This window comes from Nocardiopsis sp. NPDC055551 (assembly GCF_053619415.1).
Genome location: NZ_JBSHJJ010000002.1, coordinates 57,672 through 115,342, shown reverse-complemented (window position 1 = coordinate 115,342; position 57,671 = coordinate 57,672). Strand labels below are relative to the sequence as shown.

At 69.2% G+C, this 57,671-nt stretch carries 50 protein-coding genes (1 of these 50 only partly in view); 25 read left to right on the top strand and 25 right to left on the bottom strand.

The annotated features are described in order from the left end of the window. Positions 1-102: 102 nt before the first annotated feature. Together dapE and ACWGSK_RS04330 are read right to left on the bottom strand one after the other, a co-directional pair. Positions 103-1,167: a succinyl-diaminopimelate desuccinylase gene (gene dapE, locus ACWGSK_RS04335; RefSeq protein ID WP_358514670.1), complete on the bottom strand. Its 1,065-nt coding sequence runs from the start codon at positions 1,165-1,167 to the stop codon at positions 103-105. A 121-nt stretch (positions 1,168-1,288) separates the two neighbouring features. After that, positions 1,289-2,125 carry a 2,3,4,5-tetrahydropyridine-2,6-dicarboxylate N-succinyltransferase gene (locus tag ACWGSK_RS04330; protein WP_358514672.1) on the bottom strand — a complete coding sequence of 279 codons (837 nt, stop codon included), beginning with the start codon at positions 2,123-2,125 and terminating at the stop codon, positions 1,289-1,291. Between the two features lie 253 nt (positions 2,126-2,378). On the opposite strand from ACWGSK_RS04330, the gene ACWGSK_RS04325 reads away from it, so the two are divergent. Then, the gene (locus tag ACWGSK_RS04325) at positions 2,379-3,251 is read left to right on the top strand and encodes a hypothetical protein (RefSeq protein ID WP_358514674.1); all 873 of its coding nucleotides are present in this window, start codon (positions 2,379-2,381) and stop codon (positions 3,249-3,251) included. Between the two features lie 71 nt (positions 3,252-3,322). Here the strand turns inward: ACWGSK_RS04325 and dapC are convergent, their stop codons facing one another. Then, positions 3,323-4,432 carry a succinyldiaminopimelate transaminase gene (dapC, locus tag ACWGSK_RS04320; RefSeq protein WP_452455224.1) on the bottom strand — a complete coding sequence of 370 codons (1,110 nt, stop codon included), beginning with the start codon at positions 4,430-4,432 and terminating at the stop codon, positions 3,323-3,325. A gap of 143 nt (positions 4,433-4,575) precedes the next feature. Next, entirely contained in the window at positions 4,576-4,896 is a 321-nt protein-coding gene (gene fdxA / locus ACWGSK_RS04315) for a ferredoxin (protein WP_087101814.1), read from the bottom strand. Between the two features lie 182 nt (positions 4,897-5,078). On the opposite strand from fdxA, the gene ACWGSK_RS04310 reads away from it, so the two are divergent. From ACWGSK_RS04310 to ACWGSK_RS04300, 3 genes are all read left to right on the top strand, one after another. Then, entirely contained in the window at positions 5,079-5,324 is a 246-nt protein-coding gene (locus ACWGSK_RS04310) for a putative acetyltransferase (protein WP_358514349.1), read from the top strand. A gap of 163 nt (positions 5,325-5,487) precedes the next feature. Beyond that, positions 5,488-6,849: a hypothetical protein gene (locus ACWGSK_RS04305; RefSeq protein WP_358514347.1), complete on the top strand. Its 1,362-nt coding sequence runs from the start codon at positions 5,488-5,490 to the stop codon at positions 6,847-6,849. A 102-nt stretch (positions 6,850-6,951) separates the two neighbouring features. Next, the gene (locus ACWGSK_RS04300) at positions 6,952-8,001 is read left to right on the top strand and encodes a site-2 protease family protein (RefSeq protein ID WP_452455223.1); all 1,050 of its coding nucleotides are present in this window, start codon (positions 6,952-6,954) and stop codon (positions 7,999-8,001) included. A 39-nt stretch (positions 8,002-8,040) separates the two neighbouring features. Here the strand turns inward: ACWGSK_RS04300 and ACWGSK_RS04295 are convergent, their stop codons facing one another. Next, the gene (locus ACWGSK_RS04295) at positions 8,041-8,610 is read right to left on the bottom strand and encodes a hypothetical protein (RefSeq protein ID WP_358514343.1); all 570 of its coding nucleotides are present in this window, start codon (positions 8,608-8,610) and stop codon (positions 8,041-8,043) included. Positions 8,611-8,670: 60 nt separating this feature from the next. After that, positions 8,671-9,537, bottom strand: coding sequence for an N-acetyl-1-D-myo-inositol-2-amino-2-deoxy-alpha-D-glucopyranoside deacetylase (mshB, locus tag ACWGSK_RS04290; RefSeq protein WP_358514341.1), 867 nt, complete (start codon positions 9,535-9,537; stop codon positions 8,671-8,673). A gap of 110 nt (positions 9,538-9,647) precedes the next feature. On the opposite strand from mshB, the gene ACWGSK_RS04285 reads away from it, so the two are divergent. Then, entirely contained in the window at positions 9,648-11,843 is a 2,196-nt protein-coding gene (locus ACWGSK_RS04285; protein WP_452455222.1) for a prolyl oligopeptidase family serine peptidase, read from the top strand. 77 nt (positions 11,844-11,920) lie between these two features. Here the strand turns inward: ACWGSK_RS04285 and ACWGSK_RS04280 are convergent, their stop codons facing one another. The 3 genes from ACWGSK_RS04280 to ACWGSK_RS04270 form a co-directional block, all read right to left on the bottom strand. After that, positions 11,921-14,014, bottom strand: a complete 2,094-nt coding sequence (locus tag ACWGSK_RS04280; protein WP_358514337.1) for a serine/threonine-protein kinase — start codon at positions 14,012-14,014, stop codon at positions 11,921-11,923. 66 nt (positions 14,015-14,080) lie between these two features. Beyond that, on the bottom strand, positions 14,081-15,988 hold the full coding sequence (locus ACWGSK_RS04275) for a serine/threonine-protein kinase (RefSeq protein WP_358514335.1): 1,908 nt from the start codon (positions 15,986-15,988) through the stop codon (positions 14,081-14,083). Positions 15,989-16,037: 49 nt separating this feature from the next. After that, complete coding sequence (locus ACWGSK_RS04270) at positions 16,038-17,774, bottom strand: serine/threonine-protein kinase (RefSeq protein WP_358514333.1); 1,737 nt, start codon at positions 17,772-17,774, stop codon at positions 16,038-16,040. Between the two features lie 199 nt (positions 17,775-17,973). Between ACWGSK_RS04270 and ACWGSK_RS04265 the strand changes: the two genes are divergently transcribed. From ACWGSK_RS04265 to ACWGSK_RS04240, 6 genes are all read left to right on the top strand, one after another. Continuing rightward, complete coding sequence (locus ACWGSK_RS04265; RefSeq protein WP_452455221.1) at positions 17,974-18,372, top strand: DUF3054 domain-containing protein; 399 nt, start codon at positions 17,974-17,976, stop codon at positions 18,370-18,372. A gap of 67 nt (positions 18,373-18,439) precedes the next feature. After that, positions 18,440-19,141, top strand: a complete 702-nt coding sequence (locus ACWGSK_RS04260; protein WP_358514329.1) for a TrmH family RNA methyltransferase — start codon at positions 18,440-18,442, stop codon at positions 19,139-19,141. 365 nt (positions 19,142-19,506) lie between these two features. Continuing rightward, entirely contained in the window at positions 19,507-20,379 is an 873-nt protein-coding gene (gene iscB, locus ACWGSK_RS04255; RefSeq protein WP_358514353.1) for an RNA-guided endonuclease IscB, read from the top strand. Positions 20,380-20,396: 17 nt separating this feature from the next. After that, positions 20,397-21,032 carry a GNAT family N-acetyltransferase gene (locus tag ACWGSK_RS04250; RefSeq protein ID WP_358514327.1) on the top strand — a complete coding sequence of 212 codons (636 nt, stop codon included), beginning with the start codon at positions 20,397-20,399 and terminating at the stop codon, positions 21,030-21,032. A 78-nt stretch (positions 21,033-21,110) separates the two neighbouring features. Then, positions 21,111-21,746 carry a GNAT family N-acetyltransferase gene (locus ACWGSK_RS04245; RefSeq protein WP_358514325.1) on the top strand — a complete coding sequence of 212 codons (636 nt, stop codon included), beginning with the start codon at positions 21,111-21,113 and terminating at the stop codon, positions 21,744-21,746. A gap of 32 nt (positions 21,747-21,778) precedes the next feature. Continuing rightward, positions 21,779-22,399 (top strand): AAA family ATPase, encoded by a 621-nt coding sequence (locus tag ACWGSK_RS04240; protein ID WP_358514323.1) that lies wholly within the window; start codon positions 21,779-21,781, stop codon positions 22,397-22,399. 13 nt (positions 22,400-22,412) lie between these two features. Here the strand turns inward: ACWGSK_RS04240 and ACWGSK_RS04235 are convergent, their stop codons facing one another. Genes ACWGSK_RS04235 through ACWGSK_RS04225 form a run of 3 tightly spaced genes read right to left on the bottom strand, consistent with a single transcriptional unit; the run spans position 22,413 to position 25,753 of the window. Continuing rightward, a complete protein-coding gene (locus ACWGSK_RS04235) occupies positions 22,413-23,159 on the bottom strand; it encodes a succinate dehydrogenase/fumarate reductase iron-sulfur subunit (protein WP_067603574.1) in 747 nt (248 codons plus the stop codon). Then, complete coding sequence (locus ACWGSK_RS04230; protein ID WP_358514320.1) at positions 23,156-25,102, bottom strand: fumarate reductase/succinate dehydrogenase flavoprotein subunit; 1,947 nt, start codon at positions 25,100-25,102, stop codon at positions 23,156-23,158. The genes ACWGSK_RS04235 and ACWGSK_RS04230 overlap by 4 nt, the downstream gene beginning before the upstream one ends. Beyond that, positions 25,103-25,753: a succinate dehydrogenase cytochrome b subunit gene (locus ACWGSK_RS04225; protein WP_358514351.1), complete on the bottom strand. Its 651-nt coding sequence runs from the start codon at positions 25,751-25,753 to the stop codon at positions 25,103-25,105. It abuts the gene before it with no gap. A 131-nt stretch (positions 25,754-25,884) separates the two neighbouring features. Between ACWGSK_RS04225 and ACWGSK_RS04220 the strand changes: the two genes are divergently transcribed. From ACWGSK_RS04220 to ACWGSK_RS04200, 5 genes are all read left to right on the top strand, one after another. Further along, on the top strand, positions 25,885-26,886 hold the full coding sequence (locus ACWGSK_RS04220) for a LysR family transcriptional regulator (protein ID WP_358514318.1): 1,002 nt from the start codon (positions 25,885-25,887) through the stop codon (positions 26,884-26,886). A 369-nt stretch (positions 26,887-27,255) separates the two neighbouring features. Further along, positions 27,256-28,065 carry a hypothetical protein gene (locus tag ACWGSK_RS04215; RefSeq protein ID WP_358514316.1) on the top strand — a complete coding sequence of 270 codons (810 nt, stop codon included), beginning with the start codon at positions 27,256-27,258 and terminating at the stop codon, positions 28,063-28,065. Between the two features lie 22 nt (positions 28,066-28,087). Beyond that, positions 28,088-30,073 carry a fumarate reductase/succinate dehydrogenase flavoprotein subunit gene (locus tag ACWGSK_RS04210; protein WP_452455220.1) on the top strand — a complete coding sequence of 662 codons (1,986 nt, stop codon included), beginning with the start codon at positions 28,088-28,090 and terminating at the stop codon, positions 30,071-30,073. Then, on the top strand, positions 30,070-30,864 hold the full coding sequence (locus ACWGSK_RS04205; protein WP_358514312.1) for a succinate dehydrogenase/fumarate reductase iron-sulfur subunit: 795 nt from the start codon (positions 30,070-30,072) through the stop codon (positions 30,862-30,864). Before ACWGSK_RS04210 ends, ACWGSK_RS04205 begins: the two co-directional genes overlap by 4 nt. Positions 30,865-31,075: 211 nt before the next feature. After that, positions 31,076-32,197: a DNA alkylation repair protein gene (locus ACWGSK_RS04200; protein ID WP_358514310.1), complete on the top strand. Its 1,122-nt coding sequence runs from the start codon at positions 31,076-31,078 to the stop codon at positions 32,195-32,197. Positions 32,198-32,261: 64 nt separating this feature from the next. On the opposite strand, the gene ACWGSK_RS04195 is transcribed toward ACWGSK_RS04200, so the two are convergent. The 4 genes from ACWGSK_RS04195 to ACWGSK_RS04180 all read right to left on the bottom strand — a co-directional run bounded on the left by ACWGSK_RS04195 (position 32,262) and on the right by ACWGSK_RS04180 (position 35,556). Beyond that, on the bottom strand, positions 32,262-32,897 hold the full coding sequence (locus tag ACWGSK_RS04195) for an MBL fold metallo-hydrolase (RefSeq protein WP_452455219.1): 636 nt from the start codon (positions 32,895-32,897) through the stop codon (positions 32,262-32,264). 95 nt (positions 32,898-32,992) lie between these two features. Next, positions 32,993-33,988 carry an adenylate/guanylate cyclase domain-containing protein gene (locus tag ACWGSK_RS04190; protein ID WP_358510296.1) on the bottom strand — a complete coding sequence of 332 codons (996 nt, stop codon included), beginning with the start codon at positions 33,986-33,988 and terminating at the stop codon, positions 32,993-32,995. A gap of 131 nt (positions 33,989-34,119) precedes the next feature. Beyond that, the gene (locus ACWGSK_RS04185; protein ID WP_358510299.1) at positions 34,120-34,641 is read right to left on the bottom strand and encodes a PH domain-containing protein; all 522 of its coding nucleotides are present in this window, start codon (positions 34,639-34,641) and stop codon (positions 34,120-34,122) included. A 72-nt stretch (positions 34,642-34,713) separates the two neighbouring features. After that, the gene (locus tag ACWGSK_RS04180; RefSeq protein WP_358510302.1) at positions 34,714-35,556 is read right to left on the bottom strand and encodes a biotin--[acetyl-CoA-carboxylase] ligase; all 843 of its coding nucleotides are present in this window, start codon (positions 35,554-35,556) and stop codon (positions 34,714-34,716) included. Between the two features lie 129 nt (positions 35,557-35,685). Here ACWGSK_RS04180 and ACWGSK_RS04175 point away from each other — a divergent pair, with 129 nt between their 5' ends. Continuing rightward, on the top strand, positions 35,686-36,300 hold the full coding sequence (locus ACWGSK_RS04175) for a Uma2 family endonuclease (RefSeq protein ID WP_452455218.1): 615 nt from the start codon (positions 35,686-35,688) through the stop codon (positions 36,298-36,300). A 59-nt stretch (positions 36,301-36,359) separates the two neighbouring features. Here the strand turns inward: ACWGSK_RS04175 and ACWGSK_RS04170 are convergent, their stop codons facing one another. Beyond that, positions 36,360-39,005 (bottom strand): phosphoenolpyruvate carboxylase, encoded by a 2,646-nt coding sequence (locus ACWGSK_RS04170; RefSeq protein WP_452455217.1) that lies wholly within the window; start codon positions 39,003-39,005, stop codon positions 36,360-36,362. Between the two features lie 262 nt (positions 39,006-39,267). Between ACWGSK_RS04170 and ACWGSK_RS04165 the strand changes: the two genes are divergently transcribed. The 5 genes from ACWGSK_RS04165 (at position 39,268) to ACWGSK_RS04145 (ending at position 46,267) form a co-directional block, all read left to right on the top strand. Beyond that, positions 39,268-40,878 carry an acyl-CoA carboxylase subunit beta gene (locus ACWGSK_RS04165; protein ID WP_358510308.1) on the top strand — a complete coding sequence of 537 codons (1,611 nt, stop codon included), beginning with the start codon at positions 39,268-39,270 and terminating at the stop codon, positions 40,876-40,878. Continuing rightward, positions 40,875-41,114: an acyl-CoA carboxylase subunit epsilon gene (locus ACWGSK_RS04160; protein ID WP_358510311.1), complete on the top strand. Its 240-nt coding sequence runs from the start codon at positions 40,875-40,877 to the stop codon at positions 41,112-41,114. Before ACWGSK_RS04165 ends, ACWGSK_RS04160 begins: the two co-directional genes overlap by 4 nt. An 88-nt stretch (positions 41,115-41,202) precedes the next feature. Further along, a complete protein-coding gene (locus ACWGSK_RS04155; protein WP_358510314.1) occupies positions 41,203-42,960 on the top strand; it encodes an acetyl/propionyl/methylcrotonyl-CoA carboxylase subunit alpha in 1,758 nt (585 codons plus the stop codon). Between the two features lie 422 nt (positions 42,961-43,382). Continuing rightward, on the top strand, positions 43,383-44,822 hold the full coding sequence (locus tag ACWGSK_RS04150; RefSeq protein WP_358510317.1) for a dicarboxylate/amino acid:cation symporter: 1,440 nt from the start codon (positions 43,383-43,385) through the stop codon (positions 44,820-44,822). Between the two features lie 203 nt (positions 44,823-45,025). Continuing rightward, entirely contained in the window at positions 45,026-46,267 is a 1,242-nt protein-coding gene (locus ACWGSK_RS04145) for a chemotaxis protein CheA (RefSeq protein ID WP_358510464.1), read from the top strand. A 63-nt stretch (positions 46,268-46,330) separates the two neighbouring features. On the opposite strand, the gene ACWGSK_RS04140 is transcribed toward ACWGSK_RS04145, so the two are convergent. From ACWGSK_RS04140 to ACWGSK_RS04130, 3 genes are all read right to left on the bottom strand, one after another. Continuing rightward, positions 46,331-46,975, bottom strand: a complete 645-nt coding sequence (locus ACWGSK_RS04140) for an AAA family ATPase (protein WP_358510320.1) — start codon at positions 46,973-46,975, stop codon at positions 46,331-46,333. Positions 46,976-46,994: 19 nt separating this feature from the next. Further along, positions 46,995-47,327 (bottom strand): TFIIB-type zinc ribbon-containing protein, encoded by a 333-nt coding sequence (locus ACWGSK_RS04135; protein ID WP_358510323.1) that lies wholly within the window; start codon positions 47,325-47,327, stop codon positions 46,995-46,997. Positions 47,328-47,426: 99 nt separating this feature from the next. After that, complete coding sequence (locus ACWGSK_RS04130; RefSeq protein ID WP_358510326.1) at positions 47,427-48,809, bottom strand: NAD(P)H-quinone dehydrogenase; 1,383 nt, start codon at positions 48,807-48,809, stop codon at positions 47,427-47,429. A gap of 352 nt (positions 48,810-49,161) precedes the next feature. On the opposite strand from ACWGSK_RS04130, the gene ACWGSK_RS04125 reads away from it, so the two are divergent. Further along, positions 49,162-49,980 (top strand): purine-nucleoside phosphorylase, encoded by an 819-nt coding sequence (locus tag ACWGSK_RS04125; RefSeq protein ID WP_358510329.1) that lies wholly within the window; start codon positions 49,162-49,164, stop codon positions 49,978-49,980. Positions 49,981-50,457: 477 nt separating this feature from the next. Here ACWGSK_RS04125 and ACWGSK_RS04120 read toward each other — a convergent pair whose 3' ends face one another. The 5 genes from ACWGSK_RS04120 to ACWGSK_RS04100 form a co-directional block, all read right to left on the bottom strand. Beyond that, positions 50,458-51,105, bottom strand: a complete 648-nt coding sequence (locus tag ACWGSK_RS04120; protein ID WP_358510332.1) for a PH domain-containing protein — start codon at positions 51,103-51,105, stop codon at positions 50,458-50,460. Then, positions 51,105-52,202 (bottom strand): adenosine deaminase, encoded by a 1,098-nt coding sequence (locus ACWGSK_RS04115; RefSeq protein ID WP_358510335.1) that lies wholly within the window; start codon positions 52,200-52,202, stop codon positions 51,105-51,107. Before ACWGSK_RS04115 ends, ACWGSK_RS04120 begins: the two co-directional genes overlap by 1 nt. 90 nt (positions 52,203-52,292) lie before the next feature. Then, positions 52,293-53,528: a M20 family metallopeptidase gene (locus tag ACWGSK_RS04110; protein ID WP_358510337.1), complete on the bottom strand. Its 1,236-nt coding sequence runs from the start codon at positions 53,526-53,528 to the stop codon at positions 52,293-52,295. Positions 53,529-53,558: 30 nt separating this feature from the next. Continuing rightward, positions 53,559-54,731, bottom strand: a complete 1,173-nt coding sequence (locus tag ACWGSK_RS04105) for a glutamate--cysteine ligase (RefSeq protein ID WP_358510340.1) — start codon at positions 54,729-54,731, stop codon at positions 53,559-53,561. Positions 54,732-54,867: 136 nt separating this feature from the next. After that, a complete protein-coding gene (locus ACWGSK_RS04100; RefSeq protein WP_358510343.1) occupies positions 54,868-56,001 on the bottom strand; it encodes a YihY/virulence factor BrkB family protein in 1,134 nt (377 codons plus the stop codon). A gap of 196 nt (positions 56,002-56,197) precedes the next feature. On the opposite strand from ACWGSK_RS04100, the gene ACWGSK_RS04095 reads away from it, so the two are divergent. After that, positions 56,198-57,319, top strand: a complete 1,122-nt coding sequence (locus ACWGSK_RS04095; RefSeq protein ID WP_452455216.1) for a galactokinase family protein — start codon at positions 56,198-56,200, stop codon at positions 57,317-57,319. A 136-nt stretch (positions 57,320-57,455) separates the two neighbouring features. Next, positions 57,456-57,671 carry the 5' end (the start) of an LCP family protein gene (locus ACWGSK_RS04090; protein ID WP_452455215.1) on the top strand. It continues 1,038 nt past the right edge of the window, so only the first 216 of its 1,254 coding nucleotides appear in the window; its start codon is at positions 57,456-57,458; the stop codon falls past the right edge of the window.

Below are 57,671 nucleotides of genomic sequence, written 5' to 3'. Positions count from 1 at the left end.
ATCCGCCCAGGACCGCCTCACACTTGAACCACACGTGACCGATCGGTGGCCAGTGGTGGCCGATCCGGTTCCCACCTGCGATGACGCGCCTTCCAAAAGAGGTCAACGACGGCCGGTGAGCCAGCCCACCATGCGCTCCTCCGCCTCACGGATCTGCGAGATCTTCGCGTACTCGTCGCGGGTGTGCGCCAGCATCGGGTCGCCGGGACCGTAGTTGACGGCGGGGACGCCCAACTCGGAGAAGCGGGAGACGTCCGTCCACCCGAACTTGGCGCGGGCCCGTCCCTCTCCCACCGCGGTGACGAAGGCGGCCGCCGAGGGGTCGTCCAGGCCGGGGCGGGCCGGGGCCGCGGAGTCGGTCACGGTCACCTCGAAACCGGTGAACACCTCGCGCAGGTGCGCCTCGGCGTCGGCCGGGGAGAGGTCGGGGGCGTAGCGGTAGTTGACGCGGACCACGCACTCGTCCGGGATGACGTTGCCGGCGACGCCGCCCTCCACGGAAACCGCGTTGAGGCCCTCTCGGAAGGTCAGCCCCTCCACCTCGGGCTGTCGCGGCGTGTAGGCGCGCAGCACGTCGAGGATCTCGCCGGCCTTGTGGATGGCGTTCTCGCCCATCCAGGAGCGGGCGCTGTGGGCGCGCTTGCCGGTGGTCTTGACGTCGACGCGCATGGTGCCCTGGCAACCGCCCTCGATGACACCGTCGGTGGGCTCCATGAGGATGGCGAAGTCACCGTGCAGCGACGCGGGGTCGTTGCGGCTCAGCCGGAGCAGGCCGTTCTGGGAGGCGTCGACCTCCTCGTTGTCGTAGAAGACGTAGGTGACGTCGTGCACCGGCTCGGGCACCAGGGCGGCGAGTTTGAGCTGGACGGCCACGCCCGACTTCATGTCGGTGGTGCCACAGCCATAGAGGCGGTCGCCGTCCACGTGCGAGGGCACGTTGTCGGCGATCGGCACGGTGTCGAGGTGACCGGCGATCACGATCCGGCGCTCGCGGCCCAGGTCGGTGCGGGCGACGACCGCGTCGCCGTCACGGGTGACGGTCAGGTGGGGCAGCGCGGACAGGGCGCTCTCGACCGCGTCGGCGAGGGCCTTCTCGTCACCGCTCTCGGAACGGGTGTCCACGAGGGCGGCGGTCAGGTCCGCCACGTCCGAGGTCAGGTCCAGCATGGTGTCGCCCCGTTTCAGGTGTGCTTCGCGAGTGGAGTGAAGGGTCCGTCGCCACCCTAGAACAGGAGACGCCCCTCCCGGATACCGGAAGGGGCGTCTTACTTCTTCGAACCCGGAGCCGCTAGGCGTTGACGCCGTGCTCGCGCAGGAGGTCGTTCAGGGCGAGCTTGTCGTGCTCCTGCCCCTCCTCCAGACGCTTGAGCACCAGCAGCACCGGCATGCCGAAGTCGCCGCCGGGGAAGCTCTTGGTGCGGTTGGCGGTGACGCACACCGACCAGGCCGGGGCCTCGCCCCGGGGCAGCTCCTCGCCCGTCTCGGCGTCGAAGACGCGCGTGGACGAGGTGAGGATGGTGCCGGCGCCGAGCTTGGCGCCCTTACGAACGCGCGCGCCCTCGACGACCATGCTGCGCGAGCCGAGGAAGGCCTCGTCCTCGATGATGACCGGGGAGGCCTGCGGCGGCTCCAGGACGCCGCCGACGCCGACGCCACCGGACAGGTGGACGTTCTCGCCGACCTGGGCGCAGGAACCGACCGTGGCCCAGGTGTCGACCATGGTGCCGGAGCCCACGTAGGCGCCGATGTTGGTGAAGGACGGCATGAGGACCACGCCGGGGGCCAGGAAGGAACCCCAGCGGGCGATCGCGCCGGGGACGACGCGGACACCGTCGAAGCGGGTCTTCAGCGGCACGCGGTCGTGGTGGTAGAAGTCGCCGACCAGCGACTCCTTCATGTCCAGGACCTTGAAGCCCAGGAGGATGGAGCGCTTGGCGCGCTCGTCGACCACCACGTCGTCCGTGGCGGGGTCGACGAAGGCCACGCGGGCCTTGCCCTCGTCGAGCTGGTCGATGGCGCCGGTGATGATCTCACGCGCCTCGGTGTGGCCGGGGGTCAGTTCGGAGCGCTGCTCCCAGAGTTCGTCGATCTGGTCGGGCAGCGGACTGGTGTACGAGCTGGTCATGTGAACACACGTTAGTCGCTCGATGAGGGCGCGGGGCATGCGGCCCGCCCGCCCACGCTGAGCGGTTGGCCACTCCCGCGAACCGATTCCCCCGGGTTTCACGGATGCGCTTCCACGCGCCTACTAGAATGCGCGCAGGCACGCCGATCACCCTTCCTGATGGACCCCCGGCGGCCCGGCGCACGGCCCCGTCCCCGCCTTCGCGCGGGAACGCCCATGTGCGTCCCACCCGTCCCCGACCCTTGGTTCGCCCGTGCCCAGTAAGCGCAGGAAGTTCTCCGCGTTCGCCAAGATTCTGCTCGCCCTGACCCTCGTATGCGGTCTGCTCGTCGGTGGGGCCTACTACGTGCTGACCACGTTCGAGCCCCTGGACACCCAGGAGCCCCCGGAACCAGGGTGCCGCCTGGACCTGTCGAACGGACGGTTCGACATGGAGCACGAGCAGGCCCAGAACGCGGCCACCGTCGGCGGGGTGGCCTTCAGCCGGGACCTGCCGACCCAGGCGGTGACGATCGCCTACGCGACCGTGTGGCAGGAGTCGCGCTTCTACAACATCGAGTACGGCGACCGGGACTCGCTGGGGCTCTTCCAGCAGCGCCCCTCCCAGGAGTGGGGAGACCCGGAGGAGGTCATGGACCCGGTGTACTCCAGCCGGGCGTTCTACGACGAGCTGACCGAGGTCCACAACTGGGAGAGGATGCCGGTCTACGAGGCCGCCCAGCAGGTGCAGCACAGCGCCGACGGGTTCGCCTACGACCAGCATGAGGCGCTGTCGGAACGGATGGCGGTGACCCTGGGCGGTGAGAACGGCGGCCAGGTGACCTGCTGGTTCGACCAGGAGACCGTGGAGTCCCTGCAGAGCGGCGAAGCCGACGCCACCGGCGCGCAGGAGGCCATGGCGGAGGTGTTCGGCACCGATCCCGCCGAGCTGCCCCCGCAGGAGGAGCCGGCCCACGGTGACCTGGGTTGGGCGATGGCCATGTGGGCCGTGGTGCACGCCGAGGAGTACGGCTTGAGCTCGGTGACCTACGAGGACATGCGTTGGCAGGCCTCCGACGGCCTGAACGACGGCCAGGTCTGGACCGAGGTGGACGACGACACCGGCGGCCGCGTGGTCCTCCGTTAGGTCCGCCAGGTGCCCGCTCGCGGTGCCGGTCTCGACTTCGGGACGGGCGCCGCGAGCGGGAACACCGGAGGTTACTCGGCCAGGCGTTGGACCGCTGCCTTGACGCGGTCGTCGGTCGCGGTGAAGGCCACCCGTACGTGGCGCTCGCCCGTCGGGCCGTAGAAGGCTCCCGGGGCGACCAGCAGGCCGCGTTCGGCCAGGGCTCCCACGGCGCCCCAGGCGTCGTGGTCCGGGTGGCTCGCCCACAGGTACAGGCCCGCTTCGGAGTGCTCGATCCGCCACCCGGCGCCCTCGAAGGCATCGCGCAGCAAGGTGCGGCGGGCGCGGTAGCGCTCCTTCTGCTCGGTGGCGTGGTCGTCGTCGTCCAGGGCGGCCTTCATGGCGGCCTGGACCGGGGCGGGCACGATCATTCCGGCGTGCTTGCGCACCGCGAGCAGCTCCGAGACCAGCGCGGGGTCGCCCGCGACGAAACCGGCGCGGTAGCCGGCCAGGTTGGAGCGCTTGGACATCGAGTGCACGGCCAGCAGGTTCTCGTGCGAGTCGCCACAAACGTCGGGGTGCAGGATCGACACCGGTTCGGCGTCGTCCCAGCCCAGGTCGAGGTAGCACTCGTCGGAGGCGACGATGGCGCCGCGCTCGCGGGCCCAGTCCACCACCTTGCGCAGGTGGTCCTTGCCCAGCACCCGACCGGTCGGGTTGGCGGGCGAGTTCACCCACACCAGCCTCACCGGCGCGGGCCCCAGGGCGGCGAGCCCGTCGGTGGCCATCGGGGTCGCGCCGGCCATCCGGACGCCCACGTCGTAGGTGGGGTAGGCCAGTTCGGGCAGCACCACCGTGTCGCCCGGCCCCAGACCGAGCAGGGTGGGCAGCCAGGCCACGAGTTCCTTGGAACCGACGGTGGGCAGCACCGCGCCGTCGGCCACGCGCACCCCGTGACGGCGCTCCAACCACCCCTGGATCGCGGCGCGCAGTTCGGGGGTGCCCCACGTCAGCGGGTAACCGGGCGAGTTGGCCGCGGCGGCGAGCGCCTCGCGCAGGCTCACCGGGACCGGGTCGACCGGGGTGCCGACGGACAGGTCGACGATGCCGTCGGGGTGGGCCGCCGCCGTCTTCTTGAACGGCGTCAGCCGGTCCCAGGGAAAGGTGGGAAGCCGGTCGGTCACCGGTCGCCGTTCACCCATCGGGGCACTCTCCATCCTGTTCGTGGTCCTTACACAACAGCGTCGCGCCGGCCCCCGGCGGGGGCCGGCGCGACACGTCACGTTCTCGTGGGCCTCATCGCCACGCGACCTCTGCGCCAAGGGGAAGCCGTGGCTGTGTGCGGCTACTCCGCTTGGGGAGGCAGCTTGGCGATGATCGGGTGGTCGCGGTCGATCTTGCCGACCTTGGAAGCACCCCCCGGGGAACCCAGGTCGTCGAAGAAATCGACGTTGGCCTTGTAGTACTCCGACCACTGCTCGGGCAGGTCGTCCTCGTAGTAGATGGCCTCGACGGGGCACACCGGCTCACACGCACCGCAGTCCACGCACTCGTCCGGGTGGATGTAGAGCATGCGGTCACCCTCGTAGATGCAGTCCACGGGGCACTCGTCAATGCACGCCTTGTCCAGCACATCAACACAGGGCTGCGCGATGACGTAGGTCACGTCGTACTCCTTGTCTCACCCCCGCTTGCCCACGGGGGAGGCGGGACTCCAGAGCCTCCCAGGGAAACGGACGACGTGCGGGCGTCACCGGATCCGTGGGGCTCTGCAAGCTATTGGCACAGATGTCGTTCTCTTAGTATGGCGCTGGAGAACAGCCAGCGCACACTCGGGGGCCCGGATTCATGCACTTGCGCGGACGACTGGTCCACAGAATCACCCATGCCGACGTCGGTCGGCGTGTCTCACTGCGAATCATCCTCCCCGAAGGCGGCTTCACCGATATCGTCGGAGTCGTGGAGTCTTGGGCCGAAGGTGTTCTCACCCTACGTCGCCGAGACGACTCGACGGTGGAGGTCGCCGAACACGACATCGCCGCCAGTCGTGTCGTTCCCCCCGTACCCCCAAGACGGCGCGGCAAGCGCCCCTAGACCCCACACGCAGGCATTCTTCGCCTCTTCCAGGGTAGAAGAGACTCAGCCCCGACGGCGGTTCCCCCCGACCGCGCCCTCGGGCCGACAACGATGCATCGCGCCCGTCCGTCCCGGTCCCCGGACGGACGGGCACAAGGCACGCGGGGAGGTGGTGCCCAAGATGAGGGAGGCAGTCGCGTCCGCCCTCGCCGAACTGTCCCGGCGAGACGAGCGGGCCTCCGACATGGCCCGTCTGGCACTGGACACTCTCGCTCCCGAGCAGGACCTGCAACGACTCAACCAGCACATCGTCCAGCGGTTCTGCTGGTACGAACTGCCCGTCCGCTTCCAGAACTCCCCCGACGACCAGTTGTTCGCGGTGCGCTCCCTGGGTCACCTGTTCCAGCTGTTGCAGCTGTACCGCTACGCCAACGTGTGCTCCTCCCCCGAGACCACCACCCTGCTCAAGCTGTACGAGAAGGACCACACCGCCGGACTGGCCATGTTCGAACGGCTCATGTGGGAGTCCGGGGTGGAACCCCCCGACCTGCCGGAGCTGACCTGGGGCACCGCCGTGGGCGACGTGGAGCTGAGCGCGCGCAGGGAGACCGCGGCCGCCCTCGAACTGGCGATCTCACTGGGCGACATCCGGCCGGGCAAACGCGGCTGGCGGCCCGCCCAGGAGAGGTTCGCGCGTTCCTTCCTCACCAACCCGGACCATCGTGGTCTCAGCCGGCTGGACCGGGTTCGGGAGGAACGGGTTCGCGCCTGGTTGTCCTCCTCGGCCCATCCACACCGGCAACGGTTGTGGCCGCTGGTGGGCCAGATCATCGCGGGCGCGGACGTGCCGCGTGACGTGGAGTCCGCCATGGCCCCGCTGTGTCGGCTGCTCGACCTGGCCTCGGAAGGGATCGCCCTCACTCAGATCGGCTACATCTCCCCGAGCGTGGTGCGGGCCCTGTGCGAGGAGTTCGGTTGGCACGGCTCCCCGAATCCACCGCGCAGTGAGACCGACGCGACCCAGATCATCGCCTTGCACCAGGTGCTGCGCTCCATGCGCGCCGTGCGCCGTTCGGGGCGCCGACTCGAACTGACCCGGCGGGGCCAGCGACTTCGGGAGGACCCCGAATCTCTGTGGCAGGCCGCGACCGAGACCCTGTGCCGCACCGGCGGCATCCAACAGGCCTCCGCCGAGACCCTCCTGGGCATCCTGTTGACCCGCTCACCCCAGGGGCTGGGTTCGCACGCCCGGCGTGGTGACTCGGACGCCGAGTCCGCCGAGCGGGTGCTCATCGAGTCCGGGTGGCGTCCGGTGGAACCCCCGGTGCCCGCCGGCAGACACGCCGCGGCGCACCGTCGGGCCGCCGAGACGGCATCGGACCAGGTACGCGCCATGGTGATGGCGGTGGGGTGGTTGTTGGAGGCGCTGGGGCTGGTCGTGGGCGACGAGAACGTGGGGCGTCGGGAGCTCACCCCCGTGGGCCGGGCGTTCGCGATCGCCTGTCTGCACAAGTCCGCCGTGGCTCCGCGCGCGGTGGTCTGAGGCCGTCCTTCGGGTGTCCTTCGGGATACGGCACCCGCTGCTCGGGGGCCCCGAACAGGCCCTAACCTGGAGCGCGAACCACCCGCGACCAGCAGGAGCATCATGCCCACGCCCGAACCGCCCCACAAGGCGGAACCCGACGACGCGACCGTGACCGGCACCGACGGCGAAGGCCCCGGTGACCAGGCACGCGCCGCGGACCCGTGGGAGCAGATGCCCGAGGACGCCCTGAACCGTGCCGGGGTCGGTGTGGACGGTTCGGCGGAGACCGAGGTGACCGAAGAGACCGGGGAGGCCGCGCGCTCCGAGGAGTCCGAGGCCACGGGCTCCAAGGACGACGAGAAGGCTCCCGCCGCACCGAGCCGGGCGGACTTCATGCCCAGCCCGCTGTTCGTCCTGGTGCTGGGCCTGGCAGGGTTCGCGGGTTGGCTGTCCTGGCGCGCCATCGAACTGGAATGGGCCGCGGAGGGCACCGCGGTCACCCCGCTCATCCCGCCGCTGCTCATCCTGCTGGGCTGGATCGTGTCGGTGGCGGTGCACGAGTTCGGGCACGCCCTGGCCGCCTACCTGTCCGGTGACCGTTCCCTGCGCGGCTCCGCCTACCTGCGGTTGAACCCGTTCGGATACCGGCAGGCCTTCGGCGGGCTGGTCCTGCCCGTGGCCTACCTGGGTCTGGGCGGCTTCGGTCTGAACGGCCCGCCCACCTACGTGGACTGGGACGCCATCCCGAGCCGGGGTCGCCGCGTCATGGTGGCGTTGGCCGGCCCCCTGACGAGCCTGGCGCTGTCGGCCGTGCTCGCGCTCACCGTCACACTGCTGGTGCCGGCCGGGCAGGACAGCGTCAACTGGGCGATCTCCTCACTGGCCTTCCTGTCCTTCGCCAACATGACCAGTGCCCTGGTGAACCTGCTGCCGATCCCCGGTCTGGACGGCTATCACGTCCTGGCGGCCTTCCGAGGCGCCAAGTGGACCGGGTTCGTGGTGGCCAACGGGCTGTTCTGCTCGATCGCCGTGTTCGCCGTGTTGTGGCTGCCGGGGATCCGGGACCTGTTCGACACCCTCATCTACACGATGTTCGAGCAGATCCTGCCCAACCCGACCATCCCCGGGATGATGTTCCACGGCAAGCTGCTGCTGCAGTTCTGGGCCTGACCGGCCCACCGGGCGGCGCTCCCGCTCCTTCGCGGTCGCTCAGTCCTTCGATCCACCCTTGGGCGGGTCGAAGGGGCTGTCGGGCGTCCCTGGCCTCATGTCCGGCGGTGTCAGGTTGACCCTGCCACTCGCCGTGGTCGTCCCCCGAGCGGCGGTCTGCTTCTCCCAGGGGATCGGCCCGGGCAGGGTGACGCTGCGCATCACCGCGGCGGCCAGGGCGATCATGGATCCGAACAGGTACACGTAGTTGACCAGCGCGGCGGAGAACACGATGTCCCCGCCCGGAAGGTAGCCGATCATGCCCAGCAGGGACAGGACGTAGCCGACCGCGAACCCGGTGGCGCCGGACTGGCGTCGGCTGCCCCACGCCGCCAGCCTGGTGAGGGTGTACAGCAGCACCAGGAAGACCACCACCCCGACGACGGCCCCGGCCTGGACGGGGAGGCCGAGCGGCCAGTGGTGAGAGAACCAGGACAGCCCGAACCCGGACAGCACCCCCACCGCCGCCCCGGTCGGAAGCAGGACGAGGAACGACAGGACGGTCATCGCCGAGGACAGGATGGCGGGCGGCCGGCTCCGGGGCCCCGCGACGGATTCAGGTGTGGTCACGAAAGACGAGGGTAGGCGTTCCCCGACCGTGGACGTGGCCGGGGGGCCGGGAGCGGGCCGTCACAGTCCGGCGAACAGGTCACTCTCGTAACCGTCGACGTCGGCTTTGGGCGGCGGCCCCATCAACAGCGTGAAGTGCTCGACCGCGTCGATCTCCTGGGCGATGTCGTTGGACAGCGCGAACCGTTCCCCGTCCACGGTGATCTGGGTGACGTGCGCGCGCATCGCCAGGGTCTTGGCCGCCCAGTGGTCGGTGGCGTCGATCCTGGTGGTGACGATCGAGTCGGGGGTGCCTCGGGCGATGTCGGAGACCTCGCGGGGCGGGGTGAAGGGCCCGACCTCCTCGTTCAGTCGAGCGATGGACTCCTCGATCCGCGAGATCGGCTGTGCGACGGCGTAGAGCTTGTCGACCTTCCAAGGCGTGCCCGGCAGGGCCCGTTCGTTGGCCCTGGCACAGGCTCGGCGGGTGACCCGGTGGGCCTGGACGTGGTCGGGGTGCCCGTAACCGCCATGCTCGTCGTAGGAGACCAGGACGTGCGGGCGCACCTCACGGATGATCTCGGCGAGCAGTCCGGCCGCCTCCTCCACGTCGGCGCCCCAGAAGGCCTTGGGGTGTTCGTTGGTGGGACCGCCCATCATTCCGGAGTCCCGGTAGTGTCCGGGACCGCCGAGGAACCGGTGGTCGCGTACGCCCAGAGCCACGCACGCCTTGCCGAGCTCACCGATCCGGTACTCCCCGAGCGTGTCGTCGCGTTCGGAGGTCAGGTGGTCGAGCTCGGGCGGGATCACCTCGCCCTCCTCACCCAGGGTGCAGGTCACCAGGGTGACGTCGACCCCTTCCGCCGCGTACTTCGCCAACGTCGCCCCCGTGACGATGCTCTCGTCGTCGGGGTGCGCGTGGACCATCATCAGTCGCCTGTCGCTCACATGCGGAACGATACCGTCCAGATGGGGTTCTTTCCCATGGAACACCCAGATCAGGGCAGGTCGATCGACATTCGGAGCGCCCGGTGGATGCGATGGGACACAATCGGCCTATGAGCTTTCCTCGCCAACAGGCCCGGACCCAACGCTTCACGATCGGGGTCCCCCGTAACTTCCAGGTCTCCCCGCAGGGCGACCGCGTCACCTTCCTGCGCGGCCGGCACGGCACGGACAAGGCGACCTGTCTGTGGCAGTACCTGCCCGAGACCGGGACCTCGACGGTCCTGGCCGACCCCACCGCGCTCGGCGCCGACGACGAGAACCTTCCTCCCGAGGAGCGCGCCCGCAGGGAGCGGATGCGCGAACACGGTGGCGGCATCGTGTCGTACACGGTGGACGACGCCTTCACCCGCGCGGTCTTCACCCTGTCCGGCCGGGTGTTCTACGTGGACCTGGTCGGTGACGACGCCGCCCCGCGTGAGCTCCCCGTCGTCACCCCCGCGGTGGATCCCCGGATCAGCCCCGCGGGCGAACGGGTCGCGTACGTGCACAAGGGCGCGGTCCGGGTGATCGACATCGTCGACAACGGCGACGAGGACCGCGACCGCGTGCTGGTGGAACCGGATGGCGAACACGTCACCTGGGGTCTGGCCGACCTCGTCTCCGCCGAGGAGATGAACCGGATGCGGGGCTTTTGGTGGTCGCCCGACGGCGCCTCCCTGGCCGTGAGCCGGGTCGACGAGTCCGAGGTGAATCGCTGGTTCGTCGGCGACCCCAACCGGCCCGACCAGGAGTCACAGCCGCTGCGCTACCCGGCGGCCGGCACCGCCAACCCGGACGTTCGCCTGGCCGTGATCGGGGTGCCCTCCCCCGTCGCCTACCGACGCGACGGCCGCCCCGAGCCCACGCCGATCGAGTGGGACCGCGAAGAACTGCCGTACCTGCCCACCGTGGGCTGGACCAGCGGACCGGACGGCAACGCCACCCTGGTGTTCACCGCCCAGAGCCGGGACCAGCGAACCCTCGCCCTCTTCAGCGCCGACCCGGCGACCGGCCTGGTCTCGCGCATCCGCACCGAGGGCGACGGCGTGTGGGTGGAGATCATGCCGGGCGTTCCGGACTTCACCGCCTCCGGTGCGTTGGTGTGGATCGGTCGGGAGAACGGCACCGGCGAGCGCCGAGTGTACGTGGGCGACAAGGCGATCAGCGGCGACTCCTACGTCCGCGCCGTGGTGGGCGTGGACGGCGACCGGGTGCTGTTCGCCGCCTCTCCCGCCGGCCGCCCCGGGGACCAGTCGTTGTGGCTGGCCGACACCCGTCAGGGCACGTGCGCACCGGTGGAGCTGCCCGAGGGCGCCGACGACGGCCACGGTGGTCTGCGTGCCGGTCGGCTGCGCGGCGACACCCTCGTGCTGCAGCACAGGTCGATGGACTTCACCGGGGTACGGACCTTCGTGGTGCGGGGCGCGAGCACCGAGACCCGCCGAACCCACGGGGAGATCGAGAGCGTCGCCGAGGTCCCGGACCTGCCGGAGCCGCGCGTGACCACCTGGCTCGCCGGGGAACGGAAGATCCCCACGGCGTTGGTCCTGCCGTCCTGGTACCGCGAGGGTGAGGCGCCGCTGCCGGTGCTGATGGCCCCCTACGGCGGTCCGCACGCGCAGCGGGTGCTCAACGCCCGTGGCGCCTACCTGTCCTCGCAGTGGTTCGCCGAGCAGGGCTTCGCCGTGCTCATCGCGGACGGCCGTGGCACCCCGGGCGTGGGTGTGGAGTGGGAGCAGGCGGTCCACCACGACCTCGCCGATCCGGTGTTGGCCGACCAGGTCGAGGCGTTGGAGGACGCCGCCCGACGGTTCGACCACCTGGACACCTCCCGGGTGGGCATCCACGGCTGGTCTTTCGGCGGTTACCTGGCGGCGCTGGCCGTACTGCGCCGCCCGGACGTGTTCCACGCGGCGGTGGCGGGCGCCCCGGTGATCGACTGGACCCTGTACGACACCCACTACACCGAGCGCTACCTGGGCCTGCCGCAGGAACAGGAGGAGGTGTACGCGGGTTCGTCATTGCTCTCGGACGCCGCGAAGCTGGAACGTCCGTTGATGCTCGTCCACGGACTCATCGACGACAACGTGGTGTTCGCGCACACCCAGCGGATGTCGGAGGCGCTGTTGGCCGCGGGCCGCCCGCACACGGTGCTGCCGCTGGCCGGGGTGACGCACAGCCCTGCGGACCCGGTGACGGCGGAGAACCTGCTGTTGCTCCAGGTGGACTTCCTCAAGGAGAACCTCAAGGGCGACCGGGGGGCGTAACCCTCGAAACGTCCGAAGCGGGCCCCGGCGCCGGTGAACGCGTCGGGACCCGCTTGCGGTGGGGTGTCGACCGCCCCCTATGAGATCTCGTGCTCTTCCGGGTACTCGATCTCGACCGGCTGATCGAAGCGGTAGAACCGCACCGTGCGGGTGAGGGCCAGCATCTCCTCCGAGTTCCGCGTGGGTTCGTCGGCCTCCGCCTCCACGTAGTAGCCCATCGGATACCCCTCGTCGGAGACCCAGATCTCGAATTCCGTCTCCAACATCATGAGGTTCTCGAAGTGGTCGAACTCGTGGACGACGGTGCCGGTGTAGTGGTGCCCCTCCCGACCGAACTCCGCACCCCCCGGGTCCAACCGTTCCAGCAGGTCGTGCTGCACGAAACTATCGGGGACGTCGTGCTCGTCCGTAGCGGAGCGGCCCGTGTACGCGATCTCCGTCTCCTGGTCCAGGATCTCCTCGAAAAGGTTCAACTGGTTCGCCCATTCGGCGTGAAGGTCGGCTTCGACCTCGCTGGGGCCGGGCGCCACCCTGCTGTAGTGGCGTTCGATCGGATCGCCGAACGAGATCCCGTTTCGAATGTCCGAGAAGTAGATGCGATCGTCCAGGTCCTCGCCACCGGCGAGGACACCGGACCCGCCCGGTCCCAGGAGCCCGCCCTCCAACATCAAGCGCTCGGGTTCCCGCGTGTACATGTGGTAGCTCGTGCGCATGGGTCCCGCGTCGTTGTGGGTGGGCAGTCGATAACCGGTGAAGCTGTCGGCCTCCAGCGCGAGGGTGAAGGCCTCGGCCAGCACGGCCTCGCCGTCCTCCGGGTCCGCTTCGACGGCGAGGGTGTTCTCCTCCTCGGCGACCACCGTCTCCTCGACCGGTTCCTCGTCCCGGAGGTACCAGGCTCCGGCCGCCGCGCCCGTTCCGACCAGCGTCAACGTACCCAGAACGGCCATGATCCCCTTGACGCCCGACAGGGCACCGAGCATCCCGCCGCCACCCGCGGCTCCACCACCTACGGCCCCACCCGCGGCCATCCCCGAAGCGGTGCCCGCCGCGCCCGAGCCCAGCGCCCCCGAGCCCACCGTTCCCGTGCCGACCGCGCCCAGACCCACCGCCGAGGCGGTTCCCAGCGCGACCGCCCAGCGGGAGGGATCGTGTCCGGCCATGTCCACACCGCGCCAGTAGTCGGCCAGCATCGCGCGCAGTACCCGCTGTGTACGGGCGCGGTCGGGGGCCGGGGCCGTCCCGGCGTCGACGTTCTCGACCTCCATGACGGGCAGTAGCGCTGCCAAGAGGTCGACGGCGGCGGGCCGTTCCAGTGGGGCCACCGACAGGGCCCCCTCCACCAGGGGGAGCAGGCCCTCGGGCACCCCTTCGATGTCGTGGTCGCCCGCCTTGACCCGTTCGGCCAGTTCCGCCGGACTCCCCTTGCCGAAAGGGCTCCGGCCGGTGGCGGCCAGGGCCACCAGACCGCCCCAGGCGAACACGTCCGCGGCCGGATCGGCGACGGCACCGGCGTAACGTTCGGGCGCCGTCCAGCCGGGGGTCCCGTAGGAGGCCGACGCGTCCTGTCCTGGGTCGGTGCCGATCTCGATCGCGATCCCGAAGTCCACGATCTTGGGCCCGTCCGGGGCCAGGATCACGTTGCCCGGCTTGATGTCGCGGTGCGCGATCCCCGCCGCGTGCAGTGCGGCCAGCCCTTCGGCCGTGCCCAGGGCGAACGTGCGCAGCATGTCTGCGGGCAGGGGGCCGAACTCGCGCACGTGACGGCGCAGGTCCCGGCCGGGCACGTAGTCGAAGGCCAACCACGGCACCGGTGCCGTCGGGTCGGCTCCGTGGACGCGAGCGGTACTGATCCCGTCGGCGCGGCGCAGCATCTGGACCTCGCGGGCGAACGCCTCCCGGTGTCCGGGCCGGTCCGCGTACTTCGCGTGGACGGTCTTGAGCGCGATACAGCGGTCCTCGGAATCCAGCCCCGCGTACACCACTCCCATTCCGCCGGCTCCGATCCGGCCCACCAACCGGTAGCGGCCGATCAGAGGGGGGTCGGTCTCGGTCAGCGGGTCGAGGCCGGGTGGAAGGCCCTTTGGGTGCTCTGGCGGGTGGTCCGGCCCCACGGCGGGAACGTGGTGCGGCCCAGGGGTGGGCTCCTCGGCGGGGGTGGGGGATGTGCTCATCGTTTCCTTTCACGGTGACGGGGCCGACGCGGAAGTCGCGTTCACACCGTGTGCCGCCGGGTTCGGTCAGAAGACGGGGCGTTCGGGCAGGATCTCCGACTCCTCGGGGATGTGGACGTCGCGGGGCTCGTGGAACGTGTAGTCCCGCACCTGGCTGACGGCCACCTCTTCGTGCTCGGGATTCTCCGGGACACTGACGCTGGAACCGGCGAAGCGCAGCGGGTAACCCTCGTCGTCGATCCACAGGTCGAAGTTCATGGGACGTCCCTCTGTGCCTTCCTCCTCGCCCCACCGGGCGACCTGTTCGGTGACGGTGCCGCTGTAGTGGTGGCCCTCGGCGTCCTCGAACTCCAGGCCCGCGCTGACCCCACCATCGGTGAACTCCTGCTCGTAGGGGACGCGGTCGCGGCCCTGGTACTCGATCTCGGCGTCCGGCTCCAGGATCCACTCCAGCCCCCAGCCGAGTTCCTCCTCAAGGTCTTGGTCCTCCCCGGAGTTCCCCTCCTGCCGGTAGTACCGGGGGGACTGGGCGCCGCTCTCACTGATGGTGATCAGGGCGAAAACCTGTTCCTCCAGGTCGTCGCCGTGGCGCAGGTCGATGCGGACCCCGGCGAGGTCGTAGCTTCTGCGCTGGATGGCCCGCCCCGGGTCCTCGGTGTACTCGGTGACGGTGGCGGCCGGGTGGGCCTGTTCCTGGTCGGCCTGCAACTCGTGCCGGTAGAGGTAGTCGGGTGCGTCGGCCATCAGATCGCTCGCCTCGGCGACCACCGTCACTCCGTCCTCGGGATCGCTCTGGACCGTCGGGCCCTCGGCCTCTCCCACGGCCGCCCCACCGGTGGGGTCCTCCCCTTGGCCGTTCGTTCCATCGCCGGAGGATCCGGTCCCGATCCGGTCGAGGAACAGCAGTCCTCCGACCAGCGCGACCACCAGCACGGCGGCGGCCGCGGACAACCACAGCGCCCGGCGTGCCCGGCCCGACCGACGCACCTTGCGGACGCCCGGGTCGGCCACTCCGGTCCATTCGGTGGCCAGCAGCTCGGGCACGATCTCGGTGGGGTGCGCGTCCTGAACGGGTTCGGCCACACGGGTGGGCGGCAGTGCCCCATTCGGCATGACGCGAGTGGCCGACCAACCACGGGTCAACTCCGCCAGGGCCTCGTCCGCCCGGGGCCGCTCTCCCGGGTCCTTGGACAACGAACGCCGGACCAGGCCCAAGAGGGGCTCGGGCACCCCGTCAAGGTCCGGCTCCTCGTGCCGGCTGCGGTGAACGACCCCGGCGACGGTGCCGCGCCCGAAGGGGTCCCTGCCGGTCGCCGCGACGGCGACCAACCCGCCCCAGGCGAACATGTCCGAGTAACCGGTGGCGTCCTCTCCCCTGTACCGTTCGGGGGCGACCCAGCCGGGGGTGCCGTGCAGACCACCGGTGGCGGTCAGCACCGTCCCGTCGACGGCCCGAGCGATACCGAAGTCCAGCACCTTGGGGCCGTCGGGCGCCAGGATCACGTTGCCCGGCTTCAGGTCACGGTGCACCACACCCGCCGCGTGGATCGCGGTGAGCGCCTCCGCCAGACCGACCGCCAACGCGGTGAGCACGCCCCCGGTCAACGAACCGTGCTGTCTCACGTGCCGGCGCAGGGTGAGGCCGGGAACGTATTCGGTGGCCATCCACGGCGTGGCGGCGGCGACGTCCGCGCCAAGGAAGGCAGGAGCGCACGTGGCCCTCACACGGGAGACCAGACCGACCTCACGGGCGAAACGGTCCCGGAAATCGGGGTCCGCGGCGAACCGGGAGTGGATCACCTTGACCGCGGCGGCCTGCCCCGCGTCGGTGACCCCTGCGTAGACCGCGCCCATTCCACCCGCGCCGATACGCCCGACCACTCGATAATCGCCGAGCCGTTCGGGATCGCCGCGACCCGGCGGGTCCACACCGGGAGGTAGGTGATCCCGGTCGAAGGGGGTGTTCCGTGGCATCATCGTTTCCTGTCGATGTCGGGGGGTGGGCACGGGGCGAGGGCCGAGGTCAGCCTTCCTCGGCGGCGTCCTCGTCGGGTCCGTAGACACAACCGTTCACCGGGGAGCCGTCGGTGAGGGTCGCGTCGAGTGGGGTGACCTCTTCCGGTTCGGGCGCGACCATCACCTCGCCCACACCCGGGCCACGCCAGGGGTAACAGAGCCCGCCCGGGTAGCCGACCTCCGGGCGGGTATCGTCCGGCACGGCGGCGGTGGGGGCGTAGTAGACGGCGAACACGTCGTCCAGCTGGGAACCGTTGGTCCTGTCCATGAAGGTCACCTCGAACTCCGCGGTGGGCTCTTCGGGGGAGAGTGCGGCCAGGTTCCCCCCGCTGTTCGCGGCGGTGGTGGTCAGGTATTCGTCCCCGGGATCGATCCGTTCGACCTTCACGAAGTCGCTGCTGTGCAGTCGTAGCTCACCGAAGTCCGGCAGGTACTCGGCCGTGACCGTGACGGTCAGGTTCATGGTGTCCGACCAGGAGTGCTCGCCCATGTCGAGCCGGACCTGGTCCAGGCCCTCCCCTCCCCCGTCGGTCTCCAGGGTGCGGACCAGGACGTCGCCGGCCTCCGGGTCCGGGGCCACGGTCACGGTGCCGGTCTCGTAGAGGTCCCGATACTCGTCGGGGACGTCCTCGGGCACGGCGCCGTCCGCGGCCTCGCCCCCGGCGACGGTGACATCCGAGGTCTCCCGACCGTCGGTGGGGACATCGGTCGGGCCACCGCCGAGCCGCCCGTCGGCCACCGCCCACACACCGGTTCCAGCGACGAGGACGAGCGCGAGCCCGGCCGCGCCCAGGGCCAGAACCCCACCATGACGCTCGGCCCAGGAACGCCGACGTGGCGCGTGTGCGCGCCACGGGTCGAGCTCCGGGGCGGGTACGGGTTCGGCCGAGGTGGCGACGGCCCGGGGCCGGGGGGCCACGAGCCCCGGTTCGGCCAGGAGACCGTTGGCGTCGGGACGCCGCGCGGGGTCCTTGGCCAGGGCGCGCTCCACCGGTCCGCGTAGCCCCGCGGGGACCCCCTCCAGGTTCGGCGCCTCGGACAGTACCCGGGAGACCAGGACGTCCGAGGCGGCCGTACCGAACGGCCCATGCCCGATGGCGGCGTAGGCGACCAGCCCGGCCCAGGCGAACACGTCCGAACGGTCGGTGGCGTCCGCGCCACGGTACTGTTCCGGTGAGATCCACCCAGGCGTGCCCACCAGACCGCCGGTACGGGTCAGCGCGGTCTCCTCCACCGCGCGGGCGATACCGAAGTCCAGCACCTTGGATCCGTCCGGGGACAGGATCACGTTGCCCGGCTTCAGATCACGGTGCACCACACCCGCCGCGTGGATCGCGGCGAGCGCCTCGGCCACCCCGGCGGCGAAGGAGGTCAGTGCTTCCCCTCGCAGAGGACCGTACCCGCGCACGTACTCGTCCAGGGTGGGCCCGGGCACGTACTCGGTGGCCAACCAGGGCAGGTCGGCGCCGGTGTCGGCGCCGAGGAAGGCCGGAAGGCCGGGCGCACGCACCCGACGGACCAGCCTCACCTCGCGGGCGAAGCGGGCCCGGAACTCCTGGTCTGCGGCGTGGGAGCGGTGCACGCACTTGACCGCCGCCCGTCGATCCCGTCCGTCCAGGGCCGCGTAGACCACACCCATGCCTCCGGAGCCCAGGCGCCCGAGCAGGCGGAATGGTCCGAGGTGGGCGGGATCGTCCGGGACCAGGGGCAGGACGCCGACGGGCAGGTCGAAGGATGGAGTCATGTGAGGGTTCCGGGGGTCGAGGCGGACGGGGGCACGGTGGAAGCGCTCCAATGGCTCTGATGCCACGTTCTCACGGTGTGTTCGTCTCGGGATCGTCCTGTTCCGGCCATGCCCGGCGCGGTGGTCGGGGCCTTTCGACGCAGCCTTCCGGACGGCGACCCGGAGTGATGGACGCCGGGAGCGGGCCTAGCCTGGGGGCATGCGTTCGTACACCCCGCTCCTGGCCCTGATGGCCGACCTGGCCTGCGTACTCGTCTTCGTCGTGGTGGGCAAGGCCGACCACGCGACCGGGCTCACCCCGGCCGCGGTGGCCGGGACCGCGTGGCCGTTCGTGGCCGCGTTGCTCGCCGGTTGGCTCGCCACCCTGGCGTGGCGCTCGCCCGCCCGGATCTGGCCGACCGGAGTGTTCGTGTGGGCGGTGACCGTGATCGGTGCGATGCCGTTGCGCCTGCTCACCGGGGAGGGCGCGCCGCTCTCCTTCGTCGTGGTGACGTCGCTGTTCCTGGCCGCGACCATGCTCGGTTGGCGGGTCGTGACGCTGTTGGTCTCCCGACGGAAGGGCCGAGCACAGGCTCGAACGGTGGGCCCGCAGGCGTGAGTCGGCCCCGGTCGCGTGTGACCTTCGTCGGGACGACCGGGTACGGACCGTTCGTAAGCTTGGTTCGATGAACGAACAACCGGATCCAGAGGCCGACTCCGACACCACCATCACCGGTGGTGAGGACGAGGCACGCGAGGTCGGGGTGGGTCCCTGGCCCGGCCCCTGGCCGGACGGCGACCACTACGATCCCGAGCTGCTCGCCCATGGCGACCGGCGCAACGTGGTCGACCACTACCGGTACTGGCGCCGTGAGGCGATCGTGGCCGACCTGGACATGGTCCGCCACGACTTCCACGTGGCCGTGGAGAACTGGTCGCACGACTTCAACATCGGATCGGTGGTGCGCACCGCCAACGCGTTCGGCTGCGCGGCCGTGCACATCGTGGGCAAGCGCCGTTGGAACCGACGGGGCGCCATGGTCACCGACCGCTACCAGCACGTGCACCACCACCCCGACACCGCTTCGCTGGTGGCCTGGGCCGCCGAGCACGACCTGACACTGATCGGCGTGGACAACCTGCCGGGCGCCGTGCCGTTGGAGACCCACCCGTTGCCGCGCAACGCCGTGCTGGTGTTCGGGCAGGAGGGCCCGGGTCTGTCGGAGGAGGTCCGTCAGGTGTGCGCGGCGGTCCTGTCCATCGCCCAGTTCGGTTCGACCCGGTCGATCAACGCGGGGGCCGCCGCGGCGATCGCCATGCACGCCTGGGTCCGGGCACACGTGTTCGCGCAGCCCGTTCCCGACACGGCGACCACACCCACTCCGTGATTCGTCCGTGATCTAACGTAAAGGGATCCCGGCCTTGAAGGACCGGGCTCTCAGCCCCTTGTGGCTGAGAGCCGCCTTTACCAGCACCAGCCATCGCCTATGAGGAGGTGACCTCGATGGCTACGTTCCGCACAGGACAGAAGACCCACCAGGCCGTGCTTCCTCAGCGGCCTGCTCTGGAATCGGAGTCAGTAGACACGCCCCGGATCGGGCACGAAACGGGACTCCGGCCCCACCCCAGGGTGGTACCCGGTGCGGAACATGTGCGAGGGGAGACCGGTACCGCAGCACCTGGCGGTTCCGGCGTCACCCCCCAGCTTCAAGCTGGGGAGAGGCCGCGTGAGCGGCACCCATCCGTCTTCGTCCTGGACAAGAACCAGATTCCGCTCCAGCCCTGTCATCCGGCCAGGGCCCGCAAACTGTTGCACAAGGGTCGGGCGGTCGTGGCTCGGCACACCCCCTTCACCATCCGCCTCAAGGACCGCACCATCGCCGAGTCCGAGGTGGACGGTGTCCAGGTCGGTATCGACCCGGGCAGTAAGCACACCGGCATCGCCGTGTTCACCCATCAGGGCGGGCAGCGGCGCGGCCGGTACAGCATCCAGCTGGATCATCGTGGTGCGCAGGTCCGTAAGAAGATGGGGCAACGCTCCGCCTATCGGCGGCGCCGCCGGACAGCGAATCTGCGCCACCGCGCCCCCAGGTTCGCCAACCGCACCCGCCCCCAAGGATGGCTCGCCCCGTCCCTGCGACACCGGGTGGAGACCACCACCGCCTGGGTGGACCGGCTCACCAGGTGGGCACCGGTCAAAGCAGTGCACATGGAACGGGTCGCCTTCGACACCCACGCCCTGGACGCCCTCGCGGTGGGCAAGGTCGACACCATCACCCAGACCACCGACCGGGTCCTGATCGCCGGATGCGCGGGCCGGGGCTCCTACGCCCGCACCCGACCCGACAAACACGGATTCCCGAGGCTGAGCCTGCCCCGAACAAAGGGGTTCTTCGGGTTCACCACCGGTGACCTGGTCCGGGCCGTGGTCCCCCAGGGAAAGAAGGCAGGCACCCACACCGGCCGGGTCGCGGTACGCGCCTCGGGCAGTTTCAACATCACCACCACCCACGGCACCATCCAAGGCATCGGACACAAGTACATGCGTCTGCTCCAAAGAGCGGACGGCTACGGCTACACCTGGAAGGGAGAGGGCGTTTCCTCCCGGCCCTCAAGGACCGGGTAACCACGCCCAACAAATCGATGAGCCCGATCGTCACGTCCGTCGCTCGCGCCGCCACCCTGGACGACGTCCCCGACCTCGCCCGTGTCCTCAGCCGTGCGCTGCACGACGACCCGCTCTTCCGTTGGCTCTTCCCCGACGACGAGAACCGCATGGCCAAGGTGCGACGCTTCTTCGCTCTGACCACCGGCTACGGCTACGTCCCCGGTGGTGACACCCGTCTGACCGCCATCGCCGACTCCGAGGGTTCCGTCCCGGTCCCCCGCGCCGCCGCGCTGTGGGCGCCGCCCACGAGCAACCCCGAGGGGCCGCTGGTGTCGCCGCGCACCTGGCCGCACTGGGCGTCCCTGCTCGGACGTGGCCGGGTCGCCGCGTTCGTCCGGGTCTTCGCCGAGTGGAAGATGGCCGCCCCTCAGGAGCCCCACCTGTACCTGGCCGGTCTCGGGGTCGACCCGAGCGTGGCCGGTACCGGGGTGGGCGGTGGACTGCTCTCCGCGGGGCTGGACGAGGCCGACTCCCAGGGGCTGCCGGTGTTCACCCAGACGCTCAACGACAAGAGCATCGGGTTCTACGAACGGTTCGGGTTCCGGGTCGTCCACGAGATCCCGCACGAGGACGTCGGGACCGGCTACTTCCTGCTGCGGCAACCGTCCTGACCGTTCCCGCGGAACCGCCCACCCGTGACGTGACCGTGATCTAGCATGGCGATGACGCCCCTCGGAAGGACGGAACCGATGCCCGCGACGGCCAGCTCTGTGAAGTCGATTCGTACCGCCACCATGGACGACGTCCCCGCCATCGCACGGGTGCTCGGCCGCGCCTACCACAGTGACCCGCTGTTCCGGTGGTTCTTCCCCGAGAACGAGACCCGCATGGCACGTTCCATCCGGATGTGCGCCCTCACCGCCGGTTTCGACCGCGTTCCCGGCGGTGACGCCCACGTCTTCGAGACCGACGAGGACGGGCGCCGGGTGGTGCGCGGCGCCGGCCTGTGGAAGCCGCCCGGCGACGACGCCAAGGAGGGCGCGACGATGCTGCGGTCCCTGCCGCACCTCGCGTCGATGTTGGGCGTGCGGCGCCTGCCCCGGATCATGCGCTACGTCGCCGAACTCAAGGGGTCGGCCCCCGAGGAGCCGCACTGGTACCTGAGGGCCCTGGGCACCGACCCGGCCGCCCGTGGCACCGGTGTGGGTTCCAGCCTGGTGCGCGCCGGGCTCGCCCAGGCCGACAGCGACGGGGTCCCGGTGTACCTGGACACGACGAACCCGGCCGACATCGGCTTCTTCGAGCGGTTCGAGTTCCGTGTCGTCCGAGCGGTCAACGACCCGGACTTCCCCTCCACCTACTGCATGCTCCGCCCCGCCGTCTGACCCCTGTCGGTACCGCCTGGGAGGGTTCGGCCATGCTGATCGTCTTCGCCGGTCTGCCCGGTTCCGGCAAGAGCACCATCGCCCGCGCGCTCGGACGCCACTCGCCCGCCCCGGTACTGTCCGTCGACCCCGTCGAGGCCGCGCTCCTGCGTTCGGGGATCGAACGGGAACAGCCCACCGGTCTGGCCGCGTACGTGGTGGTGGAGGCGATGGCGGCCGACCTGCTCTCCCTGGGACAGGCGGTGATCGTGGACGCGGTCAACGACGCAGAGGAGGCTCGCGAACAGTGGCGGAACCTGGCCGAACGGCAGAGGGCTCCCCTGGTCTGGATCGAGGTGGTCTGTTCCGACCCCGACCTTCATCGCCGCAGGTTGGCGGGGCGTGAGCGAGACCTACCCGGGTTCCCCGAACCCGCCTGGGCGTCGTTGGAGACGCGTCGACCGGGTCTTGCGGCGTGGATGGACGAACGCTTGATCCTCGATTCGGTCCGAGAGCCGCAAACCAACGTCGAGACGGCTCTGGACCATCTGCGTACCGCCCGGGTTCGTGGCATCACGTGTGGGATCGCCGAGGAGGATGTCGACTCGCTTCGCCGGTCGGGGAATCCAACACGAAGGGGCCGCCTCCCCGAGGGAGACGGCCCCGACTCATGACCGGGGATCGTGACTAGCCGATGCCCTTGCCGAGCGAGCCCAGCAGGTCGCGGTTGAGCTGGGAGATGGTGTCCAGCGGGATGCCCTTCGGGCAGACCGCGGCGCACTCACCGATGTTGGTGCAGCCGCCGAAGTCCTCTTCGTCCTGCTGGTTGATCATCTTCACCACGCGGGAGGCACGCTCGGGCTGTCCCTGCGGGAGCATGCCCAGGTGCGTGACCTTCGCGGCGGTGAACAGCATGCTGGACGCGTTCGGGCAGGCCGCCACGCACGCGCCACAACCGATGCAGGTCGCGGCGTCGAACGCGCGGTCCGCGTCCGGCTTCGGGATCGGGTTGGCGTGGGCGTCCGGGGCGGTACCGGTGGGCGCGCTGATGAAACCGCCCGACTGGATGATGCGGTCGAACGCACCACGGTCGACGACGAGGTCCTTCACGACCGGGAACGCCTTGGCCCGCCACGGCTCGACCGTGATGGTGTCGCCGTCGTTGAAGCTGCGCATGTGCAGCTGGCAGGTGGTCGTACGCTCGGGGCCGTGCGCCTCGCCGTCGATCACGACGCCACAGGCACCACAGATGCCCTCGCGACAGTCGTGGTCGAAGGCGACCGGGTCCTCGTTCTCAAGCGTGAGCTTCTCGTTGAGAACGTCGAGCATCTCAAGGAAGGACATGTCCTCGGAGACGTCCGTGAGCTTGTACGTGACCATCCGGCCTTCGTCGTCACGGCCCTTCTGGCGCCAAACGCGCAGGGTGATGTTCACTTGTAACTCCGCTGCTTCATCTCGACGTACTCGTACTCCAGGGCTTCCTTGTGGAGCACGGGCTTGCTGTCAACGCCGGCGAACTCCCAGGCGGCGACGTAGGCGAACTCGTCGTCGTGACGCAGCGCCTCGCCGTCCTCGGTCTGGCTCTCCGCTCGGAAGTGACCACCACAGGACTCGCGGCGGTGCAGGGCGTCGACGCACATGAGCTCACCGAGCTCCAGGAAGTCGGCCACGCGGTTGGCCTTCTCCAGAGCCTGGTTGAACTCCTCATTGGTGCCGAGCACCTTGACGTCGCGCCAGAACTCGGCGCGCAGCTCGCGGATGAGGTCGATGGCCTTGCGCAGGCCCTCTTCGCTGCGCTCCATGCCGCAGTAGTCCCACATGATGTGGCCGAGCTCCTTGTGGAAGGAGTCGACGGTGCGGGAACCGTTGGTGGAGAGCAGCTTGTCGATCCGGTTGGTGACCAGGTCCTTGGCCTTGACGGCTTCGGGGTGCTGCTCGTCGACCGTTTCGAACGGGCCGTCCGCCAGGTAGTCGTTGATGGTGTTCGGCAGGACGAAGTAGCCGTCCGCCAGACCCTGCATCAGCGCGCTGGCGCCCAGGCGGTTGGCGCCGTGGTCGGAGAAGTTGGCCTCACCGGTCACGAACAGGCCCGGGATGGTGCTCTGCAGGTCGTAGTCGACCCACAGGCCACCCATGGTGTAGTGCACCGCGGGGTAGATGCGCATCGGAAGTTCGTACGGGTTCTCACCGGTGATGCGCTGGTACATGTCGAACAGGTTGCCGTACTTGGCCTCGACGGCGTCCCGGCCCATGCGTTCGATGGCGGCCGTGAAGTCCAGGTACACGCCCAGACCACCGGGGCCGACACCGCGGCCCTCGTCGCAGACGTTCTTGGCGGCGCGGGAGGCGATGTCACGCGGCACCAGGTTGCCGAAGGCCGGGTAGATGCGCTCCAGGTAGTAGTCGCGCTCGTCCTCGGGGATCTGCCGCGGGTCGCGGTCGTCGCCGCCCTTCTTGGGCACCCAGATCCGACCGTCGTTACGGAGCGACTCGCTCATCAGGGTCAGCTTGGACTGGTAGTCGCCGCTGACCGGGATGCAGGTCGGGTGGATCTGCGTGTAGCAGGGGTTGGCGAAGTACGCGCCCTTGCGGTGCGCACGCCAGGCGGCGGTGACGTTCGAGCCCATCGCGTTGGTGGACAGGAAGAACACGTTGCCGTAACCACCGGTGGCCAGGACCACGGCGTCGGCGAAGTGCGTCTCGATCTCACCGGTGACCATGTCGCGGGCGATGATGCCGCGCGCCTTGCCGTCCACGATGACCAGTTCGAGCATCTCGTGCCGGGTGTGCATCTTGACGGTGCCGGCGGCGATCTGCCGCTCCTGCGCCTGGTAGGCGCCGATCAGCAGCTGCTGACCCGTCTGGCCGCGGGCGTAGAAGGTACGGGAGACCTGCACACCACCGAAGGAACGGTTGTCGAGCAGACCGCCGTACTCGCGGGCGAACGGGACGCCCTGGGCGACGCACTGGTCGATGATCTCGACGCTGGTCTGCGCGAGGCGGTAGACGTTCGACTCGCGGGAGCGGAAGTCACCGCCCTTGACCGTGTCGTAGAACAGCCGGTGGATGCTGTCGCCGTCGTTGCGGTAGTTCTTCGCGGCGTTGATGCCACCCTGCGCGGCGATGGAGTGCGCGCGCCGGGGGCTGTCCTGGTAGCAGAACGAGGAGACGTTGTAGCCCGCCTCGCCCAGGGTCGCCGCGGCGGAGGCACCGGCCAGGCCGGTGCCGACGATGATGACGGAGAGCTTGCGCCGGTTCGCGGGGTTGACCAGCTTGGCCGAGAAACGGCGCTGGTCCCAGCGCTCGTTGATCGGCCCCTCAGGGGCCTTCTCGTCCCGGATCGGGGAGCCCTCGGTGTAAAGGTCGATGTCAGACAATTAACTCACCAGTCCAAAGGTGACCGCCAGGGGCGGAAGCAGGAACCCGACGGTCACGACCAGAGCGATGGCCACGGCCACGGCGTTGATCTTGCCCTGGCGCGCGGCGGTGTTGGCGCCCAGGGTGGCCATGCCACTCCAGATGCCGTGTCGCAGGTGGAAGCCGACCGCGATCACCGCGGCGATGTAGAACAGCGTCACGAACCAGAACTCGGGCTGGAAACCGTTCACGAGTCGCTCGTAGGGGCTGTCCGACTTGCCGCCGGGGGCGATCACGTTCACCGTCAGGTGCAGGATGTGGAAGATCACGAAGAGCGCGATCAGCACTCCGCCGTACCGCATGGTGTACGAGGAGTAGGTGCGCTTCACCCTCTTCTTCACCACGTAGCGCTGCTGACGCGCCTTGCGCGCGCGGATCGTCAGCACCGCCGCCGAATAGATGTGGATCAGGATGCTCGCGAGGAGAACGATCCGGAAGACCCACAGGAAGCCGCTCTCAGGCAGGAGAGGATAGCCGATCTCACGGAGTCCGTGAGCGTAGCCGTCGAAGGCCTCCTGGCCCGCGAAGACTTTCAGGTTGCCGTACATGTGCGCGATCAAATACAGCACAAGGATCGCACCGGAGGTCGCCATTGCCGCCTTCAGCGCCACCGTGGATCCGTAGGCCGTAGACCGCTTCTTGGTCAAGGTACTGTTCGCCACAGCCTGCCACTCTAAATTCGAGTTAAGCCCAACGTCCAAGTCATCGCGACCCTCGTGTCCATAGCCTTAGGCTATGAAGCATGCAGTTCCAGCAGCTCGCCTACTTCGTCGCTGTGGCCCGCACGCGCCATTTCACCCGTGCAGCCGAGCTTTCACGCGTCGCTCAGCCGAGTTTGAGCAAACAGATCCGCAGCCTTGAGAAGGAGTTGGGTGCGCCGTTATTCAGTCGTGCCCGGGGAAACATCACACTCACTCCAGCGGGTGAGGCATTGCTTCCGCTCGCCCAACGCATCCTCACCGACCTGGAAACGGCCCGTCGCGAGGTGGCGGAACTGGCCGGCGTGCGGCGCGGCCGGGTGCGACTGGGGGCGACCCCATCCTTGTGCGCGGGACTACTGGCGGACGTTCTCGCCGACTTCCATACCCGCTTCCCCGGGATCGAACTCCACGTGGAGGAGAGCGGTTCACGCGACCTCATCCGCAACCTGGGTCGCGGCGAACTCGACATGGCCCTGATCATCCTCCCGCTGCAAAGCAGCGATCCGGACTTCTCCACCACCCCGATCCTGCGGGAGAACCTGGTGGTGGCCAGCCCTACGTCGGAGCCCGCGCCGAACGGGCGCGCCTCGATGCGCATCACCGAACTCCAGGGGCGCCCCCTGGTCATGTTCCGGCGGGGTTACGACGTTCGCGAGGCGACGCTCCGCGCCTGCCGCGCCGCCGGTTTCGAGCCGGAGTTGGCCGTGGAGGGCGGCGAGATGGACGCGGTCCTGAGGTTCGTCGAGGCCGGTCTGGGGTTGGCGGTGGTGCCCAGCATGGTGTTGCGCAACCGGCCCGGGCTGCGCGGCACCCCGCTGTCCCGTCCCCGTCTGCTGCGCACCGTGGCGTTGGCCCGGCGCAAGGACGTGGAGCCCTCGCACTCGGCGGACGCGTTCCGCCGGCACCTGCACGCGTACCTGCTGGCGATGGGACCGCAGGACCTGGGACCCGACCTGGAGGTCCTCATCTCCGCCACGGACGCCGGAGGGCCACGGAACCGTCATGGCGAGACGCGGGACGACGGACTGTCCATGTCCCCCTGAAGCGCCTCTCGCGCCGTTCGCGCCCGGAGGACGCCGCGGGCCACGATCGTGATCACCTGGGCCCCTATATCAACTCCGGGCACTTTCTCGCCAGCAGCCCCGAAAACCGCATCGCGGATAAATGGCCTGATAGTTCTCCTTTCTTCGCAAATCGCATGGCGATAGTGGCGTACATCACAGCCATTTCTCGCGGATTCCCCAGCCCCGGAACGTGACCGTGATCACAGCGACCTAGCGTTGCGTAGCAGACCGGTTCCCTACTGCTTCCCCCGGCCGTCCAGAACCAGGGGCGGTCACGGCCACCGGAGGGGCGCGGGCCCGCACCCGTATCCCCGTCCGGGTCGCTCTCCACAGGAGGTGGAGTCCACGGTGACCTCGACACAAGACGCAAACCCCGCCGGGCGGGCGCGCGTCCCCGGGCGCACGCTCAGAACCGACCGATGGTGGCTGGGTCCGACGCTGACGACGTTGGGCCTGGCCACCTTCCTCGTCTACGGAGCCGCACGGGTCTTCCAACAGGACCACTACTGGGTCCAGGAACACCACTACCTGACGCCCTTCTACTCCCCCTGTCTGGCCCAGCAGTGCGTCCCGGACGCGTCACTCTTCGGCCGGGTCCCCTGGGAGTTCCCGCCCTTCCTGCCGTACGCCCTGCTCAGCCTGCCGATCCTGCTGCTGTTCCGGGTGACCTGCTACTACTACCGCAAGGCCTACTACCGCTCCGTCTGGCAGGCGCCGACGGCCTGCGCGGTCCGCGAACCGCACCGGAACTACACCGGCGAGACCCGGCCGCTCATGCTCCCGCAGAACGGACACCGCTACTTCTTCTACGCCGCGGGCGCCATCGTCCTGATCAACACCTGGGACATGCTCGTCCCCTTCTTCCACGGCGTGGACGGCGGCTTCGGCATCGGGGTCGGCAACCTGATCATGCTCACGAACGTGCTGTTGCTGTGGGCCTACACCTTCGGCTGCCACTCGTGCAGACACATCATGGGCGGCCGGCTGCGCAGCTTCGGCCGCAACCCCGTCCGGTACTGGCTGTGGTCGCGGGTCTCCACGCTGAACAACCGGCACATGCTCTACGGCTGGCTCAGCATCGCCTCGCTGATGATCACCGACGCCTACGTCGCGCTGGTCGCGAGCGGCACCATCACCGACCTTCGCATCCTCAACTGAGCGGGGAAGGAAGAAGCATCGCATGCCCCCCAAAACAGAGGCCGGGGTCACCCGGTACAGCTACGACGTCGTGGTGATCGGCGCGGGCGGAGCGGGTCTACGCGCCGCGATCGCCGCCCGTGAACAGGGCAAACGAACCGCGATCATCTCCAAGTCGCTCTTCGGCAAGGCCCACACGGTGATGGCCGAGGGCGGGGCCGCGGCCGCCCTGGGCAACACCAACGCCGACGACACCTGGACCGTGCACTTCCGCGACACCCTGCGCGGCGGCAAGTTCCTCAACGACCCTCGCATGGCCGAACTCCACGCCAAGGAGTCCCCCGACCGGATCCTGGAGCTGGAGTACTGGGGCGCCCTGTTCGACCGCACCGCCGACGGGCGCATCAGCCAACGCAACTTCGGCGGGCACGAGTATCCGCGACTGGCGCACGTGGGCGACCGCACGGGGCTGGAGCTGATCCGCACCCTCCAACAGCGGATCGTGGCGCTCCAGCAGGCGGACGCCGTCGAGCATGGCGACCCCGACGCCCGGTTGCGGGTGTTCGCCGAGACCGCGGTCACCGACCTCCTGCGCGAGCCCGGAGACGAGGGCCGGGTGGTCGGCGCGTTCGGTTACCGGCGTGTGGACGGCGGCTTCGTGTTGTTCGAGGCGCCCACCGTGGTGCTGGCCACCGGCGGGATCGGCAAGGCCTTCCGCACCACCTCCAACTCCTGGGAGTACACCGGTGACGGGCACGCGTTGGCCCTGCGCGCCGGGGCGTCGCTGATCAACATGGAGTTCGTGCAGTTCCACCCCACCGGGATGGTCTGGCCACCTTCGGTGAAGGGCATCCTCGTCACCGAGTCGGTCCGCGGTGACGGCGGAGTGCTGCGCAACTCCAAGGGCGATCGGTTCATGTTCGACTACGTGCCCGACGTGTTCCGCTCCCAGTACGCCGAGACCGAGGCGGAGGCCGACGGCTGGTACGACGATCCCGCGAACAACCGCAGGCCACCGGAGCTGTTGCCCCGCGACGAGGTGGCCCGGGCGATCAACAACGAGGTGAAGGAGGGGCGCGGGTCGCCGCACGGCGGCGTGTTCCTTGACGTGTCCACCAGGTTGCCGGCGGAGGAGATCCGGCGCCGGTTGCCGTCCATGCACCACCAGTTCAAGGAACTGGCGGACGTGGACATCACCGCCGAACCCATGGAGGTCGGCCCCACCTGCCACTACGTCATGGGCGGGGTCCGGGTGGACGCCGACACCGCCGCCTCCGACGTGCCCGGGTTGTTCGCCGCCGGGGAGGTGGCGGGCGGGATGCACGGTTCCAACCGGTTGGGCGGCAACTCGCTGTCGGACCTGCTGGTGTTCGGGCGGCGGGCCGGACTGGGCGCCGCCGCCTACGTCGACGCATTGACCGAGTCGAAGCCCTCCCCCGGTCCGGTGGATCGCGTGGTGGCGGCGGCCGTCCGCTCCTCGTTGGCCCCGCTCAAGCAGGGCGAGGGCGAGAACCCCTACACGTTGCACTCCGAGCTTCAGGACACCATGAACGACCTGGTCGGCATCATCCGCAGGGGACCGGAGATGGAGAGGGCCCTGGAGCGACTGGCGGAGCTGACCGAACGCGTACAGGTGATCAGCGCTCCGGGCGATCGCGTGTACAACCCGGGTTGGCACCTGGCGTTGGCGCTGCCGAACATGCTGCTGGTGTCGGAGGCCGTCACCAGGGCCGCCCTGGAACGCACCGAGTCGCGGGGTGGGCACACCCGTGACGACTTCCCCGACATGTCGGCGCGATGGCGGCGGGTGAACCTGGCCGCCCGGGCGGTCGACGGTCGGGTGGAGCTGACCCGGCGTCCGCTCGCCGACGTCCCCGCCGAACTGCTGCGCCTGTTCGAGCGGGAGGAACTGGCCAAGTACCTCACCGAGGAGGAGTTGCCCGAGGAGGGGCCACCGGAGGAGGGTCCGCGTACCGACACCGACGAGGACGCGGAGAGGACGGACACGACCGAGGAGGGCACGTCATGACCGAGCGGACGTTCCGGGTGTGGCGAGGATCGGACGAGGGCGAACTCACCGAGTACGAGGTCGAGGTCAACGAGGGCGAGGTGGTCTTGGACGTACTGCACCGCCTCCAGGCCACCCAGGCCCCCGACATGGCCGTGCGGTGGAACTGCAAGGCCGGCAAGTGCGGTTCCTGTTCGGTGGAGATCAACGGGATGCCGCGGCTGTCCTGCATGACGCGGATGAGCGTGTTCGAGGAGGACGAGGTGGTGACGGTGACGCCCATGCGCACCTTCCCGGTCGTCCGGGACCTGGTGTGCGACGTGTCGTTCAACTACGACAAGGCGCGCGAGATCCCCTCGTTCACCCCGGACCCGAACACCTCGCCGGGCGACTTCCGGATGCGGCAAGTGGACGTGGAGCGTCCCCAGGAGTTCCGCAAGTGCATCGAGTGCTTCCTGTGCAACAACGTGTGCCACGTGATCCGTGACCACGAGGAGAACAAGGAGCACTTCTCCGGGCCCCGCTTCCTGATGCGGGTGGCCGAACTGGAGATGCACCCGGAGGACACCGCGGACCGTCGCCGAATCGCCCAGGACGAGTTCGGGATGGGCTACTGCAACATCACCAAGTGCTGCACGGAGGTGTGTCCCGAGGGGATCCGCATCACCGACAACGCGCTGATCCCGCTCAAGGAACGGGTGGTGGACCGCAAGTACGACCCGTTGGTGTGGCTGGGGTCGAAGATCGGGATGCGACCGAAGGACACCCCGATGGTGCCGAACGTCCGCGACTCCGAACCTCGGCGGGAGTGAGCCGGAGTCGGATCGAAGGGGCCGGGCGGCGGGTGTTCTCCCGCCGCCCCTCGGAAACACCCGTGATCCATTTCCGGTTTCGACCGGGGTTTTCTTACAAGAACACCGAAAAGGCCTTGGGAATCACCTTTGTCATGGATTCAGGAAATTCTCGACTTCGTCGTAGGAGCGGGATAGCTTTACCCCCAATCGACGGCGGGAGTGGGCGGGCATGGCCGGTGCATACAGCCTCAAGAAGCACTTCGACGGCGCGGCGGCGCGCGTGCTCGGTGATTCCATTCGCACGGTGTTTCCAGGATTCGACGTGGAATCCTACGCCGTGCAGGTCGATCGCGAAGTCGAACCCCTGGAACTCAAGGATCGGGTGCTGGTGATGGCGCGGGGGCTGCGGGACCGGCTCCCCGAGCACTACCCCGAGGCGATCGCCGTGCTGGTCGCCTCCCTCAAGGACCCCTTGGGCGAGGACGACGGCATGTTCAACGACGGGTTCCACCTCATGCCCGTGGCCCGGTTCGTGGAGGAGTACGGGCTGGATCACCCGGAGGTCTCGCTGCCCGCCCTGGTGGAGATCACCAAGCGGCACACCGGTGAGTTCGCCGTCCGGCCGTTCGTGCTGCGGCACTATGAAGCGACCATGGCGCTGATGCGCGCCTGCGCGGTCGACCCCGATCACCACGTGCGCCGGTTCGCCAGTGAGGGCATCCGACCCCGACTGCCCTGGGCACGCCGGCTCCCCGGATTCGTCACCGATCCACTACCGGTGCTCGACGTGTTGGAGGCGCTGCGCAGCGACCCCTCCAAGCACGTGCGCACGTCGGTGGCCAACAACCTCAACGACATCGCCCGCGAGCACCCCGAACTGGTCCTGGACCTGGCCGAGCGGTGGACCCGGCAGAGCCCCACCCCCGAGACCGCGTGGACCGTTCGGCACGCCCTGCGCACCCTGGTCAAGGAGGGCGATCAGCGGGCCCTGGCGCTGCTCGGCGCCACCGGCGGCGAGCACGCCCGAGCCCACGGGCTCGTTCTGTCCCCGGGCCTACTGGACCTGGGCCAGACCCTGCTGGTACGGATCGAACTGGAGAACACCGACATCCGTCCGCACATGATGGTGGTCGACTACGTGGTGCACCACGTCCGCGCCGACGGCTCCCTGGGCCGCAAGGTGTTCAAGTGGACCAAGGTGGAGCTGTGCTCCGGGGAACGTCGGGTCCTGGAGAAGAAACACCCGGTGCGCCCGATCAGCACCCGCGCCTACCACCCGGGCGAACACCTGGTGGAGATCCAGGTCAACGGCCTGGTCAAGGCGTCCGCCACTTTCGACCTCCGCGTCTGAGCGGTCACCGGCGAACGGGCGGCCCCGGGCCCCGCGGGTTCGACGCGCTCCGCGGGGACTCCGGTCAGAAGCCGCGTTGGGCCCAACCCTCCAGGTGGGCGGCGGCCTCGGCGATCGTGGTGGACTCGCCGTGGCCGGGGTGCACCACGGTGTCACCCGGCAGGACCGCCAGCTGGTCGCGGATGGAGGCGATGATGGTCGGGAAGTCCGACGACGGCTGGCCGGTGGCACCGGGACCGTCCGGGAAGAGCGTGTCCCCACTGAACACCACCCCGAGTTCGGGGGCGTACAGGGACACCCCACCGGGTGTGTGCCCCGGGGTGTGCAGGATGGTCAGCTCGATCCCGCCCGCGGTCAGTACCTCGCCGTGCAACAACGGGGCGTCGGGTTCGCGGTAGGGGTACACCTGCTGCCAGAGCTCGGCGTCGTCGGGGTGCAGCAGGATCGGGGAATCGGTGAGGTCGGCCAAGGCCACCGCGGCATCGATGTGATCGTTGTGTCCATGGGTGCACACGATCGCCATGAGCTCGCGATCACCCAGACCTCGGGCTATTCGCTCGTGGTCGTGGGATGCGTCGATCACCACGGCGGTGTCGTCGTCGCCGACGATCCACACGTTGTTCTCGACATTGGACTCGGAACCTTCCAAACTGAAGATTCCCGAGGTACGTAGCCGCTGGACGGGCGACTGGGAACTCACAGGCTCACCACCTGAACGTCTTACGGGGCAGGAGCTTCGAGCCTATCGGGCGCGGTCCCCTCGCACACGCTGTTCGCGTCGACCTCCCCGGTGTGTCAAGGGTTCGGGGCGTCGAAGTCGCGACGCAGCGTGTAGGGCTGGATCAGGCCGAGGCCGTGCGCGTGTCGGGCCCTGACCTGCACCACCTGGATCCCCTCCACCCCTTCGAGGCTCTCGGCGAGGGCATCGTCGATGAGGACGGTCCCCGGCCGTGCGAAGGAGGTGAGCCGGCTGGATCGGTTGACCGTGGTGCCGAAGACGTCTCCGTGCAGGGTCAGCACCGGGCCGTAGGCCACACCCACCCGTACGTCGGGGACCTCCACGTGGGTCTTGACCCCCGAGGCCAGGCGCAGCGCGATGTCGGCCGCCTGGGTGGGCGAGTCCGCCACGAAGAGCACCTCGTCGCCGAGGGTCTTGACCACCCGTCCGCCCCCGGAGGCGACGATGTCGGCGGCGGTCGCCTCGAAGCCCTCCACCACACCGGCGAGCTCCATCTCGTCGAGCTCACGGCTGAGCGTGGTGAAGGAGACCAGGTCGGCGAAGCCCACGATCAGCGGGTAGTAGTTCGGGATGGCGTCGTTGCCGTTGGACATCACGGCCAGCGTGCGCGCCGTGGACGCGGCCAGTTGCCGACGCCAGATGTGCAGCAGCAGGCGTTCGACGTCCGGCAACAGCTCCTTGACCTGGTTCATCAGCGGGCTGTTGGCCGGGTCCTCCCCACCGTCCTTGAAGATGAGCGTGCTGAGGATGCTGGTCTGCCAGTCGGCCAGGCGGGCCATGGTCTGTCCCATCGCGCGGGCGAAACGGACCACTCCCTCCTCGTCGAGGACGCCCTCGTCCAGCAGGGAGTGAGCGATGCGCAGGGCCTCGACGTCGCTCTCGGTGAAGATGATCGTGTCGTCACCGAGGGTGGGAAAGCCCAGGGCACGCCAGACTCGGCCGGCGAGCTCGGGATCGGCTCCGGAGAGCTCGACCGCCTGTTCCCTGGTGTAGACCGCTTCACCACCGAGTAGGGCGGACTCGATCGCTTTCGGGTCAGGACGCGACGGCATACGTTCTCTTTCACGGGACCTTCCCCGCCTGGCGGGGAGCAATCACTATGGCACCGGCCCGGGGGCGCGGCCTTGGTTCCGGCTCCAGCCTACTCCCGAACCCCTCGGGGCCCGGGTGACGAAACCGCTGGTCAGACCGGTGGCCCGGCCGGGTAGTCCGGTCGCTGGGCCGAGTTGACCTGGCGGTAGATCTCCGACTGGAACCACTGGGGTCGGGGCACCCTCTGAAGGACCATGCCCTCCTGTTCGGACGCCGACTGAATGGACAACGTTCCGTACCGCATGATCCGTTCCCACAGGGAGATGTTGAACGAAACGTCGTTCACTCTGGTGAGCGGCATGTCGCGGCCCTGTTTGGAGATGATGCCGTCGCGCATCATGAGCCGCCGGTTGGTGAGGATGTAGACGGTGGTCGACCACTTGAGCATGGGGACGAACCAGAAGGCCAGCGCGGCGACGACCCCGACGGCCACCACGATGCCCCCGGCGATGAGGCTCCAGTCCTCACTCCAGGGGATGAAGAACAGCGCCGTACCCGCCACCGCGATGATGACGAACAGCATCACGAACTCACCCGCGAGGACGGTCCAGTGTTGCCGTGCGACGTAGACGAGTTCCTCGTCGTCGGAGAGATAACGGTCCGCGATAGCCATACCGGTGATAATGACACAAGCTTCCGCGCCACGGGAGACGCCGAATGGTCCCTGTGGACAACTCTCCGTGACCTAATCGCCGGGGCGCACGTGGACCACGTCGCCCACGTTCAGCGCCTTCTCCCCGGTCGGTCCGGCCACCACCAGCCTGGCCTGGTCGTCCACCCGGGCGGCGGTGCCCTCCAACAGGCGGTCTCCGGGCAGGTGGACCCGGACCGCGCGGCCCAGGGTGACGCACATGAGGCGATACTCGTCGGCCAGCCCACTGGCCTCTGCGTCCCCTGAGGCGTCGACCCAGGCGGTGTAGCGCTCCTCGAACGCGGCCAAGACGGCCCGCAGCAGTTCGTCGCGCCCCACTCCACCCGCGCCCTCGGCCCGTAGCGAGGTGGCGGTCTCCACGGGCAGCTCGGCCCGCCCCTGGGAGACGTTGAGGCCCATGCCCACCACCACCCCCATCCGGTCGGGGTCGGAGAAGTCGGCCTCGGCGAGGATCCCGGCGAGCTTGCCGTCCCGTTCCTCCCCCGGAACCAGGACGTCGTTGGGCCACTTCAGCGCGGCCGGCACCCCGCTCACCTCTCGCACGGCGACGACGGCGGCCACCCCCATCAACGGGGACACCCAACCCAGGCGTTCCGAGGGGACGGACGGCCGCACCAACAGCGAGAAGGTGAGGGCCACCCGCTCCGGGGTGGTGAACCCGCGCCCCAGTCGGCCCTTCCCCGCGGTCTGGTGCTCGGTCACCAGCACGGTCCCCTCGGGGGCCCCGTCCTTGGAGCGGATGGCCAGGTCGGTGTTGGTGGACCCGGCCTCGGGCACCACTTCCACACTCCGCCAGAGCCCCCCGGGACGCACGATGGCGTCGGTGAGAGCGGTCTGGTCCAGAGCGGGGATCTCGTCGCTGTGTTCGCCGGTCATAGCCCCATTACAGCAGCGCCGGAATCTCCGATGGAAACACCTTCGCCTCGTGAGGGCACAGGTTAGGCTGAAACCACCACATCGGTGATCGTGCGCCGCTACGTTCAGCTACTGGAGGTGTCGCGACACATGGCCATCGCGGAAGCGGAGTCGGAGAGCGCGGTCGACATGCCGTCTCACTGGGAAGTCGTGTTGCGTGCCTGGGAAGAGCTGGACCTGCCCGAAGGTTGGCGGGCCGAGATCATCGAAGGCGCGATCAGCATCATGACTCCCCCCAAGGACGAGCACGCACGCATCATCGCCTTGATCAACAAATGGATCATCAAGGAGATCCTGCGTGAAGGCAGTGCCATCGGTGAAGCCGAGGTACACCAGAACATCGATGTCCGGGTACCGATGCGCAGCGGTCTCTACATTCCCGATCTGGTCGTACTCCCCGGTTCCATCATGATGCGGAGCGCCGAGCACTCGGCCGAGGACGCGTTGCTGCTGGTCGAGGTGACCTCCCAGAGCACCGCGAAGATGGATCGTAAGCCCAAGCTCTGGGGTTACGCGCATGCCGGGGTGCCCTTGTACCTCTTGGTGGATCGCTGGGATCCGGACGGTGGTGGCGGCGAGATCACGCTCTTCTCCGATCCGGAGAACGGCCGCTACACGAGCATCACCAAGGTGCCCTTCGGTAAGGAACTCCTCCTTCCCGCCCCCTTCGACCTGACGCTGGACACGGGCGAGTTCCCCCTCTGACACGTGATCGGGCCCCGTACCCACGAGGGGTGCGGGGCCCGAGTCCGGTCGAGGGCCGATCAGCCGGTGTTCTGGAGGCCGGCGGCCACGCCGTTGACGGACAGCAGGAGCAGCCGCTCCAGGTGCTGGCCGTCCTGTTCCGACAGGGAGTCCGCCTCCTCGCCGCGCAGCGCCTCAAGGGCCCGCAACTGTAGGTGGCTGAGCGCGTCCACGTACGGGTTGCGCAGATCCACGGCGCGGGACAGGATCGCGCGGTTCTCCAGCAGACGGCTATGCCCGGTCACTCGCAGGACGAGGCTTCGGGTCAGGTCGTACTCGGCCAGCACCTTCTCGGTGAGCTCGGGACGGCCGCCCAGCGCCAGGTACCGCTCCGCGATGGTGCGGTCGGTCTTGGCCAGGCTCATCTCCGCGTTGTCCAGCAACGACGCGAACATCGGCCACTCCCGGTAGGCGGCCTGGAGGGTGGGCAGGTCGTCGATGGCGGCCAGGCCGGTGCCGAGCCCGTACCAACCGGGCAGGTTGACGCGGGTCTGGGTCCAGGCGAACACCCACGGGATGGCCCGCAGGTCGTCCAGGCCCTTGGCCGCCCCACGCCGGGAGGGACGCGACCCGAGTCGCAGCTCTCCCAGTTCCTCCAACGGGCTCACCTGGGAGAACCACACCGCGAACTCCTCGGTGCCGATCAGCTCCAGGTAGGCGTCCTGGGCTGCGGTGGCGATGGTGTCGGCGTGGGGACGGAAACGCTCGGCGGCGGCGCGTTCGCGTTCCTGCACCTCGTCGGTGGAGGCCATCAGGACGGCGTGGCCGACCTGTTCGATGTGGCGACGGGCGATGGCGGACTGCCCGTAGCGGGCGAAGATGACCTCTCCCTGTTCGGTGACCTTGAACCGGCCGTCCACCGAGCCCGGGGCCTGGGCGAGCAGGGCGCGGCTGGCCGGGCCGCCGCCACGGCCCAGGGAACCGCCCCGACCGTGGAAGAGGGTCAGGCGTACGTCCTGCTCGCGGGCCCACGTGGCCAGGCGGGCCTGGGTGTCGTACAGGCGCAGGGTCGCGCTGACCGGGCCGACGTCCTTGGCGGAGTCGCTGTAGCCGAGCATGACCTCCAGACGACGGTCGTTGTCGACCAGCCGCTGCCGCACCTGGGGCAGGTCGAGCATGCCGGCCAGGACGTGGGGCGAGGCCTCCAGGTCGGCACCGGTCTCGAACAGCGGGATGACGTCCAGGACCGGCACCCGCTTGGGCGGCAGGGCATAGGTCGCCAGCTTGTACACGGCCTCGATGTCCTCGGCCGTACGGGTGAAGCTGACGATGTAGCGACGGCAGGCCTCCACACCGAAGCGCTCCTGGATCCAGGAGATGGTGCGCAGGGTGGCCAGCACCTCCTCGGTGCGTTCGGAGAGCGTGCCGCCCGCCTCCAGTTCGGCGAGCGCGGCCGCGTGCACCTCGCTGTGCTGACGGATCTCCAGTTCGGCCAGGTGGAAACCGAAGGTCTCGGCCTGCCACACCACGTGCTGGAGTTCGCCGTAGGCCTGTCGTACGGCCCCGGCGGCGACCAGGGATTCCTGCACCAGGCGCAGGTCGGCGAGGAACGCTTCGGCGCCGGGGTAGGCGAGGTCGGCGTCGCGTTCGCGCGTGGCACGCAGCCGTGCGGTGGCCAGGAGCAGCAACTGGCGGTGGGGTTCGTTGGGCGAACGCTTCTCGACCTCGGCCATCAGCGACGGGTAGGCGGCCTTGGCCTCGGCGAGGGTGTCGAGCAGGCCCCGGTCGGCGGGGGTGAGGTTGGAGTAGACGGTGAGGGTGCGTCCCACCTGTTCGCAGGCCTTCTCCAGGGCACGGAGGACGTGTTCGGACTGGATGGTGATGGCTTCCCGGGTCACCTCGTGGGTGACGAACGGGTTGCCGTCACGGTCGCCGCCGATCCAGCTGCCGTAACGAACGAAGGGGGTGGCCCGGGGTGCGCGGGTGCCGGTGCCCTCGGGGTCGATGGCGGCGTCCAGGGTCCGATACACCTGCGGGATGGTGGAGAAGATCGTCTCGTCGAAGGCGGCCAGGGCGGTGCGCACCTCGTCCAGCGGGTCGAGCTTGGTGTAGCGAAGCTGCGAGGTGCGCCAGAGAAGGTCGATCTCCTCCAGAAGGCGACGGTGCGCCTCGCCCGCCGCGGTGCTGCCCTCGTGGGCGCCGTGCCAGGCGTCCAGTTCGGAGCTGACCCGCAGGATGGAGGTGGACACGGCGCGGCGTCGCGCCTCGGTGGGATGGGCGGTGAGGACCGGGTGGAACTCCATGCCCGCGACCAGCTCGGCGAGCCGTTCCTCGCCGCCGTCGCCCGCACGGATGGCGCGCACCGCGGCGGCCAGGGACTCGTGGGGCGGGTTCGCGGCGTCGTCGCGCTCGCGCAGGGCGCGCATGCGCTGGTGTTCCTCCGCCAGGTTGGCGAGGTGGAAGTAGACCGTGAACGCGCGGGCGACCTGCTTGGCGCGTTCCAGCGGCCAGGCACCGACGATCGCGGTGATCTCCTCGGTGGTGACGGAGCCGTCGCGGGCCCCGATCACGGCGTGGCGGAGTTTCTCGACATCGGCGAGCAGTTCCTCACCGCCGCTTTCGGCGAGGACCGTTCCGAGCATCTCGCCGAGCAATTTGACGTCATTCCTGAGCTGCTCGGGTACTTCCTGCCGGGCACTGTCACGTTCTGCGCTAACCGCTGTCATGTGGCCGACGATACCGAGATCACCCCTGCACACACACGGTCGGGGGTGTGTTCGCGCTCGCTTTGCCATCGCGTTAACAATTGTGCCGAGGGCGGGCGAATTCACAGCGGCTCACGCATTTTTCGGTATATCGGACGGCTTTCCCGCCCTTCCCGGCCCGACGCGCCCTCCTGGCTCCGAGTCCACCCGGACCCCCCGACCCGACAAGTAAGCAAGGGGCACCTTCGGGCCCACGGGATCCCCGGAGCTACCCTGAGCAGTTATGGCCACCGAAGCCCCTGAACCGCTCTCCGCTTCCGAGATCGACATACACACGACCGCCGGCAAGCTCGCGGACCTGCAACGACGTAGGTACGAAGCCGTGCACGCCGGGTCCCGACGGGCTGTCGAAAAACAGCACGCGAAGGGCAAGATGACCGCGCGCGAGCGGATCGACGCACTGCTCGATCCCGGCTCGTTCGTGGAGTTCGACGCCCTGGCCCGCCACCGCTCGACCAACTTCGGGTTGGACGCCGACCGCCCCTACGGCGACGGCGTCGTGACCGGGCACGGAACCGTGGACGGGCGCCCGATCGCGGTGTTCAGCCAGGACGTCACCGTCTTCGGTGGGTCACTGGGCGAGGTCTACGGTGAGAAGATCTGTAAAGCCCTCGACCACGCCCTCACCAACGGGTGCCCCGTGGTGGGCATCAACGAGGGTGGCGGCGCCCGCATCCAGGAGGGTGTGGTCGCGCTCGGGCTGTACGCCGAGATCTTCAAGCGCAACACCCACGCCTCAGGGGTGATCCCGCAGATCTCCCTGATCATGGGGGCCACCGCGGGCGGACACGTGTACTCGCCGGCCCTGACCGACTTCGTGGTGATGGTCGACAAGACCTCCCAGATGTTCATCACCGGACCCGACGTGATCAAGACCGTCACCGGTGAGGACGTGTCCATGGAGGAGCTGGGCGGCGCCGCCACCCACTCCGGCACGTCGGGCGTGGCCCACTACATGGGCGCCGACGAACAAGACGCCATCGACTACGTCAAGACGCTCCTGTCGCACCTGCCGGACAACAACCTTGAGGACCCGCCGAGTCTGGCCCCCGAGGAGGACCTCGGTGAAGAGGTCACCGACGGCGACCTGGCCCTGGACACCTTCATCCCGGACTCGGCCAACCAGCCCTACGACATCAAGCGGGTCATCGAGGCCGTCCTGGACGACGGTGACTTCCTGGAGGTGCACGAGCGCTTCGCGACCAACATCGTGGTGGGCTACGGCCGGGTGGACGGACGGTCCGTCGGTATCGTCGCCAACCAGCCGATGAGCTTCGCGGGTTGTCTGAACATCGACGCCTCCGAGAAGGCCGCCCGGTTCGTACGCACCTGTGACGCCTTCAACGTCCCGGTGTTGACCTTCGTGGACGTGCCCGGCTTCCTGCCCGGCACCGACCAGGAATGGGACGGCATCATCCGTCGTGGCGCCAAGCTCCTGTACGCCTACGCCGAGGCCACGGTCCCCCTGATCACGGTGATCACCCGCAAGGCCTTCGGCGGCGCCTACGACGTGATGGGCTCCAAGCACCTGGGCGCGGACATCAACCTGGCCTGGCCCACCGCGCAGATCGCGGTCATGGGCGCCCAGGGCGCGGTGAACATCCTGCACCGGCGCACCCTGGCCGGGGCCGAGGACGTCGAGGCCGAGCGGACCCGTCTGGTCGGCGAGTACGAGGACACCCTGTTGAACCCGTACGCGGCGGCCGAGCGCGGCTACGTCGACGGAGTCATCATGCCCTCCGAGACGCGGACCCAGATCGCCAAGGCGCTCAAGGCGCTGCGCAACAAGCGCAAGCAGCTTCCGCCCAAGAAGCACGGGAACATTCCGCTGTGAGCGCGCCGAACCCGTCATCGGACAGACCACCGCACCTGGTCGTGGTGCGCGGTGAACCCTCCGCCGAGGAGCTCGCCGCGCTCACGGCCGTGCTCACCGCCCGCGCGGCGGCGGCCCGTGCCGCGGCCGAGAAGGGCGAACCCGCGCGGTCCACGTCCGGATGGCGCGACCGATCACGCGGTATGCGTACCCCCTTGCGCCCCGGCCCCGGCGCCTGGCGCATGAGCACGAGATGAGCTTTGCCGTGCTCCTTCGTTCCCTAGACTCTTCGTTGAGCGGTCGGCGCGTGATCCGCTCCGCGCCCCAGCTGGAGGTTTTCCCATCGTGCGCAAAGTACTGATCGCCAATCGTGGTGAGATCGCCGTACGCATCGCCCGCGCCTGCCGTGACGCCGGCATCGAGAGCGTGGCCGTCTACGCCGAACCCGACCTGGACGCCCTGCACGTCAAGATCGCCGACCAGGCCCACTCGTTGGGCGGGTCCACCCCGGCCGACTCCTACCTGGCCATCGACAAACTCCTGGCCATCGCCGCCACCGCCGGCGCCGACGCCGTGCACCCCGGATACGGGTTCCTGGCCGAGAACGCCGAGTTCGCCCAGGCCGTCATCGACGCCGGCCTGACCTGGATCGGTCCGCCCCCGGCGGCGATCACCGCGCTGGGCGACAAGGTCCAGGCCCGCCACATCGCGCAGAAGGTCGGCGCCCCTCTGGTGGCCGGCACCCCCGACCCGGTCACCTCGGCCGAGGAGGTCGTGGCCTTCGCCCGAGAGCACGGGCTGCCGATCGCGATCAAGGCCGCCTTCGGCGGTGGCGGGCGCGGACTGAAGGTGGCCTACACCCTGGAAGAGGTCCCCGACGCCTACGAGTCGGCCGTGCGCGAGGCGGTGACGGCGTTCGGGCGTGGTGAGTGCTTCGTGGAGCGCTACCTGGACAAGCCCCGGCACGTGGAGACCCAGTGTCTGGCCGACGCCCACGGCAACGTCGTGGTGGTCTCCACCCGCGACTGCTCGCTGCAGCGCCGCCACCAGAAACTGGTGGAGGAGGCCCCCGCGCCGTTCCTCGATCAGGATCAGATGGAACGCCTGTACGCCTCCTCCAAGGCCATCCTCAAGGAGGCCGGGTACGTGGGCGCGGGCACCTGTGAGTTCCTGGTCGGTGTCGACGGCACCATCTCCTTCCTGGAGGTCAACACCCGTCTGCAGGTCGAGCACCCCGTCACCGAAGAGGTGACCGGTATCGACCTGGTGCGGGAGATGTTCCGCGTCGCCGACGGCGAGGAACTGGGTTATGACGACCCGGCCGTGCGCGGCCACTCCTTGGAGTTTCGGATCAACGCCGAGGACCCGGGCCGGGGCTTCATGCCGGCCCCGGGCACCATCACCGAGCTGTCCCTGCCCACCGGCCCGGGGGTGCGGGTGGACACCGGTTGCGAGGCCGGGTTCACCGTCCCGCAGGCCTTCGACTCGATGGTGGCCAAGCTGATCGTGACCGGCCGCACCCGCGCCGAGGCGTTGCAGCGCTCCAGGCGGGCGTTGGCCGAGTTCACCGTCGGTGGGATGCCCACCGTGATCCCCTTCCACCAGGCCGTGGTGACCGACGAGGCGTTCGCCCCCGCCGACCCCGACCAGGAGTTCGGGGTCTACACCCGCTGGATCGAGACCGAGTTCGAGAACACGATCACCCCGTGGGAGGGCGAGGCGGGTTCCGCCGAGCCGGCCGAGCGGGAGACCGTGACCGTGGAGGTCGGCGGTAAGCGCGTGGAGGTGGTCCTGCCCGCTTCCCTGGGCGTGGCCGCCGCCCCCGCCACCGATGGCAGGAGGAAGCGCGCCCCCCGTAAGGGCGGCGGCGCGGCGGTGGTCAGTGGTGACGCGTTGGTCTCACCGATGCAGGGCACCGTGGTCAAGGTCGTGGCCGAGGAGGGCGCCCAGGTCGCCGAGGGTGACACGGTGGTGGTCATCGAGGCCATGAAGATGGAGCAGCCGTTGAGCGCGCACAAGGCCGGTGCGGTGACCGGGTTGAAGGTCGCCCCGGGCGAGACCGTGGGCAACGGCGCCATCATCTGCGAGATCAAGGACGCCTGAGCGTCGGTTCGTTCCAGGGGCGTCGCGGGCGGGTCCCGCGGCGCCCCTGCGCCGTCCGGGCCCTTCGGGGTGATCCTCATCGCCTTCGAAAGCGGGAAGATCCAGCACAGCAAGGCTTCCGGGTCGAGGTGCGACAGAAATCGTTCGAGGGCGTATGGAAAACATAAGGAAACCGGACTAGTGTTCTCGATCGTGACGAACATCTGGGGACTGACACGAAGGTGGCACATCGACCTGTGCCGCTTCGCCAGCCACGCGTGTAGCTAGGTCCACGCGCGCCCGTCCGGGCTGCGCGCCGCCACGCCTTCCCCGTCGTCACCATCCTTTCCGGTGACACCCACCCGTTTCCCCTAGCCGGAGTCCTCGTACGCCCGCACACCATGGCGTGCCCTCGTTCCGGCATCTCGCTTGGAGCCACTTCCGTGTCCACTCAGACCGACCAGGTCAAGCAGAGGCGGCGCTTTCCGCTTCCGTCCTTCGGAGTCCAGGTCCTCCTCGGCCTCGTCCTCGGCCTCGCCCTCGGTGTGGTCGCCCTCCAGATCGGACCGGTGGGCGACGGTGAGCCGAACTGGCTCGCCACCACCCTGGAGACCATCGGCAGCACCTTCGTCACCCTGCTGCGCACGATCGTGCCGCCGCTGATCGTCCTCGCCGTCATCTCCTCCATCGCCAACCTGCGCAACGTCACCAACGCCGCGCGTCTGGCCTGGAAGACCCTTCTGTGGTTCGCGATCACCGCGCTGGTCTCGGTCGCCATCGCCATCGCCCTCGGGCTGGCGATCCGTCCCGGCCTCAACAGCGCCGTGGACGACTCCAACCTGGCCGAACCGTCCAGCCACGGTTCCTGGCTCGCGTTCATCGAGAGCCTGGTGCCGGCCAACTTCCTGGGTCTGGCCGCCGAGACCAACGCCGACGACCTGAGCACCTCCCTCAGCTTCAACGCCCTGCAGCTGATCGTCATCGCGGTCGTGCTGGGCATCGCCGCCATCAAGGTCGGCAAGCCGGCCGAGCCCTTCATCAACTTCACCGAGTCGACCCTGCAGGTCGTGCTCAAGGCGCTGTGGTGGGTCATCCGCCTGGCCCCGATCGGCACCGTGGGTCTGCTGGGCAACGCCGTCTACAGCTACGGCTGGACCACCATCGGCGCACTCGGCAAGTTCACGATCACCATCTACGTCGGCCTGGCGCTGGTGCTGTTCGTCGTCTACCCGCTGGTCGCCCTGGTCAACGGGCTCTCGCCCGCCAAGTACTTCTCCGGGGTGTGGCCCGCGGTCCAGCTGGGCTTCGTGTCCCGCTCCTCGATGGGCACCATGCCCGTCACCCAGCGGGTCACCGAGCAGAACCTGGGCGTGCCCCGCTACTACTCGGCGTTCGCGGTGCCGTTCGGCGCGACCACCAAGATGGACGGTTGCGCCGCGATCTACCCGGCGATCTCGGCGATCTTCGTCGCCCAGTTCTTCGGGATCGATCTGGCGTTCACCGACTACCTGCTGATCGTGTTCGTCTCGGTCATCGGTTCGGCCGCGACCGCGGGCACCACCGGCGCCACGGTCATGCTCACCCTGACCCTGTCCACGGTGGGCCTGCCCCTGGAGGGCGTGGGTCTGCTGCTGGCCGTCGACCCGATCCTGGACATGGGGCGCACCGCGACCAACGTCGCCGGTCAGGCCCTGATCCCGGCCGTCGTCTCCAAGCGCGAGGGCATCCTCGACCTTGTCCGCTACAACGCCCCCCGGGGTTCCACCGGCTTCGTCCCGCTGGACGAGCCGGGCACCCTGTCCGCCGAGGAGCGGTCCGCCGAGGCGGAGGAGCGCGACCCCGAGGCCGAACGCGCCACCGCCGGTACGAGCGCGAAGAGCTAGCCCTCGCGCACGAACCGATCAAGAGGCCCGTCGGAAGTGTTCCGACGGGCCTCTTCGCGTCGGGTACCCGTGTGACCTGGCGACCTCGATGGAGAAACCGCGCACATCGGCCCGTCTTCGGGAACTGAGCGGGTCTCCTGTTCGTCACCGTGGATAAGGGAGGCGAGAGGAACGAAATGTCGCACCGCTTGGTAAGAACCACAGTGCTGACCGCCGGACTCGCGGCGGCGGTGATGACCGCGGCGGCGATGCCCGCCGCGGCCGACACCGAGATCGAGGCACCCACCACCCAGGAGATCGTCGAGGAGCTGGAGGGCGACGGTGTCTTCATCGACCCGTCCATCGAGCAGATCTCCACCGCCGACGAGGGAGCCCTGGAAGCCGCGGCAGAGGCCGCGGACTCCCCCGTCTACTACGTGATCCTGCCCTTCGAGGCCGCCACTTCCGAGGCCGGGGTCAACACGCTCATGGCCCCCGTCATGTCCGAGGTCGGTGACGGCGCCTACGGGATCCTGGGCGGTAGCGACCACTTCTACGTGACCTCCCCGAACCTGGACGACACCGAGGCGATCCGGGAGACCGCGCTCAACGATGGCGGCAACCAGATCGACACCCTCGCCGCGGTGCCACAGGCCGTGGAGACCACCGAGGCCCCGGCCGAGGCGCCCGGAGGTGGCGGTTCCGGTCTGGTGATGCTGGTCATCCTCGCACTGGTCGTCGCGGCCGGCGGCTGGTACGTGTACAAGAGCCGGCAAAAGCGCGAGGCCGAGAAGGCCAAGCAGCTCCAGGAGATCAAGCAGATGGCCACCGAGGACGTCGTACGCCTCGGCGAGGACGTCGCCCGACTGGAGATCGACCTCTCGGCGGTGGACGAAGCGACCCGCAACGACTACTCGCGGGCCATGGACTCCTACGACCAGGCCAAGTCGCTGCTGGACACCATCCAGGAGCCGGAGCAGATCAAGGCGGTCACCGGCGCTTTGGAGGACGGCCGGTACTACATGACGGCCACCCGGGCCCGGATGAACGGCGACCCGGTACCCGCGCGACGCGGCCCCTGCTTCTTCAACCCACAGCACGGCCCGTCCAGCGAGGACGTCACCTGGGCACCGCCCGGTGGCTCTCCCCGTTCGGTCACCGCGTGCCCCGTGTGCGCCCAGGCGGTGCGCACCGGAGGACAGCCGGACGTGCGCATGGTGGAGGTCGACGGTGACCGTCGTCCCTACTACGAAGCCGGTCCGGCCTACGCCCCCTACGCGGGCGGCTACTTCGGCATGAACATGATGATGGGCATGTTCACCGGCATGATGATGGGCTCCATGATGGGGTCGATGATGGGCGCCGGGATGATGGGCGCGGGCATGGAGGACGCCGGTGGCGACCTCGGTGGCGGCGACTTCGACGGCGGTGGCGACTTCGGGGACTTCGGCGGCTTCGACTTCTGACGCCTGACGACGAACGAGGGCCTCGGGGAACGGTTCACACCGTCCCCGGGGCCCTTCGTCGTCTCATTCGGCGGGAACGAACGTCTCCGCCCGTTCGAGCACCCACCGGCGCACCGCCTCGGCGGTCTGCGCCGGGGGCGTACCCGTGGTGTCCAGCAGGGTCAGCGGCGCTTCGAGCCGGTCGGCCTCGGCCACCAGCCACTCCTGGTACTCCAGGGTCTCGTCGACACGTTCCCGGTCCCAGTCCCGCCAGGCCGGTCGGGACAGCAGCCGTCGGGTGAGGACCTGCGGGTCGCAGGTGAGCACCAGGTAGTGCACCCCGTCGAACAGGGCCCGCTCGGGCAGGTACTCCAACTCCGGTGGCGCCACCGTCCCGCACAGCACGACGGGCCGCCCGCTCTGTTGCACCATGGCGGCGGTACGCAGCCAGGTGGAACGGAACAGACGGTGGTCGTCGGCGGGGTCCCGTAGGCCGCCCACCCACAGCAGGTCCTGTTCGAGGACGACGAAACGGTCGCTCAACCCGGTCAGCAGGGCACGGGCCACGGTGGACTTCCCGGTCCCGCTGGGCCCGGCCACGCACAGCAACGGCAGCCGCTGGAAGGGCCGGGTGTGCCCGCAGGAGGCACAACGCAGCAGATGCGGTCCCGCGCTCGTGTCCGGCTCGGGATCCCAATCGCCGCAGTGTCCGCAGATCAAGGGGTGCATGGTCGACTCACCACCCGGATCAGTCGAAGAGCTGTTCCAGGAAACCCTTGCGCCGACGGCGGTAGGGCCGGGGCGAGTCACGGTAGCCGCGGTATCCACGTGGGGAGTCCGGTCGGTAACCACCCGGAGAGTCGGGGTAGGCACCTCGGCCGCGGCTCGGGCTGTAGGGGTCCGGGGGCGGTGGCATGGTCGGAGCGGACGGCGTGATGCCGTAATGGCGCTCTTCGGCGGTGACGATGCGCTCCAGTTCACCCCGGTCGAGGAAGATGCCCTGACAACCGTCGCAGCGGTCGATATGGACGCCTTGACGGTCGAAGGTGCGCATTGGACTTTGGCATTTCGGGCAGATCACGCCCGAAGGCTAGGAGGATTCCCGTCAAAAACGGTTAAAGACCTGACCGGAACCCGCCGTGTGTCCTGCACAGATCCACACGGCGGGCGGGTTCCGCGGTTACTCGGGCGAGGCCAGCATGAGGGAGCGGGCCGCCTCGGTGACGCTGCCGGACAGCGACGGGTACACGGAGAAGGTGTGCGCGATGTCGTCCACGGTCAGGCGCTGCTGGACCGCTATCGACACACCCAGGATGAGCTCACTGGCGCGCGGGCCCACGATGACGCCGCCCAGGACGATGCCGGTGTGCTGACGACAGATGAGCTTGACGAAGCCCTCCTTGACCTGGGTCATCTTGGCGCGCGGGTTGGTGTTGAGCGGCAGGGTCACGATCCGGCCGTCCACCCGACCACTGCGGATGTCGTCCTCGCTGATGCCCACCGCGGCCAGTTCGGGGTGGGTGAACACGGTGGAGGCGACGGTGGACAGCTGGAGCGGGGCCACGGCCTCGCCCAGGGCGTGCCACATCGCGATGCGTCCCTGCATCGCGGCGACGGACGCCAGCATGTTCACGCCGGTGCAGTCACCGGCGGCGTAGACACCGGGGACGGTGGTGCGGGAGACCCGGTCCACCTCGACGAAGCCGCCGTCGCCAAGACCGACCCCGGCCTCCTGCAGGCCCAGTCCGTCGGTGTTGGGGATCATGCCGACGGTCATGAGGCAGTGGCTGCCGTCGACCGTGCGACCGTCGGAGAGGGTGACGCGTACGCCGTCCTCGGTGCGTACCACCGACTCGGCGCGGGTCTGGCTGAGGACCGTCATGCCACGGCGGGCGAAGACGCCCTCCAACACCTGGGCGGCGTCGGAGTCCTGGGTGGGCATGACCAGCTTGCGCGAGGAGACGAGGGTGACGTCGGAGCCCAGCGCCTGGTAAGCACTGGCGAACTCGGCCCCGGTGACACCGGAACCGACCACGATGAGCCGCTCGGGAAGTTCCTCCAGGTCGTAGAGGTGGCGCCACGTGAGGATGCGTTCCCCGTCCGGCACCGCGGTGGGCAGCTCACGGGGGTGGGCTCCCGTGGCCAGCAGGATGACGTCGGCGCGGATGCGCTGGTCGCCGACGGCCACGATGTGCGGGTCGACCAGGCGGGCCTCGCCGACCAGGACGTCGACCCCCTCCTTGACCAGGCGCGCTCGGGTGTCCTCGGACTGGGCCCGGGCCAGGCGCTTGATCCGACCGTTCACGTGCCGGATGTCGACCTCGACCGCCTGCTCGCCCTCCGCGACCTCGGGGATGTTGATGCCCAGGAACGACGACTCGCGTACATAGGTCGTACGGGTGGAGGTGGCGATGAGGCTCTTGGAGGGAACGCAGTCGGTGAGGACGCAGGCGCCGCCGATGCCGTCGCGTTCCACCACCGTCACGTCCGCGCCGAGCTGCGCTGCGACCAATGCCGCCTCGTAGCCCCCGGGCCCGCCACCGATGATCACGACCTTCGTCACGCTGCCTCACTCCCTCTGCCGGTGATGCGCCATGCCCGTTCCCGGTCCGGGTGGACATTCGGGCACGACAGGCCACCACTAGGATTTATCGCTTTCCTCCATTGTCGGCCATACGGACCGCCGAAAACCGCAGGCGCCCCGCACGTCACCGCCCCGCACGCAGGTGGCCCCTCGTGTCCGAACCCACGACCTGCCCGGATGCGACGAACACCACCCGTGGGCACCAGGGGAGTTCACCAACGGTGACCGATTCGTTCGCCTCCGTTCCGACTCAGAACGCCCACCAGGCCGACACCACCACAGAGCGTTGCGTTCCGGAGTTATGTGATGACCCAGCGATAGCATCCGACTTGTGAGTGAATCAGAGCAACGGACGACCGGTGACGCGAAGGCGCTGGCGACGGAGGCGGCCAAGGAGCTGCTCACCCGGGCCGGCGCCGACAGTTTCGACGCCCTGGTGGTGCTCGGCTCCGGCTGGACCGGAGCGGTCGACACCCTGGGTTCGGCGGACATCGAGTTCGACGCCGTCGAACTACCCGGGTTCGTCGAACCCACCGCCGAGGGACACAGCGGACGCGTCCGCAGCATGTGGGTGGGCGACAAGCGCGTGGTCGCGTTCATGGGGCGGGTGCACATGTACGAGGGGCACGACGCGATGACGGTCGCGCACGCCGTGCGCACCGGCATCGCCGCCGGCGCCGAGGTGGTCGTGCTCACCGGATCATCCGGTTCCCTGCGCACCGACTTCGCGCCCGGGCAACCGGTGATCCTGCGCGACCACATCAACCTGACCGCGCGGTCGCCCCTGGTGGGCCCCGACTTCGTGGACATGAGCGCGGCCTACAGCACGCGACTGCGCGAGATCGCCCGCGAAGTGGACGCGTCACTGCCCGAAGGCGTGTACGTGGCGACCTCGGGTCCGCAGCTACAGACCCCGGCCGAACTCAAGATCCTGCGTCAGGCGGGCGCGGACGTGGTGGGGCGGTCGATCGCCCTGGAGACCGTCGCGGCCGTGGAGATGGGCGCCGAGGTCCTCGGGTTGACCATCGTCAGCAACGACGCGGCCGGCGCGGTGTTCGAGCCGTTCGAGGAGGGGAGGGCGCTGGAGATCGTCGAGCGGCGCTCCCACCGCCTCGGCGAACTCATCAACCGCGTCCTGACCTCCTTCTGAACCCCGCCGAACACGAGACGCCGAACATGGGAAAGGCCCGGTCGTGACCGGGCCCTCTCGTTTCGCGCCTCATACCAGAGGTGGGATTCAGGGCACCTCCGACCGGAACCGACGTGGTCGGTACCGGCGTGGCGAGCGTACACCCCGAGGCCATGGGGTGGACGGTACCGACCTTGGTTCCGGTCGGAGGTGGTGCTTTCCCCGGTGTGCCGCCGCGCGGGATCCCCGCAGACCCCGTTGGACTCGCGACGAGCGACACCTCTTACTTCCCATTATTCGGTTGAACCGCGCGCGTGCCTTGGAAAGAAGGTCCGGGTGGGTGGCCATCCGCGCGAAGCCCGCCCACCCGGAACACTCTCCCTTAGGCATGCCTAACCTAACCAGAACTTCCAGGTGCGCGTCAACCCCGAATTCGGCGAAGACGGAACCCGGCCGCCCGCCGTGCGGGGACCGGGTTCGATCCGGGGAAAGCGTGACTCAGGTCAGCAGCAGGACCGCCACGAGCTGCACCACGGCGGCCACCCCGACCACGATCACCTCCAAGGGGACCATCGTCTGCGGTCGGTCCTCGGCGCCCAACGCGGCGGGGCCCTCCTCGGCGACCACCTTGATGGGTCCGGGCAGCGGACGCGCCTTGTACCGCTCGGCGTCCTGGCGCAGGTCCCGCGCGATCAGTTCCACCGGGCGCATCTTGGTGGGATCCTCGTCCTCGCCCGAATCCAGGTAGCCGGAGTCCCGGCGCAGGTTCTCCCGGACCTTGGCCCGCTTGGTCTCCCGCAGCGGCCAGGAACGGAACTCGCCCTCGGGCGTGTGCACCCGCAGCACGTCCACGACGTCCACCCACACCACGGACGCCCAGGGCACGAACGTCTCCCGCAACGGGTTGACCATCCTGATCCCCCGTGGGGTGGAGACCACCCGAGGGCGCAGCCAGGCCAGGTAGACGCACGCGACGGTCAGCAGCAGGACCGAACCGGCGATCCAGGCCATCCGGTCGCTGCCCCGCAGCACCAGGTCCACCAACAGCAGGGCCGCGATGACGATCCACACGATCGCCATCACCCGAGAGGAGGTGGAGGCGTGGGTGACGGTGGCGCCCCGGGCGCCGTCTCTACCCGATGTCATCAGTTCGTCGCCCACTTCAACTGCGCGAACCCCGGCTTGATGATCCCGTTGATCAGCGACAACCGCTCGTCGAAGGGCAGGAACGCCGACTTCATGGCGTTGACCGTGAACCACTGCAAGTCGTCCCAGCCGTAGCCGAACGCCTCGCTGAGCTTGGCGAACTCCTCCGACAGGGTGACGCCGCTCTGGAGCCGGTTGTCGGTGTTGACGGTGACCCGGAAGCGCAGGTCGCGCAGCAGCCCGATCGGGTGTTCGGCGATGGAATCGGCGGCACCGGTCTGGATGTTGGAGCTCGGGCACATCTCCAGCGGCACCCGCTTGTCCCGCACGTACTGGGCCAACCGGCCCAGGCGCGGGGCACCGTTCTCCTCGACGGTGATGTCGTCGATGATGCGCACGCCATGGCCGAGACGGTCACAGCCGCACCACTGGAGCGCCTCCCAGATGGAGGGCAACCCGAACGCCTCACCGGCGTGGATGGTGAAGTGGAAGTTCTCCCGACGCAGGTACTCGAACGCGTCCAGGTGTCGGGTGGGCGGGTTGCCGGCCTCCGCCCCCGCGATGTCGAAACCGGACACGCCCTGGTCGCGGTAGCGGACCGCCAACTCGGCGATCTCCGAGGAGCGCGCCGCGTGCCGCATCGCGGTCACCAGCTGCCCGGTGCGGATGTCGTTCCCGGCGTCGGCCGCACGCTTGCGCCCCAGGTCCAGCCCCTCCTGGACGGCCTCGACGACCTCCTCCAGGCTGAGCCCGGCCTCCAGGTGCTGTTCGGGAGCGTAGCGCTGCTCGGCGTAGACCACGCCGTCGGCGGCCAGGTCCTCGGCCGCCTCCGCGGCGACCCGCACCAGGGACTCACGGGTCTGCATGACCGCCGTGGTGTGGGCGAAGGTCTCCAGGTACCGCTCCAGCGAACCGGAGTCGGAGGCCTCCCGGAACCAGTGGCCCAGTTCCTCCGCGTCGTAGGTGGGCAGTCCCTTGTAGCCCGTCTCGCGGGCGAGTTCCACCACCGTGGACGGACGAAGACCGCCATCGAGGTGGTCGTGGAGGAGCACCTTCGGCGCCCTCCGGATCTGTTCGACAGTCAGTGGCTGATTCATCTCATCAGGATGCCACTGGGAGGTGAGCGCACCCGACGGGGCGGCACGAAGTTGCCGAGAATCCGGCAGAAGCCACCGGTCGGGTACTGGTCAGGCGAGCGCCTCTCGGTCCGCGTGCACGCCCTCGCGGGTGATGTCCCACAGCGCGGTGAGCGCGGTGGTGACCATGAAGCGGGTGCCCACGCCGATGGCGCGCTCGTCGACGTCGAAGGTGCCCCGATGCAGATCGAGCATGGGACCGTCCCAGTCCGGGGAGTGGGTGCCCAGCCGGGCCAACGCACCGGGAGCGTGCTCCAGGTACCAGGCGAAGTCCTCCCCGCCCAGGCTCTGCGCGGTGGGGGCGACCGCGTCGGGGCCCAGTGCCAGGGTGACGGCCTCGCGCATGATGTCGACGCTGGTGGCCTCGTTGATGGTGGGCGGCACTCCACGACGGTAGGTGACCTCGGTGTCGGCTCCGTAGGCGGACGCCACCGACTCCACCAGCCCCTTGACGATGTCGGGGGCCTGGTGCCAGGCCTCGTCGTCCAGGCAGCGCACGGTGCCCTCGGCCACGGCGTCGTCGGGGATGACGTTGGGGGCCGAACCGGCGCTGATGCGGCCCCAGACCAGGCTGAACCCGGCCCGTGGGTCGATGCGTCGGGACAGCACCGCGGGAAGTTCGGTGACCACCTTGCCCAGGGCGTAGACCAGGTCGGAGGTCAGGTGCGGACGGGCGGTGTGGCCGCCCGGTCCGGACAGGCGGACCAGGAGTTGGTCACAGGCGGCGGTGATGCCACCCGTGCGCAGCCCCACCCTGCCGACCATCAGCCGGGGGTCGCAGTGCAGGGCGAAGACGCGCTGTACGTCCTCCATCCCGCCGGCGTTGACCACCTCCACCGCCCCGCCGGGCAGCTCCTCGGCGGGCTGGAAGAGGAGCCGCACTCGGCCGGGCAGCGCACCCGCACGGGCCTGCTGGGCGAGGAAGATCCCCGTGGCCAGCAGGACCGTGGTGTGCACGTCGTGTCCGCAGGCGTGCGCGGCGCCCGGGACGGTGGAGCGGTAGGGGACGTCCTTCTCGTCCGCCAGGGGGAGGGCGTCGATGTCGGCGCGAAGGGCGACCAGGGGGCCGGGGCCCTCACCGACGTCACAGATCAGACCGGTGCCCTGGGGCAGTTCCTTGGGTTCCAGACCGACCGCGCGAAGACGTTCGGCGAGACGACCCGTGGTGCGGTGCTCGGCGAACGCGAGCTCCGGGTGCATGTGCAGGTCCCGGCGGAAGCCCGTGAGCTCCCGTTCATGGCGCGCCAGAAAAGCGGTCAACTGTTCCGGCAGGTCACGTCCCCGCATGGAGGGTCCCCTCTATTACTTCACACGTCGTTATCGTGCGCCGGCTCCGTCACCGACGCCGACCGTGGCACGGGTGGGGTCCGCGTCGAACTCGCCGGCCAGCAGGTCCACGACGTCCTGGAGCGAGCCTCCCTGGGAGACGACCGCACGCTGGCGTTCGTAGGAGGCGCCCTTGTCCAGGATCTCGGAGATCAGGTCCAGGTCCTCCGCGCAGCCCAGGCGGGCGGCGACCGGGGTCAACTCGCGGACCAGCTCGTACAGGTCGTCCCGGATCGGGACGGTGGTTCCGTACGAGTCCGTGATGACACGAGCGTCGAGTCCGTAACGGGTGGCCCGCCACTTGTTGTCGTTCACCACCCAGGACGGCGGGCTGGGCAAGCCGTACCCGCGGTCGAGCTGGTGATCGAACAACTCCACCAGGCTCTGGGAGAGAGCGGCGGCCATTCCCACCTCGCGCAAGGTGGGAATCCCGTCGAACATCCGGATCTCGATGGTGCCGAAGTCCGGGTGCGGACGGATGTCCCACCACACTTCCTTGATAGAGGCGATGGTACCTGCCTTGAGAAGGGTTTCGAGGTATTCCTCGAAAGCCGGCCAACCAGGGAGGTTGGGCGGCGGACCGGAGGTGGGGAGGGCACCGAAGACAATGGACCGCGCGGAGGCCAGTCCCGTGTCATATCCACCCCAGAATGGGGACGAAGCACTCAAAGCAAGAAAATGAGGGATGTACTTCGTGAGCGCGTTCACGATCGGAATGGCCTTCTCCTGGCCGCGCACCCCGACGTGCACATGAACGCCACAGGTGAGGATGCGCCGGGCCAACCACTGCATCTGCTCCACCAGCTCGCCGTAGCGCTCGCCCGGACTGAGCGACTGGTCCTGCCAGTGGTCCATCGGATGCGTGCCCGAACACGTCAGGACGGCGCCACGGGGCTCCAGCACCTCACGCATCCGGCCGACGTTGCGGGCGAGGTCGCGCTTGGCCTCCTCCACCGTCTCGCAGATCCCCGTCACCACCTCGATCTGGGACTGCATGAGTTCGTGGCGCAGCGGGGGTACCGCCGCGTCGGCACTGAGGTCCGGGAGTTCCGCGAGGAGTTCCCGCGCCTCCTGACGCAGGTGGCGACTGTTCCGATCGACGATCTGGAGTTCCCACTCCACGCCTAACGTCGCACGTTCGGATGACTTGAATGCGATTCCCATCTGCCCTCCGCAAGGTGTGGACGACCCTTCGGCCGTCTCACCGCTCAGCCCGGCGCACCGATTCGACCGGGACACGGGAGGACTACCCACCGTAAGCGTCGCGCATACGGACTTCAGGGCCAATAAACGGAGGAAATCACCCGCCGGAACCCTTTTTCACGGGCTTCCCATCCCGCCCGCGTCGCATTACCGAAGCCACTCCGATCGCGGTGGCGCCCGCCCCCATCAGCGACAATCCGTAGGCGAGGGTCCGACGGGCCCATCGACGCTCGGCCAGTGCCTTCTCGCTCGGGCGCAGCACCGGGGTCGGTCGTGTCCAATCCACCCCGGTCTCGTCCGGGCTCGGCAGCGAACCCGTGTACGGCGGCGGTATCGGCAGCCAGGTCGCCGTCCACGCCGCGCTGAACATCACCACGCGCATGACCAGGTTGATCCAGACCAGCAACCCCACCAGGACCGCGAAGGACGCGTACACCGGGTTGGCGAGCGTTCCGGCCAGCAGCGTCGCCGCCAGGGTCTTGAGCACCTCGAACCCGACCGCGCCCAGCAGAGCGCCCCGCCACATCATCCGGGTCGGCCGCCCCGTCCCCGACAACAGCGTGAACACCAGCAGGAACAGGCAGGTGTTCACGGCGATGGCGATCACCAACGCCAGGGCCCGCAACAGGAGGTTGGCCGGCAACGACTCGTCCAGGTCCACCAGGGACAACAACCAGACCGTCGCGGTCTGCATGACGCTGGTGAAGGCCACGGTGAACAGCAACGCCATGCCGAGCCCGAGCATCACCAGCAGATCGCCCAGCTTGCGCAGCACGGCGTTGGGGCCCTGTTTGACGCTCTTCAGCCAGATCGAGTGCAGCGCCTCGCGCAACGCCGCGACCGAGTTCAGCCCCGCGTACAGCAGACCGAGCGCCCCGATCACACTCGCGCCCACACGGGCGTCCGCGATCTGATCCATGGGCAGCTGCCGGGACAACCCCGGCAGCACCTCGTCGAGCGCGCCCTCCAGGTAGTGGGTGAGCTCCACCTGGCGAGCCGCCAGGAAACCCACGACCGCGAAGGCCAACGCCAACAGCGGGAAGAAGGACAGGAACGCGAAGTAGGTGACAGCGCCGGCCAACTGGTTGCCGTTGCGGTCCGTGTAACGCTCGCCGGCCCGCACCAGGTGGTCGAAGGCCGGAGATCGGTGCCGCAACCCCCAGTAGGCGTCCATCGCCATGTTCCGGTAGCGACCGGCCATGTCCTTGGCCCGATCCAAGACGCCGGCCATCGTCCTCCCTGTGTCCTGCCGGGCCTCCGCCGGCGCTTTGGCGTGTTCGGGCGCCCGAACGGAAGACCCCGTGATCCCCGGTGGATTCGCAACCCTAGCCTTGCCCCGGCCGACAAGGGAAAACCCCCCGCCCGGGCGGTACCGAACGCACGGCAGACTTGGACCCTGGATCAGCGGAGGCGACGGAGGTCGGGACGTGGGTGTCACCGGGGCGCGGTTGCGCGCGGTGTTGGGCGCGGGCGAGGGCGGCCCGGTCGGGACGTGGCCGGAGGCCGCGCCCGGGCCCACCGCGCTGACGGCCGGGTTCGTGAAGTGGTTCGGTGTCGAACCCTCCGGGCTCTGGCGCGCGCCGGGACGTGTGGCGTTGATGGGCGAGCACAACGCCGCCGTCGGAGGGCCCGCCCTGTTCGTCGCCCTTCCGTGGGGGATCACCGCGGCGATCGATGTCTCCGACGACGGTCGCACGCGAACGGCGACGCCCAACGGCCCGCTGAGCGATCGGCACCGGGCCACGCGTGAGGTGGCGGCCGTCGCGGCCTCCGCGCGCGCCTGTGGCCGGCTGGGCGACGGTCAGGGGATCCGGGTGATGTTCGGCGCGGATCTACCCGCGCACGCCTCCCTCGGACACTCCGCGGCGCTGGGCGCCGCCGTGACCCTGGCGCTGGCGGACCTGTCCGGGTCCGACCCGACCGAGGAGGTACCGGTGTCCAGGCGCGTGTGCCTGGACGCCGAGGCCGGTCGGGTCGTCCGGGTGAACCAGGGCAGCGGCCGCACCGCGCTCTTCCCCTTCGACCTGGCCGCGGCCGACCTGCGCCTGGTCGTCGTCGACACCGGCGCACTCCCCCGGCGCGACCTCAGGCCGGTCCGTGCCGCCGAACTGTCCCGGGCCCAGGAACTCCTGGGTCCGCTTCGGGCGATCCAGGACCTGCGGGCGACCCTGCGCAGGATCCAGAACCCCGTGCTGCGCGACCGGGTGGAGTTCGCCGTCACCGAGACCCACCGGCTCAACGCGGCGGTCGGACTGCTGCGGACCGACCGGTTCGGCGAGGTCGGTCCGATCCTGTCCTCGTCCCACCTGTCCCTGCGCAAGTTCGACCTGCCGCTGCCGGCGGTGGAGGTGGCCGTGGAGGCCGCCGCGCTCGCGGGCGCCCGCGGTGCCCGGATGACCGGCTGGGCGGGAACCTGCTTCGCCCTGGTCCCGTCCGATCGGGTGGCGGACGTCACCCACGGGGTGATCGAAGCGTTCCGCCGCAGAGGCCGTCCCGAACCCCGTGTACGGGTGGCCGTGCCTTCGGAGGGCGCTCGCAGGGTGGCCTGATCCCGATCTCCGGGAGAGGTCGCCCCCTCTTTCCACTCTTAACCGGGATCGAAGCGAACCGGAATACTCTGTCAGCGATCACAAGGGACATAGGACATCAAGAGCGACACACGGCGCGGACCAGATAGGCGAACCCATGGCTGACCGACGACATCGGGGGGAACCCGGCTCGACCGGCGAACACAACAGAGGTGGCGTGTTCCGACGTTCCGGCGACCCCGAGAAGCCGGACGCTTTCGAGAAGCTCTACCGCTCGCGCGAGTCCGAGCAGCGTGTGGTGGGCGAGACCCGTCGCCTTCCCCCCGCCGACCAGGTGCCCCCGCACCGCCCCCGCAAGAGACGCACCCACAGC

What these genes read in the sequence shown, in the direction of transcription:
- ACWGSK_RS04110 (WP_358510337.1), bottom strand. Translation starts at nt 53,528, where the DNA reads ATGCGGGGACGTGACCTGCCGGAACAGTTGACCGCTTTTCTGGCGCGC.
- ACWGSK_RS04310 (WP_358514349.1), top strand. Translation starts at nt 5,079, where the DNA reads ATGCACTTGCGCGGACGACTGGTCCACAGAATCACCCATGCCGACGTC.
- ACWGSK_RS04190 (WP_358510296.1), bottom strand. Translation starts at nt 33,988, where the DNA reads ATGCCGTCGCGTCCTGACCCGAAAGCGATCGAGTCCGCCCTACTCGGT.
- ACWGSK_RS04270 (WP_358514333.1), bottom strand. Translation starts at nt 17,774, where the DNA reads ATGACTCCATCCTTCGACCTGCCCGTCGGCGTCCTGCCCCTGGTCCCG.
- ACWGSK_RS04205 (WP_358514312.1), top strand. Translation starts at nt 30,070, where the DNA reads ATGACCGAGCGGACGTTCCGGGTGTGGCGAGGATCGGACGAGGGCGAA.
- ACWGSK_RS04180 (WP_358510302.1), bottom strand. Translation starts at nt 35,556, where the DNA reads ATGACCGGCGAACACAGCGACGAGATCCCCGCTCTGGACCAGACCGCT.
- ACWGSK_RS04175 (WP_452455218.1), top strand. Translation starts at nt 35,686, where the DNA reads ATGGCCATCGCGGAAGCGGAGTCGGAGAGCGCGGTCGACATGCCGTCT.
- dapE (WP_358514670.1), bottom strand. Translation starts at nt 1,167, where the DNA reads ATGCTGGACCTGACCTCGGACGTGGCGGACCTGACCGCCGCCCTCGTG.
- ACWGSK_RS04185 (WP_358510299.1), bottom strand. Translation starts at nt 34,641, where the DNA reads ATGGCTATCGCGGACCGTTATCTCTCCGACGACGAGGAACTCGTCTAC.
- ACWGSK_RS04120 (WP_358510332.1), bottom strand. Translation starts at nt 51,105, where the DNA reads ATGACATCGGGTAGAGACGGCGCCCGGGGCGCCACCGTCACCCACGCC.
- ACWGSK_RS04265 (WP_452455221.1), top strand. Translation starts at nt 17,974, where the DNA reads ATGCGTTCGTACACCCCGCTCCTGGCCCTGATGGCCGACCTGGCCTGC.
- ACWGSK_RS04115 (WP_358510335.1), bottom strand. Translation starts at nt 52,202, where the DNA reads ATGAATCAGCCACTGACTGTCGAACAGATCCGGAGGGCGCCGAAGGTG.
- ACWGSK_RS04280 (WP_358514337.1), bottom strand. Translation starts at nt 14,014, where the DNA reads ATGAGCACATCCCCCACCCCCGCCGAGGAGCCCACCCCTGGGCCGCAC.
- ACWGSK_RS04275 (WP_358514335.1), bottom strand. Translation starts at nt 15,988, where the DNA reads ATGCCACGGAACACCCCCTTCGACCGGGATCACCTACCTCCCGGTGTG.
- ACWGSK_RS04245 (WP_358514325.1), top strand. Translation starts at nt 21,111, where the DNA reads ATGCCCGCGACGGCCAGCTCTGTGAAGTCGATTCGTACCGCCACCATG.
- ACWGSK_RS04165 (WP_358510308.1), top strand. Translation starts at nt 39,268, where the DNA reads ATGGCCACCGAAGCCCCTGAACCGCTCTCCGCTTCCGAGATCGACATA.
- ACWGSK_RS04330 (WP_358514672.1), bottom strand. Translation starts at nt 2,125, where the DNA reads ATGACCAGCTCGTACACCAGTCCGCTGCCCGACCAGATCGACGAACTC.
- ACWGSK_RS04300 (WP_452455223.1), top strand. Translation starts at nt 6,952, where the DNA reads ATGCCCACGCCCGAACCGCCCCACAAGGCGGAACCCGACGACGCGACC.
- ACWGSK_RS04170 (WP_452455217.1), bottom strand. Translation starts at nt 39,005, where the DNA reads ATGACAGCGGTTAGCGCAGAACGTGACAGTGCCCGGCAGGAAGTACCC.
- ACWGSK_RS04260 (WP_358514329.1), top strand. Translation starts at nt 18,440, where the DNA reads ATGAACGAACAACCGGATCCAGAGGCCGACTCCGACACCACCATCACC.
- ACWGSK_RS04140 (WP_358510320.1), bottom strand. Translation starts at nt 46,975, where the DNA reads ATGCACCCCTTGATCTGCGGACACTGCGGCGATTGGGATCCCGAGCCG.
- ACWGSK_RS04285 (WP_452455222.1), top strand. Translation starts at nt 9,648, where the DNA reads ATGAGCTTTCCTCGCCAACAGGCCCGGACCCAACGCTTCACGATCGGG.
- ACWGSK_RS04200 (WP_358514310.1), top strand. Translation starts at nt 31,076, where the DNA reads ATGGCCGGTGCATACAGCCTCAAGAAGCACTTCGACGGCGCGGCGGCG.
- ACWGSK_RS04210 (WP_452455220.1), top strand. Translation starts at nt 28,088, where the DNA reads ATGCCCCCCAAAACAGAGGCCGGGGTCACCCGGTACAGCTACGACGTC.
- ACWGSK_RS04305 (WP_358514347.1), top strand. Translation starts at nt 5,488, where the DNA reads ATGAGGGAGGCAGTCGCGTCCGCCCTCGCCGAACTGTCCCGGCGAGAC.
- ACWGSK_RS04220 (WP_358514318.1), top strand. Translation starts at nt 25,885, where the DNA reads ATGCAGTTCCAGCAGCTCGCCTACTTCGTCGCTGTGGCCCGCACGCGC.
- ACWGSK_RS04100 (WP_358510343.1), bottom strand. Translation starts at nt 56,001, where the DNA reads ATGGCCGGCGTCTTGGATCGGGCCAAGGACATGGCCGGTCGCTACCGG.
- ACWGSK_RS04240 (WP_358514323.1), top strand. Translation starts at nt 21,779, where the DNA reads ATGCTGATCGTCTTCGCCGGTCTGCCCGGTTCCGGCAAGAGCACCATC.
- dapC (WP_452455224.1), bottom strand. Translation starts at nt 4,432, where the DNA reads ATGGGTGAACGGCGACCGGTGACCGACCGGCTTCCCACCTTTCCCTGG.
- ACWGSK_RS04250 (WP_358514327.1), top strand. Translation starts at nt 20,397, where the DNA reads ATGAGCCCGATCGTCACGTCCGTCGCTCGCGCCGCCACCCTGGACGAC.
- ACWGSK_RS04105 (WP_358510340.1), bottom strand. Translation starts at nt 54,731, where the DNA reads ATGGGAATCGCATTCAAGTCATCCGAACGTGCGACGTTAGGCGTGGAG.